51 protein-coding genes and 4 pseudogenes (1 of these 55 only partly in view) are annotated in these 56,646 nt (G+C 60.0%); 24 read left to right on the top strand and 31 right to left on the bottom strand.

What is annotated here, in order from left to right; all coding sequences use genetic code 11:
- Positions 1-79 precede the first annotated feature (79 nt).
- Together BM416_RS00965 and BM416_RS00960 are read right to left on the bottom strand one after the other, a co-directional pair.
- Entirely contained in the window at positions 80-1,138 is a 1,059-nt protein-coding gene (locus tag BM416_RS00965; protein ID WP_092484349.1) for a tetratricopeptide repeat protein, read from the bottom strand.
- Positions 1,139-1,209: 71 nt separating this feature from the next.
- Positions 1,210-2,103, bottom strand: coding sequence for a bestrophin family protein (locus BM416_RS00960; RefSeq protein ID WP_092484346.1), 894 nt, complete (start codon positions 2,101-2,103; stop codon positions 1,210-1,212).
- A 200-nt stretch (positions 2,104-2,303) separates the two neighbouring features.
- On the opposite strand from BM416_RS00960, the gene BM416_RS00955 reads away from it, so the two are divergent.
- Genes BM416_RS00955 through BM416_RS00940 form a run of 4 tightly spaced genes read left to right on the top strand, consistent with a single transcriptional unit; the run spans position 2,304 to position 6,193 of the window.
- Entirely contained in the window at positions 2,304-3,071 is a 768-nt protein-coding gene (locus BM416_RS00955; protein WP_092484343.1) for an SDR family NAD(P)-dependent oxidoreductase, read from the top strand.
- A 12-nt stretch (positions 3,072-3,083) separates the two neighbouring features.
- Positions 3,084-4,268: an acetyl-CoA C-acyltransferase gene (locus BM416_RS00950; RefSeq protein ID WP_092484340.1), complete on the top strand. Its 1,185-nt coding sequence runs from the start codon at positions 3,084-3,086 to the stop codon at positions 4,266-4,268.
- A gap of 12 nt (positions 4,269-4,280) precedes the next feature.
- The gene (locus BM416_RS00945; RefSeq protein WP_092484337.1) at positions 4,281-5,408 is read left to right on the top strand and encodes an acyl-CoA dehydrogenase; all 1,128 of its coding nucleotides are present in this window, start codon (positions 4,281-4,283) and stop codon (positions 5,406-5,408) included.
- 11 nt (positions 5,409-5,419) lie between these two features.
- Positions 5,420-6,193, top strand: a complete 774-nt coding sequence (locus BM416_RS00940) for an enoyl-CoA hydratase (RefSeq protein WP_092484334.1) — start codon at positions 5,420-5,422, stop codon at positions 6,191-6,193.
- A gap of 84 nt (positions 6,194-6,277) precedes the next feature.
- Here the strand turns inward: BM416_RS00940 and BM416_RS00935 are convergent, their stop codons facing one another.
- The 11 genes from BM416_RS00935 to arnC form a co-directional block, all read right to left on the bottom strand.
- Positions 6,278-7,429: an acyl-CoA dehydrogenase family protein gene (locus BM416_RS00935; protein ID WP_092484331.1), complete on the bottom strand. Its 1,152-nt coding sequence runs from the start codon at positions 7,427-7,429 to the stop codon at positions 6,278-6,280.
- Between the two features lie 3 nt (positions 7,430-7,432).
- Positions 7,433-8,536, bottom strand: a complete 1,104-nt coding sequence (locus BM416_RS00930; protein WP_092484328.1) for an enoyl-CoA hydratase/isomerase family protein — start codon at positions 8,534-8,536, stop codon at positions 7,433-7,435.
- 141 nt (positions 8,537-8,677) lie between these two features.
- A complete protein-coding gene (locus BM416_RS00925) occupies positions 8,678-9,388 on the bottom strand; it encodes an HPP family protein (RefSeq protein WP_092484325.1) in 711 nt (236 codons plus the stop codon).
- A gap of 239 nt (positions 9,389-9,627) precedes the next feature.
- Positions 9,628-11,250 (bottom strand): ArnT family glycosyltransferase, encoded by a 1,623-nt coding sequence (locus BM416_RS00920; RefSeq protein ID WP_092484322.1) that lies wholly within the window; start codon positions 11,248-11,250, stop codon positions 9,628-9,630.
- Between the two features lie 3 nt (positions 11,251-11,253).
- Entirely contained in the window at positions 11,254-12,633 is a 1,380-nt protein-coding gene (locus tag BM416_RS00915; protein ID WP_092484320.1) for a UDP-glucose dehydrogenase family protein, read from the bottom strand.
- Positions 12,630-13,043 carry a 4-amino-4-deoxy-L-arabinose-phosphoundecaprenol flippase subunit ArnF gene (gene arnF / locus BM416_RS00910; RefSeq protein WP_065927529.1) on the bottom strand — a complete coding sequence of 138 codons (414 nt, stop codon included), beginning with the start codon at positions 13,041-13,043 and terminating at the stop codon, positions 12,630-12,632. The genes BM416_RS00915 and arnF overlap by 4 nt, the downstream gene beginning before the upstream one ends.
- Positions 13,040-13,387, bottom strand: coding sequence for a 4-amino-4-deoxy-L-arabinose-phosphoundecaprenol flippase subunit ArnE (arnE, locus tag BM416_RS00905; protein WP_065941524.1), 348 nt, complete (start codon positions 13,385-13,387; stop codon positions 13,040-13,042). Before arnE ends, arnF begins: the two co-directional genes overlap by 4 nt.
- The gene (arnT, locus tag BM416_RS00900) at positions 13,384-15,039 is read right to left on the bottom strand and encodes a lipid IV(A) 4-amino-4-deoxy-L-arabinosyltransferase (RefSeq protein WP_092484317.1); all 1,656 of its coding nucleotides are present in this window, start codon (positions 15,037-15,039) and stop codon (positions 13,384-13,386) included. The genes arnE and arnT overlap by 4 nt, the downstream gene beginning before the upstream one ends.
- Positions 15,036-15,920 (bottom strand): 4-deoxy-4-formamido-L-arabinose-phosphoundecaprenol deformylase, encoded by an 885-nt coding sequence (arnD, locus tag BM416_RS00895; protein WP_065946993.1) that lies wholly within the window; start codon positions 15,918-15,920, stop codon positions 15,036-15,038. The genes arnT and arnD overlap by 4 nt, the downstream gene beginning before the upstream one ends.
- Positions 15,920-17,911, bottom strand: coding sequence for a bifunctional UDP-4-amino-4-deoxy-L-arabinose formyltransferase/UDP-glucuronic acid oxidase ArnA (gene arnA, locus BM416_RS00890; protein WP_092484314.1), 1,992 nt, complete (start codon positions 17,909-17,911; stop codon positions 15,920-15,922). Before arnA ends, arnD begins: the two co-directional genes overlap by 1 nt.
- Complete coding sequence (arnC, locus tag BM416_RS00885) at positions 17,908-18,945, bottom strand: undecaprenyl-phosphate 4-deoxy-4-formamido-L-arabinose transferase (RefSeq protein WP_092484311.1); 1,038 nt, start codon at positions 18,943-18,945, stop codon at positions 17,908-17,910. The genes arnA and arnC overlap by 4 nt, the downstream gene beginning before the upstream one ends.
- 400 nt (positions 18,946-19,345) lie before the next feature.
- Between arnC and BM416_RS00880 the strand changes: the two genes are divergently transcribed.
- Together BM416_RS00880 and xerC are read left to right on the top strand one after the other, a co-directional pair.
- The gene (locus tag BM416_RS00880) at positions 19,346-20,158 is read left to right on the top strand and encodes a M949_RS01915 family surface polysaccharide biosynthesis protein (protein ID WP_092484308.1); all 813 of its coding nucleotides are present in this window, start codon (positions 19,346-19,348) and stop codon (positions 20,156-20,158) included.
- A 108-nt stretch (positions 20,159-20,266) separates the two neighbouring features.
- Positions 20,267-21,181 (top strand): site-specific integrase, encoded by a 915-nt coding sequence (gene xerC, locus BM416_RS00875; protein ID WP_092484305.1) that lies wholly within the window; start codon positions 20,267-20,269, stop codon positions 21,179-21,181.
- Positions 21,182-21,197: 16 nt separating this feature from the next.
- On the opposite strand, the gene BM416_RS00870 is transcribed toward xerC, so the two are convergent.
- Together BM416_RS00870 and BM416_RS00865 are read right to left on the bottom strand one after the other, a co-directional pair.
- Positions 21,198-22,055 (bottom strand): SDR family oxidoreductase, encoded by an 858-nt coding sequence (locus BM416_RS00870; protein WP_092484302.1) that lies wholly within the window; start codon positions 22,053-22,055, stop codon positions 21,198-21,200.
- A 100-nt stretch (positions 22,056-22,155) separates the two neighbouring features.
- Positions 22,156-23,364 (bottom strand): multidrug effflux MFS transporter, encoded by a 1,209-nt coding sequence (locus BM416_RS00865; RefSeq protein WP_092484299.1) that lies wholly within the window; start codon positions 23,362-23,364, stop codon positions 22,156-22,158.
- Between the two features lie 136 nt (positions 23,365-23,500).
- Between BM416_RS00865 and BM416_RS31045 the strand changes: the two are divergent.
- The 5 genes and pseudogenes from BM416_RS31045 to BM416_RS00845 form a co-directional block, all read left to right on the top strand.
- Positions 23,501-24,256 (top strand): annotated as a pseudogene (locus BM416_RS31045) (MCP four helix bundle domain-containing protein); the annotation flags it as partial.
- The gene (locus tag BM416_RS31040; RefSeq protein WP_371263379.1) at positions 24,251-25,114 is read left to right on the top strand and encodes a methyl-accepting chemotaxis protein; all 864 of its coding nucleotides are present in this window, start codon (positions 24,251-24,253) and stop codon (positions 25,112-25,114) included. The pseudogene BM416_RS31045 and the gene BM416_RS31040, both read left to right, overlap by 6 nt.
- 200 nt (positions 25,115-25,314) lie before the next feature.
- Positions 25,315-26,235 carry a ribokinase gene (rbsK, locus tag BM416_RS00855; RefSeq protein WP_092484293.1) on the top strand — a complete coding sequence of 307 codons (921 nt, stop codon included), beginning with the start codon at positions 25,315-25,317 and terminating at the stop codon, positions 26,233-26,235.
- 26 nt (positions 26,236-26,261) lie between these two features.
- Positions 26,262-27,593 carry an L-fucose:H+ symporter permease gene (gene fucP, locus BM416_RS00850; RefSeq protein WP_092484290.1) on the top strand — a complete coding sequence of 444 codons (1,332 nt, stop codon included), beginning with the start codon at positions 26,262-26,264 and terminating at the stop codon, positions 27,591-27,593.
- On the top strand, positions 27,590-28,636 hold the full coding sequence (locus tag BM416_RS00845; RefSeq protein ID WP_092484287.1) for an aldose 1-epimerase family protein: 1,047 nt from the start codon (positions 27,590-27,592) through the stop codon (positions 28,634-28,636). Before fucP ends, BM416_RS00845 begins: the two co-directional genes overlap by 4 nt.
- Here the strand turns inward: BM416_RS00845 and deoR are convergent.
- Positions 28,633-29,391 (bottom strand): DNA-binding transcriptional repressor DeoR, encoded by a 759-nt coding sequence (gene deoR / locus BM416_RS00840; protein WP_092484285.1) that lies wholly within the window; start codon positions 29,389-29,391, stop codon positions 28,633-28,635. The two genes, BM416_RS00845 and deoR, sit on opposite strands and share 4 nt — an antisense overlap.
- A gap of 128 nt (positions 29,392-29,519) precedes the next feature.
- On the opposite strand from deoR, the gene deoC reads away from it, so the two are divergent.
- The 5 genes and pseudogenes from deoC to BM416_RS00815 form a co-directional block, all read left to right on the top strand.
- Positions 29,520-30,203 (top strand): deoxyribose-phosphate aldolase, encoded by a 684-nt coding sequence (gene deoC / locus BM416_RS00835; protein WP_092484282.1) that lies wholly within the window; start codon positions 29,520-29,522, stop codon positions 30,201-30,203.
- A 189-nt stretch (positions 30,204-30,392) separates the two neighbouring features.
- A complete protein-coding gene (locus BM416_RS00830) occupies positions 30,393-30,752 on the top strand; it encodes a response regulator (RefSeq protein WP_065927544.1) in 360 nt (119 codons plus the stop codon).
- A complete protein-coding gene (locus tag BM416_RS00825) occupies positions 30,752-31,363 on the top strand; it encodes a chemotaxis protein CheC (RefSeq protein WP_065941511.1) in 612 nt (203 codons plus the stop codon). Before BM416_RS00830 ends, BM416_RS00825 begins: the two co-directional genes overlap by 1 nt.
- Before the next feature lie 12 nt (positions 31,364-31,375).
- Positions 31,376-32,704 (top strand): ATP-binding protein, encoded by a 1,329-nt coding sequence (locus tag BM416_RS00820; protein WP_092484279.1) that lies wholly within the window; start codon positions 31,376-31,378, stop codon positions 32,702-32,704.
- Between the two features lie 2 nt (positions 32,705-32,706).
- Positions 32,707-33,090 (top strand): annotated as a pseudogene (locus tag BM416_RS00815) (response regulator); the annotation flags it as partial.
- A gap of 98 nt (positions 33,091-33,188) precedes the next feature.
- Here the strand turns inward: BM416_RS00815 and BM416_RS00810 are convergent.
- Positions 33,189-33,548, bottom strand: coding sequence for a winged helix-turn-helix transcriptional regulator (locus BM416_RS00810; protein WP_092484273.1), 360 nt, complete (start codon positions 33,546-33,548; stop codon positions 33,189-33,191).
- Between the two features lie 99 nt (positions 33,549-33,647).
- Here BM416_RS00810 and BM416_RS00805 point away from each other — a divergent pair, with 99 nt between their 5' ends.
- Complete coding sequence (locus BM416_RS00805) at positions 33,648-34,397, top strand: glucose 1-dehydrogenase (RefSeq protein WP_092484270.1); 750 nt, start codon at positions 33,648-33,650, stop codon at positions 34,395-34,397.
- A gap of 226 nt (positions 34,398-34,623) precedes the next feature.
- Positions 34,624-34,717, top strand: a pseudogene (locus BM416_RS31035) (hypothetical protein); the annotation flags it as partial.
- Between the two features lie 272 nt (positions 34,718-34,989).
- On the opposite strand, the gene BM416_RS00800 reads toward BM416_RS31035, so the two are convergent.
- Both BM416_RS00800 and BM416_RS00795 read right to left on the bottom strand, forming a co-directional pair.
- Entirely contained in the window at positions 34,990-36,297 is a 1,308-nt protein-coding gene (locus BM416_RS00800; protein WP_092484267.1) for an ATP-binding protein, read from the bottom strand.
- Positions 36,294-37,034 (bottom strand): response regulator, encoded by a 741-nt coding sequence (locus tag BM416_RS00795; RefSeq protein WP_092484264.1) that lies wholly within the window; start codon positions 37,032-37,034, stop codon positions 36,294-36,296. Before BM416_RS00795 ends, BM416_RS00800 begins: the two co-directional genes overlap by 4 nt.
- Before the next feature lie 305 nt (positions 37,035-37,339).
- Here BM416_RS00795 and BM416_RS00790 point away from each other — a divergent pair, with 305 nt between their 5' ends.
- A complete protein-coding gene (locus BM416_RS00790; RefSeq protein ID WP_053129889.1) occupies positions 37,340-37,600 on the top strand; it encodes a DUF2790 domain-containing protein in 261 nt (86 codons plus the stop codon).
- A gap of 30 nt (positions 37,601-37,630) precedes the next feature.
- Entirely contained in the window at positions 37,631-38,842 is a 1,212-nt protein-coding gene (locus BM416_RS00785; protein ID WP_092484261.1) for a cytochrome c biogenesis protein DipZ, read from the top strand.
- Positions 38,843-38,941: 99 nt separating this feature from the next.
- Here BM416_RS00785 and BM416_RS00780 read toward each other — a convergent pair whose 3' ends face one another.
- From BM416_RS00780 to BM416_RS00755, 6 genes are all read right to left on the bottom strand, one after another.
- Positions 38,942-40,360, bottom strand: a complete 1,419-nt coding sequence (locus BM416_RS00780; protein WP_092484259.1) for an aldehyde dehydrogenase family protein — start codon at positions 40,358-40,360, stop codon at positions 38,942-38,944.
- Positions 40,361-40,454: 94 nt separating this feature from the next.
- Positions 40,455-41,204: a creatininase family protein gene (locus tag BM416_RS00775; RefSeq protein WP_092484256.1), complete on the bottom strand. Its 750-nt coding sequence runs from the start codon at positions 41,202-41,204 to the stop codon at positions 40,455-40,457.
- An 89-nt stretch (positions 41,205-41,293) separates the two neighbouring features.
- Positions 41,294-42,070, bottom strand: coding sequence for an alpha/beta fold hydrolase (locus tag BM416_RS00770; protein ID WP_092484253.1), 777 nt, complete (start codon positions 42,068-42,070; stop codon positions 41,294-41,296).
- Between the two features lie 25 nt (positions 42,071-42,095).
- Complete coding sequence (locus BM416_RS00765; protein WP_053129904.1) at positions 42,096-42,605, bottom strand: cytochrome P460 family protein; 510 nt, start codon at positions 42,603-42,605, stop codon at positions 42,096-42,098.
- Between the two features lie 24 nt (positions 42,606-42,629).
- Positions 42,630-43,703, bottom strand: coding sequence for an alpha/beta fold hydrolase (locus BM416_RS00760; protein WP_092484250.1), 1,074 nt, complete (start codon positions 43,701-43,703; stop codon positions 42,630-42,632).
- Between the two features lie 62 nt (positions 43,704-43,765).
- Entirely contained in the window at positions 43,766-45,133 is a 1,368-nt protein-coding gene (locus tag BM416_RS00755; protein ID WP_092484247.1) for an epoxide hydrolase family protein, read from the bottom strand.
- Positions 45,134-45,532: 399 nt separating this feature from the next.
- Between BM416_RS00755 and BM416_RS31030 the strand changes: the two are divergent.
- Positions 45,533-45,847, top strand: a pseudogene (locus BM416_RS31030) (tetratricopeptide repeat protein); the annotation flags it as partial.
- On the opposite strand, the gene solA reads toward BM416_RS31030, so the two are convergent.
- Complete coding sequence (gene solA, locus BM416_RS00750) at positions 45,803-47,017, bottom strand: N-methyl-L-tryptophan oxidase (protein ID WP_092484244.1); 1,215 nt, start codon at positions 47,015-47,017, stop codon at positions 45,803-45,805. The pseudogene BM416_RS31030 and the gene solA overlap by 45 nt on opposite strands.
- 449 nt (positions 47,018-47,466) lie before the next feature.
- Between solA and BM416_RS00745 the strand changes: the two genes are divergently transcribed.
- Positions 47,467-49,248: a sensor domain-containing phosphodiesterase gene (locus BM416_RS00745; protein WP_092484241.1), complete on the top strand. Its 1,782-nt coding sequence runs from the start codon at positions 47,467-47,469 to the stop codon at positions 49,246-49,248.
- Here BM416_RS00745 and BM416_RS00740 read toward each other — a convergent pair.
- The 4 genes from BM416_RS00740 to BM416_RS00725 form a co-directional block, all read right to left on the bottom strand.
- Positions 49,201-49,878, bottom strand: a complete 678-nt coding sequence (locus BM416_RS00740) for a dTMP kinase (RefSeq protein ID WP_256577400.1) — start codon at positions 49,876-49,878, stop codon at positions 49,201-49,203. The two genes, BM416_RS00745 and BM416_RS00740, sit on opposite strands and share 48 nt — an antisense overlap.
- A 179-nt stretch (positions 49,879-50,057) precedes the next feature.
- Positions 50,058-51,425, bottom strand: coding sequence for a glutamine synthetase family protein (locus BM416_RS00735; protein WP_092484238.1), 1,368 nt, complete (start codon positions 51,423-51,425; stop codon positions 50,058-50,060).
- Positions 51,426-51,481: 56 nt separating this feature from the next.
- Positions 51,482-52,882, bottom strand: a complete 1,401-nt coding sequence (locus tag BM416_RS00730) for an aspartate aminotransferase family protein (protein WP_092484235.1) — start codon at positions 52,880-52,882, stop codon at positions 51,482-51,484.
- 199 nt (positions 52,883-53,081) lie between these two features.
- Positions 53,082-53,861, bottom strand: a complete 780-nt coding sequence (locus BM416_RS00725; protein ID WP_092485551.1) for an SDR family NAD(P)-dependent oxidoreductase — start codon at positions 53,859-53,861, stop codon at positions 53,082-53,084.
- A 97-nt stretch (positions 53,862-53,958) separates the two neighbouring features.
- On the opposite strand from BM416_RS00725, the gene BM416_RS00720 reads away from it, so the two are divergent.
- Positions 53,959-54,864 (top strand): LysR family transcriptional regulator, encoded by a 906-nt coding sequence (locus tag BM416_RS00720; protein WP_092484232.1) that lies wholly within the window; start codon positions 53,959-53,961, stop codon positions 54,862-54,864.
- 21 nt (positions 54,865-54,885) lie between these two features.
- On the opposite strand, the gene BM416_RS00715 is transcribed toward BM416_RS00720, so the two are convergent.
- Positions 54,886-55,776, bottom strand: coding sequence for a LysR family transcriptional regulator (locus tag BM416_RS00715; RefSeq protein ID WP_027605835.1), 891 nt, complete (start codon positions 55,774-55,776; stop codon positions 54,886-54,888).
- A 165-nt stretch (positions 55,777-55,941) separates the two neighbouring features.
- Here BM416_RS00715 and BM416_RS00710 point away from each other — a divergent pair, with 165 nt between their 5' ends.
- A protein-coding gene (locus tag BM416_RS00710; RefSeq protein WP_065941473.1) for a 4-oxalomesaconate tautomerase crosses the window boundary here: on the top strand, positions 55,942-56,646 show its 5' portion. 378 nt of this gene lie beyond the right edge of the window; the window shows 705 of its 1,083 coding nt (coding positions 1-705); its start codon is at positions 55,942-55,944; its stop codon lies beyond the right edge, outside the window.

Genomic DNA, 56,646 nt, shown 5'->3' with positions numbered 1-56,646 from the left:
TGCGCATCCAGGTGGACGCGCCATGTTCTCTTGACCGTAGCGCTTTGTGGCGGTTCAAACTGATGCGCGATTATTGTGCCTACAGGCCTTGCTGCAGTGCCGGATCGTCAGGGTTTTGCTGTTCGAGTTGGGCGAGCAGCACCTGCACATTCTGCAATTGGCCGCTTTCTTTCCAATAATTGACCAGCAGCACCCGCGCCTTGCGATTGGCCGGGTGGCGCTGGACGATTTCCTCCAGCTGGCGCTGGGCCGCTTCCAATTCCTGCTGGGCATGCAGGGTCGTGGCGAGGTCGTAGCGGTAATCCTGATTGTCCGGTTCCAGCTCAACGGCCTTGGACAGGCCGAGCAGCGCATAGGGGCGCTCGCCATGGTGCAGCAGCCACATACCCAGGGCATGTTGCAGGTAGGCCGACTCAGGGTGCGCCGCCAATTGCCGGGCCAGCAATTGGCGGGATTCATCGGTCTTGCCCTGTTTATCCAGCAACTCGATCTGCGCGACCACCGCTTGCAGGTTGTCCGGCTGCAAGCGCATGGCCTGTTCCAAGGCGTTTTGCGCTTCCGGCAGCAGGGCGCTGTGAATGTACAGGCGCGCCAGTTGAATCCAGCCTTCGGCCGTTTCCGGCTGGGCCTTGAGCTTTTTCACGAACTCGTCCAATACCTGCTGCAATGGCCCGAAGTACAGGCCCAAGGTGTCGGGCGACAGGCCGAGCAGGGCATTGGCGGCGGCAAAGCGTACGCTTTGTTCGGGATCATCGAGCACCGGGCCGAGCAGCAGGGTGCGCTGGCCGCTGGGCACCAGGCCGACAATGCTGTGGATAGCCGCTTCGCGCACCAACGCGGAGTCGCTGGTGAGGTCTTTGTCGGCGAGCTTCAAGGCCTGGGGGCTGGGGTAGTTGGGCAATTCGGCATGCAGCGCAGCGCGGCGTTCGGGTGACAGGTCCGGCCGGCCCAGTTGCTGATACAGCACGCGCGCGGCGCCCGGCTCGCCGTTATGCGCCTGTTTCAAGGCTTTTGAGTAACCGTGGGCAATGGCAGGAGGCACGGCCACCTGGGTGGTGCGGGAGAAATACCAGGTGATCAGCACAATCAACAACAGGGCGCACAGGCCGACGATGGAGTAACGGCGTGACTTTGACATGCAGGCGTCCGAAAAGCTGAAGAAGCAAAGCCGCAAGCTTCGGCCAGACCACGGCAGGTGTCAAACCTGCGTCAGGTCAGCACGTATTCCACCGGCTCCAGGGGCGGCGGCAGGTCGGTTTCGCCGAGGGCGGCGAGCAGCTCACGCTCCAGGGTGCGCAGGATCGCATTGCAGGGCAGGTCGTTTTCGTCAAAGCCGAAAGGGTCTTCCAGGTCGTCGCCGATTTCATCGAGGCCGAAGAAGGTGTAGCTGACAATGGCGGTAAACACCGGCGTCAGCCAGCCCAGGGGTTCAGCCATGGCGAACGGCAAGAGGATGCAGAACAGGTAAATGGTGCGGTGCAACAGCAAGGTATAAGGGAAGGGCAGCGGCGTGCTTTTGATTCGCTCGCACGCGGCCTGTACCTGGCTGAGGCTGACCAGACGGGTTTCCAACTGGGTGTAACGCCATTCGCTGAGGGTGCCTTGCTCGGCCAAGGCGGAAAATCCCGCGCCAATCTGTTGCAGCACCCGGTCAGGCAGGTTGGGATGACTCGCTTCCACGCTGGCCCAGGGCTGGATCGCCCGGGCTTGGTCTTCGTGGCGCAAACGCGCGACCAGCCCGTGGGCGAAGCCGCCCAGGCCCCGTAGCAGGCGCCTACGCTCCGCCGGGTCGGTGAGCACCTGGGTCTCGCGAATCAGCGAGCGCACCTCGATGATCATCTGCCCCAGTTGCTTGCGGCCTTCCCACCAGCGGTCATAGCAGGCGTTATTGCGAAAACTCATGAAGATCGACAGCGACAGCCCGAGCAACGTAAAGGGCGTGGCGTTGACCTTGGAGAAATAGGCCGGGTGCAAGGTTTCCACCAACACGATCACCGACGCCAGCAGCGTGACCAGCAGGCTGCGCAGGGCGATGCGCTTGGCAATCGAGCCCTTGAGGGAAAACAGGATGCCCAGCAGGTTCGGTTTGGGACGTACGATCATCGCGGGGAGGACTTCTTCGGTGGCGCAGCCCCTCAGGTTAGGAGCTTGCACGGCGCACGTCCAATCGCTTGGGCTGACCGGACGATCAGCGCGGTCGATGATTGGCCAAACCAGTCAGCCATGTTGAAGGCTTTGACCATTGCTGCCGTGGCGTTGCAGAGCGACTATTTCGACGATCTCGACCGTTCAAGGAAACAATAATGCAGATTGAGAACAAAGTTTTTCTGGTCAGCGGCGGCGCTTCCGGCCTCGGTGCGGCCACCGCAGATATGCTGGTCGCGGCCGGGGCCAAGGTCATGCTGGTGGATTTGAATGCCGACGCCGTGGCGGCCAAGGCCAGGCAGCTCGGCGACAACGCCCGCAGCGCAGTGGCGGATATCAGCCAGGAGGCCGCAGCCGAAGCCTCCGTGCAGGCAACCGTCGCGGCGTTTGGCGGTTTGCACGGCTTGGTCAACTGCGCGGGGGTGGTGCGCGGTGAAAAGATCCTCGGCAAGACTGGCCCCCACGGGCTGGCCAGCTTTGCCCAGGTGATCAACGTCAACCTGATCGGCAGCTTTAACCTGCTGCGCCTGGCGGCGGCGGCCATCGCCGAAACGGAAGCGAACGCCGACGGCGAGCGCGGGGTGATCATCAATACCGCGTCGGTGGCTGCGTTCGACGGGCAGATCGGTCAGGCCGCTTATGCGGCGTCCAAAGGCGCGATAGCCAGCCTGACCTTGCCCGCCGCACGGGAGCTGGCGCGCTTCGGCATTCGCGTGATGACCATCGCCCCGGGCATTTTCGAAACCCCGATGATGGCCGGCATGACCCCGGAAGTACGCGACTCCCTGGCCGCCGGCGTGCCGTTTCCGCCACGCCTGGGCAAGCCTGCCGAATACGCCGCGCTGGTGCGGCATATCATTGAAAACAGCATGCTCAATGGCGAGGTGATCCGTCTCGACGGCGCCTTGCGCATGGCGGCCAAGTAAGGAGGATGAGCCATGAATGATCCCATCGTGATTGTCAGCGCCGTGCGCACCCCCATGGGCGGGTTCCAGGGCGACCTCAAGGGCCTGACTGCGCCGCAACTGGGCTCTGCGGCTATCCGTGCGGCGGTCGAGCGTGCCGGCATCGCCGCCGATGCCGTGGATGAGGTGTTGTTTGGGTGCGTGCTGCCCGCCGGCCTGGGCCAGGCGCCCGCGCGTCAAGCCGCCTTGGGCGCCGGGTTGGATAAGTCCACGCGTTGCACCACCCTCAACAAGATGTGCGGCTCGGGCATGGAAGCGGCCATCCTCGCCCATGATTCGCTGCTGGCCGGCAGCGTCGACGTGGTGATCGCCGGCGGCATGGAAAGCATGTCCAACGCGCCCTACCTGCTGGACCGCGCCCGCAGCGGCTATCGCATGGGCCACGGGCGCGTCATCGATCACATGTTCCTTGACGGCCTGGAAGATGCGTATGAAAAGGGCCGCCTGATGGGCACCTTTGCCGAGGAGTGCGCGCAGCTCAATGGCTTCAGCCGCGAGGCGCAGGATGCGTTTGCCATCGCGTCGCTGAGCCGTGCGCAGGAGGCAATCACCCATGGCAGCTTCGCCGCCGAAATTGTCCCGGTACAGGTCACCGTCGGCAAAGAGCAGAAAACCATCCTGCATGACGAACAACCGCCCAAGGCCAAGCCGGAAAAAATCCCCGGCCTCAAACCGGCGTTCCGCGAAGGCGGCACGGTGACGGCGGCCAATTCCAGCTCGATTTCCGACGGTGCGGCCGCATTGCTGCTGATGCGCGAGTCCGAGGCACAACAGCGGGGGCTCAAACCGTTGGCGGTGATCCATGGGCACGCAGCGTTTGCCGATGAACCGGGGCTGTTTCCGGTGGCGCCGGTGGGCGCGATTCGCAAGCTGATGAGCAAGACCGGCTGGAGCCTCGACGATGTCGATCTGTTTGAAATCAACGAAGCCTTTGCCGTGGTCAGCCTGGTGACCATGAGCAAGCTGGAAATCCCCCACGCCAGGGTCAACGTCCACGGTGGTGCCTGTGCCCTGGGCCACCCGATTGGCGCGTCCGGCGCGCGGATCCTGGTCACCCTGCTCTCGGCCCTGCGCCAGAAAGGCCTCAAGCGGGGTGTCGCCGCCATTTGTATCGGCGGCGGTGAAGCCACGGCCATGGCCGTCGAATGCCTGTATTAAGGACTGAGCCCAATGCTGCCCAATGACGAACAACTGCAAATCAGCGACGCCGCCCGGCAATTTGCCCAGGAGCGGCTCAAACCGTTTGCCGCCGAGTGGGACCGCGAACATCGCTTTCCAAAGGAAGCCATCGGCGAAATGGCCGAACTGGGCTTTTTCGGCATGCTGGTGCCGGAACAGTGGGGCGGGTGCGATACCGGTTACCTGGCCTACGCCATGGCCCTGGAAGAAATCGCCGCCGGTGACGGCGCCTGCTCCACTATCATGAGCGTGCACAACTCGGTGGGCTGCGTGCCGATCCTGAGCTTCGGCAACGATCAGCAGAAAGAGCAATTCCTCAAGCCCCTGGCCAGCGGCGCCATGCTCGGTGCTTTCGCCCTGACTGAGCCGCAAGCTGGTTCGGATGCCAGTGGCCTGAAAACCCGTGCACGCCGTGAAGGCGATCATTACGTGCTCAATGGCTGTAAACAGTTCATCACTTCCGGCCAGAATGCCGGGGTGGTGATTGTGTTCGCGGTGACCGACCCGGCAGCGGGCAAGCGTGGGATCAGCGCGTTTATCGTGCCCACCGATTCGCCGGGCTACAGCGTGGCGCGGGTCGAGGACAAGCTCGGCCAGCATGCCTCCGATACCTGTCAGATCCTGTTCGAGGATGTGAAGGTGCCGGTGGCTAACCGCCTTGGGGAGGAGGGCGAGGGCTACAGGATCGCCCTGGCCAACCTTGAAGGCGGTCGCGTCGGCATCGCCTCGCAATCGGTGGGCATGGCCCGCGCCGCTTTTGAGGCTGCACGCGACTACGCCCGAGAGCGCGAAAGCTTCGGCAAACCGATCATTGAACACCAGGCCGTGGCCTTTCGCCTGGCGGACATGGCCACGCAAATCGCCGTGGCGCGGCAGATGGTGCACTACGCCGCCGCCCTGCGGGACAGCGGCAAGCCGGCGTTGGTCGAAGCCTCGATGGCCAAGCTGTTTGCTTCGGAAATGGCCGAAAAAGTCTGTTCGGCTGCCTTGCAAACCCTCGGCGGTTACGGTTACCTGAGCGACTTCCCCGTGGAGCGGATCTACCGCGATGTGCGGGTCTGCCAGATTTACGAAGGCACCAGCGATATTCAACGCATGGTCATCTCACGCAATCTCTAAGGAGCCGATACATGAGTTACGACACCATTTTGCTCGACGTCCAGGGCCGCGTCGGGTTGATTACCCTCAACCGTCCCCAAGCCCTGAACGCCCTGAATGCGCAGTTGGTCAGCGAGTTGAACCAGGCGCTGGATGGCCTGGAAGCCAACCCGGAAATCGGCTGCATCGTGCTGACCGGCTCGAAAAAAGCTTTCGCTGCCGGCGCCGACATCAAGGAAATGGCCGAGCTGACCTACCCGCAGATCTACCTCGACGACCTGTTCAGTGACAGCGACCGCGTGGCCAACCGTCGCAAGCCGATCATCGCCGCGGTCAACGGCTTCGCCCTGGGCGGTGGCTGCGAACTGGCGCTGATGTGCGATTTTATCCTGGCCGGTGACGGCGCCAAGTTCGGCCAGCCGGAAATCAACCTCGGCGTGCTGCCGGGCATGGGCGGCACCCAGCGCCTGACCCGCGCGGTGGGCAAGGCCAAGGCCATGGAAATGTGCCTGACCGGGCGGTTTATCGATGCGGTGGAAGCCGAGCGCTGCGGGATCGTCGCGCGCATCGTGCCCGCCGATGAACTGCTGGACGAGGCGCTGAAGGTCGCCACGCTGATTGCCGGCAAATCGGTGCCGATCAGCATGATGGTCAAGGAAAGCGTGAACCGTGCGTTTGAAGTGAGCCTGTCGGAAGGCGTGCGCTTTGAGCGCCGGGTGTTCCATGCCGCGTTCGCCACGCAGGACCAGAAGGAAGGCATGGCGGCGTTCGTGGCCAAGCGTACGCCGGCGTTCAAGGATAAGTAGCCGTTGCCAGCCGTATAGCTGCAAGCTTCAAGTAATCGCCAATGCGCTTTTTACTTGAAGCTTGCAGCTTAAGACTTGCAGCTCTTATAGCTGGTAGTTTTTGAGTTCCCGGGCAATCACCATCCGCTGTATCTCGCTGGTCCCTTCGTAAATCTGCGTGATCCGCGCATCCCGGTAGTAACGCTCCACCGGGTAATCCTCCAGGTATCCGTAGCCGCCATGGATCTGCATCGCACTGGAGCAGACTTTCTCGGCCATTTCCGAGGCAAACAGCTTGGCCTGGGACGCTTCCGAGAGGCACGGCTTGCCGGCGCTGCGCAGGCGCGCCGCGTGCAGGATCAGTAAACGGGCAGCGTTCAGGCGGGTTTGCATGTCCGCCAGCAGGTTGGCCACGCTTTGGTGTTCGATGATCGCCTTGTCGAATTGCACCCGGTCGCGGGCATAGGCCAGCGCCGCCTCAAAGGCTGCCCGGGCGATGCCCAGGGCTTGGGCGGCAATGCCGATGCGGCCGCCTTCGAGGTTGGACAGGGCGATGGCCAGGCCTTTGCCGCGCTCGCCGAGCAGGTTGGCCTCGGGCACGCTGCAGTGGTTGAGGGTCACCGCGCAGGTGTCCGAGGCTCGAATACCCATCTTGTGCTCGGTGCGGTCGACCACAAACCCTGGGGTATCGGTGGGGACCAGGAACGCGGAAATGCCCTTCTTGCCCAGGTCCGGGTCGGTCACGGCAAATACAATCGCCAGCTTGGCGCGCTTGCCGTTGCTGACGAACTGCTTGGCGCCATTGATGACCCACTGGCCATCGCGCAGTTCGGCGCGGGTGCGCAGGTTGTGGGCCTCGGAGCCGGCCTGGGGTTCGGTCAGGCAGAAGCAACCAATCGCCTGGCCACTGGCGAGTTCGGCCAGCCAGGTATGTTTCTGGGCATCGGTGCCGTAGTTGAGGATTGGCCCGCAACCCACTGAATTATGGATACTCATCAGTGCGCCGGTGGCGCCATCGCCGGCCGAGATCTCTTCCACGGCCAGGGCATACGCTACGTAGTCGACATAGGTGCCGCCCCATTCTTCCGGCACTACCATGCCCAACAGGCCCAGTTCGCCCATCTTCGCCACCAGGGCGTCGTCGATCCAGCCGGCTTTTTCCCAGGCTTGGGCATGGGGGGCAATTTCGCCACGGGCGAAGTCGCGCGCCATGTCACGGATCATTACCTGTTCTTCAGTATATTCAATGTCTTGCATGGCTTATTTCGCAACCTGCTCGAAGTGATGGAAGAAGCTGTCGACATGGCTTTTGTCCAGTCCATGGAGCGTCGGCGGGTTCCAGCGAGGGTTCTTGTCCTTGTCGATGATCAGCGCGCGGACCCCTTCGATCAGGTCGCCGCGTTCGAACCATTGGCGGTCAAGGTGCAGCTCCAGGGCAAAGCACTGTTCCAACGGCAGGCGCCGGCCGCGTCGCAGCATTTCCAGGGTCACGGCCATGGCCAGGGGCGAGCGGGTTTGCATCAGGTGGACGGTGTTCAGTGCCCACTCATGGCTGTCGGCGACGGTGACTTCCTGGAGTTGCTCGACGATGCTCGGAATGTCCGGCAGGCCGAAGAAGTGGTCGATAGCCGGGCGCAATGCGGCCAACGGCGGGTCGGGCAGGCGCTGCACCGCCAGCTTGGCCAGCACGCCTTGCAGGTCTTTGAGGGGCGATTCGTGCCATTGCAGGCTGTCGAGTTTCTGGTCGAGGCTGGCCAGCTTGGCGCTGTCCAGGTACCAGTTGGCCAACCCGCAATACAGGGCGTCTGCCGCGCGAACCTGCACGCCGGTCACGCCGAGGTAAATGCCCAGCTCGCCGGGAATGCGCGGCAGGAAGTAGCTGCCACCGACGTCCGGGAAGTAACCGATCGCCACCTCCGGCATCGCCAGGCGGCTGCGCTCGGTGACGACGCGCAAATCCGCACCCTGCACCAGGCCCATGCCGCCGCCCAGGACAAACCCATCCATCAGGGCCAGTACGGGTTTGCGGTAATGGTGGATGGCCAGGTCCAGCGCGTACTCCTCGACGAAGAAGTCTTCGTGCAGGGTGTCGCCGCGTTTGAAACTGTCATACAGGGAGCGGATATCGCCGCCGGCACAAAATGCCTTTTCGCCCGCACCGCGCAGGACTACGGCATGCACCTGCGGGTCGTCTGACCAGGCCTGCAGCTGTTGCGACAGGCTGCGGACCATGTCCAGGGTGATGGCATTCAAGCCGGCGGGGCGATTGAGGGTGAGGTGACCGATATGGTTGCGTACTTCGGCCAGTACGTCGTCCTGACGCCTGTCGGCGCTGCTTGCTTCGCTTGAAACCTGAGCAGTCATCTGTAACTCCCTGCTTTTATTGTTCTTTATCAAGATGGTCGTGCACAAACACTCCCGTGATCGTACCAGTGCAAATTTGCACAGTACAACCCGGAATCATGCAGGTCGTTTTTGCATTTATGCAGGGTGGCGGGCGTGGGTTCAGGTCACGCGGGTTGCCAGTACTTCACCGATGCTGCGGCGCCGAGCGTGGGTTTCTGCAGCATGGATCAATTGCTCCAGCTCCGTCGGGGCCACGTCGTAGAATTGCTCCATGTCCGCCAGCGCCAACTTCAAGTCGGCGGCCGTAATAGCGGGGTCGCGGGCGGCCCTGGGGTCAGGCAGGACAGTCGTCGACGTCTCGACAGTACCTTTGGGGTAGCGCGTTCGCGTCGCATTATTGTAGGCCAATGCGCAGGCCAGCAAGGCGCCGGCACCGAGTAATACGGCCCCCAATTCGTGCCAGCCCAGGGCGGCGGAGGCAGGGTCGGCCAGGACCAGGCTCATGGCCAGTCCACCGGCGGGCGGGTGCAGGCACCGCAGCCAGCACATCAGCACCACGGCCATGCCGGCCGCCAGGCAGGCACCGCCCAGGGTGCGCCCAAGGACGCGGGCCACCAGCAATGCCACGACACCGGCGCACAGGTAGCTGCCGATGATCGACCAGGGTTGTGCCAGCGCCCCGGACGAGACCGCAAACAACAACACCGCCGATGCCCCCAGCGGGCCGAGCAGGTGCAGCGCCACCTCCATGCCGAAGACCTGGGCGCAGAGCCACACACTGAAGAATGTACCCAAGGCCATGCCAATCGCGGCACGGCTCCATTCGGTGGGGCGGGTGTTGATAGCAGCGGGAAACCAGCGAGAGCGCATTGAAAGGAAATCCATAAACGGCGGGCAAAAAAAAGGCTTGTCTGGTTGCCCGGAAAAGCCCTTTGAAAGTTCCTGCATTTGGGGGAGGAACCCGCGCAGTGTGCCGCGCCCGGCAGGGCAGCGCCAATGCATATTAATGAGGGTTAAATACAAAAATAATGAGGTTATCAAGGCGTGGCGGAGCGGTAGATAGCTACCGCATGTGGCCATCGAGTTTACAGTTGGGTTTCAGACGCAACTCAAGGTTGAGCAGGTTTAGCCAGGTGCAGCAGCACATAGGGGTTTCGGTCGAACTCACCGGTCAACGTAGGCGTGATAGAGGCAAAGCGCGGGTCTTCGAGCCCTTCGAAATCCGCCTGGCTCATCACCAGCCACGCCGGCCCTTGCAGCGGTGCCAGGTCAGAGGCTTGTTGGGTAAACAACGGCACCTGGTCGCAGTCGAGGTTGACCATGTATTTGATCGCCTTGGCGTCTTTGCCCAGGCCGTGCAATACCACGGGCGCGCGCTGTTGCTTGACCTGCTCATGCACTTGCAGGGTAAAGGTGCGGGTGTCGTAGACGCTGCGTTCGAGCGGTTCGACCACGGCAATATAGGTTGCCCACACCGCAAGCACGGCGGCAAGCGCCGGACCCAGCGGCCGCAGGCGAGCCCTGAACAACGCCAGCAATGCCAAGGCTTGCAATACGCCGAGAACGGCGAACACCGGCCCCAGCTCGCTCAACTGCTGCGGATAGCGTGGCCGCGCGAATACCAGCCCGACGATCAGCAGGCCTGGCAGCAGCGTCCATAGACCCAGCATCAGCCCACGCAACCCTGCAAACAGCCGCCCCTCAGCGGCCTGGAACGGGTACGCCGCAATGATCGCCGCCATCGGCAACATCGGCAGCACATAGCGAGCCTTCTTTGCCTGGGGAATCGACAGGCCCAGCATCACCAGCAAGCCTGCGGCGGCGCAGTACAACACCAGTTGCAACGCCGGCGTCGGCACGCGGCGCCCATCGACCGCAACCGCCAGCAGCACCAGCAGCGCCACGGGATAGGCGAGGGCGTAGTTGCCCAGCGAGCTGGTGAAGTAATACAACGCGCCACTGGAGCCTTCACTGCCGTCCATGCGCCCCAGGAACTGCATGCGGATCACATCCTGCATGAAGCTCTCGCCGCCACTGAGCTTGGCCATCAGCAACAGCAGGCCGACACAGGCCGCCAGCAGCGCCAGGGCCAGCAGGCCAAAACTGAACAGTTGGCGCCATTGCCGGTTGATCAGGTAGTAGCTGCACAGCACACCCGTGGGAATGACCAGCCCGATCGGCCCGCGAATCGCAAAGCCGAGGATCAGCAGCAGGTACAGCCAGTACAGGCGTCTGCCCGCACCGAAATGATCATGGGCATAACCGAGGTAGAACACCGCCAGGGCGATGGCGGCGAGCATCTGGTCAAGGGATACCGCACGGGTTTCACTGATGAAGGTACTGCTCAGCAACAACAGCGCGATGCTCAGCAGCCCCCAACGCTGGGAGTAGGGCGCCGTCAGGCGATACACCAGGATGACGATCACTGCCGAGGCAATCGACGTGGGCAGCCAGGCCGTGAGGCTGGTGACCTCGCCCAGGGGCAGGGACAACAGCCAGGTCATCAGCGTCGAGGTGGCCAGGTAATCGGCATACGGCTGCCCGTACGTGGTGGGGAAAAAGCCCGGCCCATGGCGCAGCATCTCCTGGGCAAACACCACGAAGCGTGAGTCGAAACCGATAATCGCCTGGTGCCAGCTGCCGGCGATGAACAGCAGCAGCGCCAGCAATCCCAAGCCGAGGGATTGGCGGCGGATCGTCGGGCTGAGCAGGGACGGTTGAGCCTTGTTCACGACTCAGGCTTCCACGACCTGCGGCACCCACTGTTGCTGGGGGATCGGCAACTGGCAGGAATCGCCACGACCGATCGGGTAATACTGGAAGCCTTTGCGCGCCAGGCGCTCACCGTCATACAGGTTGCGGCCGTCGAAGATCACCGGGGTTTTCAGGCGCTGGTGGATCAGCTCGAAGTCTGGCGCCTTGAACTGCTGCCATTCGGTGCAGACGATCAGCGCATCGGCGCCGAGCAACGTGGATTCCGGCGTGCCCATCAGCATCAGCCGCTCCTCGTCAGCGTAGATGCGCTGGGTTTCCTGCATGGCTTCCGGGTCGAACGCCCGCACAGTGGCGCCGGCGGCCCACAGGGCTTCCATCAGCACGCGGCTAGGCGCATCGCGCATGTCGTCGGTATTGGGCTTGAACGCCAGGCCCCACAGGGCAAAGGTCTTGCCGCGCAGGTTGCCCTGGAAGAACGCATTGATACGTTCGAACAGCTTGCTCTTCTGGCGCTGGTTGATGGCTTCCACGGCTTCCAGCAGGTCGCTGGAGCAGTTGGCCTGCTTGGCGCTGTGGATCAAGGCGCGCATGTCCTTGGGGAAGCACGAGCCGCCGTAGCCGCAGCCGGGGTAGATAAAGTGGTAGCCGATGCGCGAGTCGGCACCGATGCCCAGGCGCACGGCTTCGATATCGGCGCCCAGGTGTTCGGCCAGTTCGGCGATCTGGTTGATAAAGCTGATCTTGGTGGCCAGCATGCAGTTGGCGGCGTATTTGGTCAGTTCGGCGCTGCGCAGGTCCATGAAGATGATGCGGTCATGGTTGCGGTTGAACGGCGCGTACAGGTCGCGCATCACGTCGCGCACTTCTTCGCGCTCGCAGCCGATGATGATGCGGTCCGGGCGGCGGCAGTCGGAAACGGCCGAGCCTTCCTTGAGGAATTCCGGGTTGGAGACGATATCGAACTCCAGGTGCCGACCGGCCAGGTGCAGGGCTCTTTCGATATGCGCCCGCAGAGTGTCACCCGTGCCCACCGGCACGGTGGATTTCTCCACCAGGATCACCGGTTCGATACGGTGGCGGGCCACCGCATCGCCCACCGACAGCACATACTTGAGGTCCGCCGAGCCGTCTTCATCCGACGGTGTACCCACCGCGATAAACAGCACTTCGCCGTGTTCGACGGCGAGCTTTTCGTCAAAGGTGAAGTGCAGTCGCCCGCTCTCCAGGTTTTCCTTGACCATGGCCGCCAGCCCCGGCTCGAAGATGCTCACATGGCCTTGCTGCAGGAGCTTGACCTTGTTCTGATCGACGTCCATGCAGATGACATCGTGACCGACTTCGGCTAATACGGTGGCCTGTACCAGACCGACGTAACCACTACCAAATACACTGATTTTCATGGGGCATTCCTGGCGCTTGCAGCGCTAGCACGGCGAGAGTTAATAACCAGCACACCAAGGATGACAAGCGCCACCCCCAGGGTTTTCGAGAGGGAAAAATGTTCGTTGAACACCGGCAGGCTGGCGGCCAGCAGGTACACCAGCGCGTAGCTGATGCTCAGCAGCGAATAGGCTCGGCCCAGGGGCAGGTGCTTGAGGGCACCGAGCCAGCAGAGCATCGACAGCGCGTAGGCCAGGATCGCCAGGCTCACTACGCCCAACGCGGTGAAGTCGATGGCGTTACTGTTGAACGCGGTCAGCCATTCGGTAGGCAAGGGCAGGCGCGTCATGCTCCAGCGCATACCCAATTGGGCGGCGCTCACCAGGCCAACGCTGCCCAGGGCCAGGGCAAACCCACGCACGCGGCTCATACCTGGCGCCCCAGCAGCACCACACCGGCAATCACCAGCACCACGCCCAGCCAATGCCGTGTGTCGATGGGTTCCTTGAATACACAGCGCGCCACCAGGGTGACCAGGACAAAATTGAGGCTGAGCATCGGGTAGGCGATGCCGACTTCCAGGCGCTGCAACACCAGCAACCACACCAGCAAACCAAAACCCAGGCACAGCAGGGCCGACCACAACCATGGCGAGCGCAGTTTCAGCGCCCAACCGTCGGGCTGGTCGCGCCAGCCTTCCACGGCGAATTTCTGCGAGACCTGGCCCATGCATGTCAGCAGGCAGGCCGCCAATAACAGGAGCAGTGTGATCATGGCGCAACCTGCGGGAACACCAGGATCACGATATTGCCTTGCTCGTAGCGATTGCCGTCCTTGGGCAGCAAGTCCACTTCGGCGAGTTCGTCGTCACCCTTGACGCGCATCACCACTCCGACCGCGCCGAGTTTGCGTGCGTCGCTCATCCACTGTTGGACCTGCGTGGTGTCGACCTTGTGATGGGCCGCATCGTCGAAGGCCAAGCCATATTTCACTTCGCCGACGGTGTTATAGAGGGTCACGTCCGGGCGCTTGACGCGCCACGCCAGGGCGGAGGCCGCGCCGAGGTCGTTGCTCAGCAACGCGCTGGTCTGGCTCAACTCCTGGAGGTGATCGATGATGAACTGGTCCGGGGTCTTGTTATAAACCACCGAATGGGGCAATGCGGCCGGGACCAGCGCCACCAGCAACCAGCTGCCGATCACCGGCGCCGCCCACAAGCGCAGCGGGCGCGACGCTTGCAGCAGGTTGGCGACGATCCAGCCGAACAGGAAGACAAACACCAGCACCAGGCTGAGGGTTTCACTGCCGTGCTCATACACCGGTTTTTTCAGTTGGACCCACGTCAGCGCGAGCAAGGCCAACACGCCGATGACCAGGTTCAGCCAGCCGTTGATGCGCAAGACGCGCCCACGGGCCTGGGCCAGTTTGTCGGCCAGGGTGTGGCCCATCAACAACGCCAGCGGCAGCAGGCACGGCATGATGTAGGAGGGCAACTTGCCCTTGGCCAGGCTGAAAAACGCCAGGGGCATCAGCAGCCACAACAACAGAAAGGCGATTTTCGCCGCGCGTTTTTCCTGCCACGCCTGTTTCAGGGTGGACGGCAACAGCGCCACCCACGGCAGGCAGAAGGCGATCAGCAGCGGCAGGTAGTACCAGAACGGTTCGGCGTGCTGGGCGTCGTCGCCGGCAAAGCGCTGGATGTGCTCGTGCCAGAAGAAGAAGTTCCAGTAGTCCGGCTCTTGCAGGTGCACGGCCAGGGCCCACGGCAGGCTCACCACAATAGCCACGACTACTGCGACCAGGCCGTAACCGAGCAGTTCGCGAAAGCGCTTCTGCCAGATCGCGTAGGGCAGGGCGATCAACACCGGCAACAGCCACGCCAGGAAGCCCTTGGTCATAAAGCCCATGCCACAGGCAAAACCGAGCAGCGCCCAGGCTCCCAGGCGGCCGTTGCGGGTGGTGCTGTCGAAGCAGAACCACAGGGCAACGCCGGTCAGGTTGACCCAGAACGTGAACTGCGGGTCGAGGTTGGCATAGCCCCCTAAAGCCGCCACGCTGACAAAACTCATGTACAGCACGCTGCTGACCAGGCTTTTTTGCGGGTCATTCCACAAGCGGCGCGACACCAGGTACACCAGCAGGATGCTCAAGCCGGTGCTCAGCGCCGAGGCGAAGCGCACGCCAAACAGGTTCTGCCCGAAGATCGCCTGGCCCAGCGCGATCATCCAGTAACCGGCAGCGGGTTTTTCGAAGTAGCGGATCCCCATGAAGTGCGGCGAGGCCCACTTGCCGGTCAGCAGCATTTCCTGGCTGATCTGTGCATAGCGGGTTTCATCCGGAATCCACAGGCCGTGGGTGGTCAGCGGCAACAGGTAAAACACACCGAACGCCAGCAGGAGCAGGGGCAAGGCCCAACGCCGGATCATGCCTGCTGCACTCCGAGCCACCCCTCACGGCCGCTTAATGCGCCGCGCACCAGGTGTTGCCGGGGCAGGGTGGTCAGGTCCGCAGGCAACAAGTCGCCCAGGGGTTTGAAGTCGATGCCGCGCTGCCCTGCCTGGGCGAGCAACTGGCGAAAATCGTTGGCCATCAGAATCCCTTCTACTTCTGCGTGGATCGTGTAGACGTTGAGCTTCGACTCGGCAAACCGGTCAAGAATGAAGCCGTTGAAGTCCTTGGCGGCCACCACCGGCCCGACGACTTCGTCGAAGGTCGGCAGGTCCACCGGAATTTGTGGCGTACCCGCGCTGCCGTCGGCCAATGTCGGCCGAAACAGGCTGGTACCCCGGCAATCGCTGTTGTAGCGAAAGTTGAAACCTTGCTTGGCCTGCACCACACGCTCGTCGGCACGCCAACCGGCGGCCGCCGAACAGTCGATGGGTTCGCCGAGGATGTCGCTCAGGGTCTCCACGCCGCGTCGAATCTGCTCCACCAGCTGTGCATCGCTCCAACGCCCGGTGTTGGCCTGCCAGCCGTGGTGATCCCAGGCGTGCAGGCCGACTTCATGCCCCGCCGCCTTGGCCTGACGCATCAAGTGCCCCAGGTCACGGCCGATCGGCTTGCCCGGCCAGGCGGTGCCGGCCAGCAGGATGTCCCAGCCGTACAGGCCGGCCGCGTTGGAACGCAGCATCTTCCACAGGAACTGCGGGCGGATCAGGCGCCACAAGTGGCGCCCCATGTTGTCCGGCCCGACACTGAAGAAGAACGTCGCCTTGACCCCGGCCTCATCCAGGGATTCGAGCAACCGTGGCACGCCTTCACGGGTGCCGCGGTAGGTATCGACGTCGATGCGCAAGCCTGCCTTCATTACTTTTTGTCCGCGATTTCGAGCATGGCTTCACGCAGGAAGAAGTCCAGCGTGTTGCCGATGGTTTCGCTCATCTCCACGGTCGGCTCCCAGTTCAGCAGGCGCTTGGCGTTTTCGATGCTTGGCTTGCGGTGTGCCACGTCCTGGTAACCGGTGCCGTAGAACGCCTTGCTCTCGACGTCGCGGAAACCGGCGAACGGCGGGAAGTTGCCGCGCAGCGGGTGCGCCTCGAACTGACGCAGCAGCTCTTCGCCCAACTGGCGGATGCTGGCTTCGTTTTCCGGGTTGCCGATGTTGATGATCTGGCCGTTGCAGGCATCGTTGTCGTTATCGATGATGCGCGCCAGGGCTTCGATACCGTCGGCGATGTCAGTGAAGCAACGCTTCTGCTCGCCACCGTCGAACAGGCGGATCGGCGTACCTTCCACCAGGTTCAGGATCAGTTGGGTGATCGCCCGGGAGCTGCCGATACGCGCCGAATCCAGGCGGTCCAGGCGCGGGCCCATCCAGTTGAACGGACGGAACAGGGTGAAGTTCAGGCCCTTGGCGCCGTAGGCCCAGATCACGCGGTCCAGCAGTTGCTTGGAGACCGAATAGATCCAGCGTTGTTTGTTGACCGGGCCGACCACCAGGTTGGAGGTGTCTTCGTCGAAGTACTGGTCCTGGCACATGCCATAGACTTCGGAGGTCGACGGGAAGATCACGCGCTTGTTGTACTTGACGCAGTAGCGCACCAGCTTGAGGTTTTCTTCGAAGTCCAGCTCGAACACGCGCAGCGGGTTGCGGGTGTATTCGATCGGTGTGGCGATGGCCACCAGCGGCAGGACCACGTCGCACTTCTTGATGTGGTACTCGATCCACTCGGTGTGGATGCTGATGTCGCCTTCGACGTAATGGAAGTTCGGGTGGCTGCGCAGGCGCTCGATGGCGTCGGAGCCGATGTCCAGGCCGTAGACTTCATAACGGTCGTCACGCAGCAGGCGCTCGGACAGGTGGTTACCGATAAAGCCGTTCACACCGAGGATCAGCACGCGGGTCCGGCGCGGCTTGCGGCCGGACTCGGCACCGCGCAGCACGGAGCCGTCGACCAGGCCCAGTTCGTTGGCCAGTGACGGGCCGGCCAGGTACAGGCCGTTGTCGTTGCGCTGGCCGAACTTGACCACCAGGGAGTCTTCGCCGCAGGCGATGCGCAGCGGGTTGACGCTGATCACACGGCCCGGCGCCAGGCCTTCATTGCCCTTGACCACTTCGGCTTGCCAGACGATGAGCTTGTGCTCGCCGACGGCGCAGAACGCCCCCGGGTACGGTTGAGTCACCGCGCGCACGAGGTTGAACAGTTCTTCAGCGGGCTTTTTCCACTCCAGCTTGCCGTCGGCGGCCGTACGGCGACCAAAGTAGGTGGCCTGGCTTTCGTCCTGGGCCGTTTCCGTCAGCTTGCCCGCAGCCAGTTGCGGCAGGGCGTCGCGCAGCAGGCTGGTGGCCGCATCACGCAGCTTGGCGTGCAGGGTCAAGCCGGTGTCGGTGCGCTCGATCACGACTTTTTGCTGGGCCAGGATCGCCCCGGCATCGGCGCGCTTGACCATGCGGTGCAGGGTCACGCCGGTTTCGGTTTCGCCGTTGACCAGCACCCAGTTGGCCGGTGCGCGGCCACGGTATTTAGGCAGCAGCGAGCCGTGCAGGTTGAACGCACCTTTGCTGGCGGTGGCCAGCAGCGGCTCGCTCAGCAGGTTGCGGTAGTAAAAGGAGAAGATGTATTCCGGGTTCAGCTTGGCAATACGCTCGATCCACAGCGGGTGGTTGGCGTCTTCCGGCGCATGTACCGGGATGCCGTTGCGCGCGCAGAGTTGGGCGACGGAAGCGTAGAAATTGTTTTCCTTGGGGTCGTCGGCATGGGTGAACACGGCGGCAATGTCGTAGCCGGCAGTCAGCAGGGCTTCAATGCCCGCACAGCCAATATCGTGGTAAGCGAAGACAACGGCTTTTGAATTCATGACGAAACCTGATCGGAAGGAAAAGTGGTGGTGGAATGGGAGGACACCAGGCCGTCGACGACGACCACGGGTGCCGGTGCTGCCGGTTGGTTGCGCAGCACTTTTTCAATAAAGAAGCGGGGGCGCGCACGCACGTCGCTGTACATGCGGCCCAGGTATTCACCCAGCAGGCCCATGCCGATGAACTGGCCGCCGGTGAACACGAACAGCACCGCGAACAGTACGAACAGACCGTCGCCAGCCCAGTCGGCGCCGAAGGCCAGGCGCATCACGATCAACGCAAAGGCGAAGAACACGCCCAGCGCCGCCAGGCTGAAGCCGACGATAGACAGCAAGCGCAGCGGCGTGGTGGTCATGCAGGTCAGCAGGTCGAACATCAGGCTGATCAGGCGCATGGCGCTGTATTTGGATTCGCCGTGTTCACGCTCGGCGTGGTGCACCAGGATCTCGGTGGTGTGACGGGCAAAGCCGTTGGCCAGGATCGGGATGAAGGTGCTGCGCTCGCGGCAGGCGAGCATGGCGTCGACGATGGTGCGCCGGTAAGCGCGCAGCATGCAGCCGTAGTCGCTCATGGCCACGCCGGTGGAGCGTTGCACGGCGAGGTTGATCAGGCGCGAAGGCCAGCGGCGAAAGGCCGAGTCCTGGCGATTGTTGCGTACGGTGGCGACCACGTCGTAGCCCAGGGCGGCCTGTTCCACCAGGCGCGGGATTTCTTCGGGGGGGTTCTGCAGGTCGGCGTCGAGGGTAATCACCACTTCGCCCCGGCACTGCTCGAAACCGGCCATGATCGCCGCGTGCTGCCCGTAGTTGCGATTGAGGATCACCGCCACCACGTTGCTGCCGTCTTGCGCGGCGGCGTCTTCGAGCAATTGGGCGGAGTTGTCGCGGCTACCGTCATCCACCAGGATGATTTCGTATTCGTAGGCCAGTTGCTTGCAGGCGGCGGTGGTGCGACGCAGCAGTTCAGGCAGGCTTTCTTGTTCGTTGTAGACCGGGATAACGATCGACACGCAATGAATAGGGTAGGGTTTCAAAGATTCATGACCTCGGGGCTAGAGCAACTTGGAGCGTGAAAACAGCAGTGATCATTGGGCAAACGTAGGGCTCGCAGGTAAAAAACGGCGCAAAAGTTGAAGTTTAATCAACAGGTTAGCTGGTGTTGTGGGACTCGCTCTGAAGTTTCACGTTCAAGATTAAGCGCAAAAATGTGCAACAGATATGAAAGGCAGATGAAAAACTCGTTTATTTGACAGGTAGACAGCTAGGGTTCAGCTAGGCAACTCAGGTATGGCAGGGGAAGGTCTGCAGGCTAAATAGGCGTTGTCTGCAGGTGAGGCGCTTTAATCCGCCAGCCCTTGGTCCTAATTGAAGAATCTTCTCTGCAATGCGCCTCAAGTGCCGGTAAAGTAAGCCATCTCTTGCCAGGGTACTCGGATGAATAGCGTGCAGCGTATAAGCGGCCAATGGCGGCCCGTTTTGATCGGATTGTTGATGACGGCGGCCTGCGTCAGCGCCGTACGGGCAGATGATGGCGTGGCGCTCACCGCGCTCGCCCAAGTGCCTGAGGGTGTTGAAGTGCGCGGCAGGCAGGTCGCCGCCTATACCTGGGACGACCGCCAGGGCAAGAACCTGCTGGTGCTCTCCGAGCAGGTCAGCGAACGCGAGGATGACGGCACCCAGTCGGCATTTGTCTACGCGGCCCAATACCTGATCGACGGTGACCGTCCCAAGCGCATGTGGATGCTCTACGACGACGTGCAGCATTGCCAGTTCGATGCGGCGCTGCGCTTCGACATGGCCGCGACCAAGGTGACCGACCTCACCGGCGATGGCATTACCCAGGCCACCGTGGGCTATTCACGCACCTGCACCAGCGATGTCAGCCCCAACGAATTCAAGCTGATCATGCATGTCGGCAAGTCGCAGAAGTACCGCCTGCGCGGGGTCGACCGGGTCGGCGCAGCCTGGTGGGATGAAGAGGCCGGGGCCCTGCGTGGCATGCCGCTGCCCAAGGATTGCAGCGTGGCCGGGCAGCAGGCGCTGGTCAGCCAGTACAAGGAGCAGGGCACGGAGTTGCCGTTGCCGGGTTGCTATGGCGATGAGAAGGACTTTGCCAAGGCGCCGGAAGCTTACCTGGCCTTTATGCGTCAGCACTGGTTCGCCCTGATGCAGAAGCAGGATGCCGAATGGAGCCAGGCCCAGACCCAGCCCCAGGCGCCCACCGAGGATGAAGACACGGCACCGTGATTTTGTGCCAGGGCTTTTCCTGGGTTAGACTCGGTCTTCGCCAATTCACTAAATACCTCGATTAAACAATGAGTTGTTCGAGGTATTTAATCCAAAGGCTGATCTACCTTGACCGAGTCTATCCGCAACCCGTTGACCCTCTACCTCACCCGCCTGGCCCCCTCCAGCCAACTGACCATGCGCTACGTGCTGCAGGACGCCGCCGACCGCCTGGGCTTCGAAGACATCAACCTCGAAGACATCGACTGGCACCTGCTGCAACCCGAACATGTCATCGCCCTGGTCGCAGCGTTGCGTGAAGACGGCTACGCGCCGAATACCTCATCCCTGTACGTGAATGCCGTGCGCGGGGTGATGAACGAAGCCTGGCGCATGAGCCTGATCAGCCAGGAACATCTCCTGAAAATGCGCACGGTCAAGGCCACGCCCGGCACGCGCCTGGGCCAGGGCCGCAATCTGCGACGCACGTTGATCCGGGAAATGATGGAGGTCTGCGCCGCCGACCCTCGCCCCCAGGGCCTGCGTGATGCAGCGGTCATCGGCATCCTGTATGGCTCGGGCATGCGCAAATCCGAGTCGGTCAACCTCGACCTGGCGCAGATCAACTTCGATGAACGCAGCTTGCGGGTGATCGGCAAGGGCAACAAGGAGCTGGTCAAGTATGCACCGGACTGGGCTTTCGCCAAGCTGCAGGCCTGGTTGGCGTTCAGGCGCGAGCAACTCAAGGAAGGCGAGCAGGACGACAGCTTCCTGTTCAACCGCATACGAAGGGGCAGCCATCTCACCCGGGAACGTATCACCAAGCACGCGATTTACTACATCGCCCGCCAGCGGGGTGAGCAGGTGGGGGTGAAGATCATGCCCCACGATTTTCGCCGCTCGTTCATCACGCGGGTGATCGAGGAGCATGACCTGTCGATTGCACAAAAGCTGGCGCACCACACCAATATCCAGACCACCGCCAGCTATGACGTGCGTGACGACAACGAGCGGCGGCGCGCGGTGGATCGGTTTGATCTGTAGACGAACAGCCGCGGACCTACAGAATCGGTTTGCCGCCGGTGACCGCATAACGCGAACCCGAGATATAGCTGGCCTCGTCCGACGCCAGCAGCACATAAATCGGCGCCACTTCCACCGGTTGGCCGGGGCGGCCCAGCGGTGTTTCGCTGCCGAAGTTCTGCACGTCTTCATCAGTCATGGTCGCCACGATCAACGGCGTCCAGATCGGGCCGGGCGCGACGCTGTTGACGCGGATGCCCTTGCTGCCGAGTAGTTGCGCCAAGCCGCCGGTGAAGTTGGCGATTGCGCCCTTGGTGGCGGCATAGGCCAGCAGGGTCGGCTTGGGCATGTCGGAGTTCACCGAGCTGGTGTTGATGATCGAACTGCCGGCCTTCATATGCGGCAGCGCAGCCTTGCAGATGCGAAACATCGCGGTGATGTTGATATCGAAGGTCTTGACCCATTCCTCATCCTCGATCTCTTCGAGCGTTTCGTGGGTCATCTGGAATGCCGCGTTATTGACCAGCACGTCAATGCGCCCGAACTGTTCCACGGTCTTGTCGACCAGCGCCTGGCAGGTGGCTTTTTGCGCGATGTCACCGGGCAGCAACAGGCATTGGCGGCCGGCTTCCTCGACCCAGCGCGCGGTTTCCCTGGCGTCTTCGTGTTCGTCCAGGTAGGCGATGGCCACATCGGCGCCTTCACGGGCGAAGGCGATGGCCACTGCGCGGCCAATGCCGCTGTCGGCGCCGGTGATCAGGGCGATCTTGTTGGCCAATCGACCGGAGCCTTTATAGCTCTGCTCCCCGCAGTCCGGATACGGGTCCATCTTGCGTTGGGTACCAGGCACGTTTTGCGCCTGGGGGGCGAAGGGCGGGCGTGGGTAGTCAGTCATTTCCAATCTCCATAGGTTTCGAACGGTGCTATGGGATTAGTAGTTTCATGGCCGGCGATAGTTGTAATGGATGCCGGCCAGGCCCGACGAGCGGTATCGCTCAGCCGTGGGGCGGGGCGCTCGCCAGGTGCGCCGGCAGGCGGCGCAAGGTCCATAGGGTGGTGAGCATCGCCGCGACGGCGCACAGCGCAATGCCGACCAGCATAGGCGCCGGCGTGTGGTCGGCAAACACACCGACCAGGGTCATGGACACGGCAGCGGTGATCATCTGGATGGCCCCCAACAGCGCGGAGGCAGAGCCCGCCACAGCACCATGATCTTCCAGGGATAACACGCCCGCCGCCGGCAACAGCAGGCCGAGGAAACCGAAGCCGATAAACAGCAACGCCATCATCAAGGCCAGGCTGTCGACCCACAGCGTGGTCGCGGCCAGCAGCACCATCACGGCGGCTACGGCGACCACCGACCAACGAATCAGTGGCGCCAGGCCGAAGCGCGCGCTCAAGCGTGCAGTGAGTTGGCTCATGGCAAAAAACGACGCGGCGTTCAGGGCGAAACACAGGCTGAACTGGGTAGGCGTGAGGCCGAAGTATTCGATATACACGAAGGGCGCACTGCCGATAAACACAAAGAACGTCGCCAGCCCGAACCCGCACACCACCGACAGACCGATGAAGACCGGGTCACGCAGCAGTGCGCCGTAGCTGCTGAACGCCGTGCCCAAGGTCTTGCCCAGCCGGCGCTCGGCGGGATGGGTTTCGGGCAGCTGCACAATTGTCATCACCAGGCACAGCACGGCCACCACCGCGAGCACGGCGAACACTTCGCGCCAACTCCACAACGAAATCACCAGGCTGCCGGCCAGCGGCGCGAGAATCGGCGACACACTCATCACCAGCATCAGCAAGGCCATCAGCCGCGCGGCTTCATGGCCGGTGTACAGGTCGCGCACGATCGCCCGGGGAATCACCATCCCGGCACAGGCGCCGAAGGCCTGCACGGCGCGAAAGCCAATCAGCACTTCAATCGTAGGCGCCAGCGCGCAGCCGACGCTGCCCACCGCAAAGATCAGCAGCCCGGCGTAAATCGGCGGCTTGCGCCCGAACACATCGCTGATCGGTCCGTAGAACAGCTGGCAAACCCCAATGATCATGAAAAATACCGTGAGGCTCATCTGTACCGCCGCCGGCGAGGCGTGCAGGCTGGCGCCCAGGGTGGGCAGGGCGGGCAAGTAGATGTCGATGGCGAACGGGCCGACGGCGGTGATCAACCCCAGCAGTAACGCAAGGTGGGCAATACTTCGGGACATGGGCGGTTTCCGGCAGGGCAAAAGTCGATCAGCTTAAGGGATCCGCGCAGATCCGCAAACTTAGGCTTCACTAACAGGGATTGATGCCGATAACGGTAAGAACGTTGCTTCGACGGTTGGGTATGGGGATGTCAGCATGACGATCAAATTACGCTTGATGCTGTTGATTGCCACTGGGTTGCTCACGGCTCTGGTCATGAGCCTGGCCGGCTACCTGGGGAATGTTCGGATGAGCCAGGCCGTACAGGATAGCGAGGTGAGCATGACGGTCCTGCGCAACCATATGGAAGCCGACATGATGCACGACGCACTGCGTGCCGACGTGCTGTCTGCCATGCTCGTGGGGTTGGGCAAAAGCACCAGCAGCAAGGATGAGGTCAACACCTCGTTGAAGGAACACGCCGAGCATTTCCGTCAGGTACTGGGGGACAACCTCAAGTTGCCGCTGGATGCCACGATCAAGACCGGCCTGGAAAAAATCAGACCCAGCCTGGACACCTATATCAGTGCCGGCGAGCGCATCGTCGCGCTGGCACTGGAGAATCCCGAGGCCGCTCGCGGGGAACTGGACACCTTCAACAAGGCGTTTTCCCAGCTGGAAGATCAAATGGCGGCGATGAGCGAGCTGATCGAAAGCAATACCCAGGAGACCAGCGCCAGCACGCGGCAGACCATCAGCCACGCAAATTTGACCTTGGGCGCCGTATTGCTCGCCAGCCTGTTGCTGCTGCTGGCCCAGGGGCGCTGGGTGTTGTCGAGCATCATGGCGCCGCTGCAGGCCGCCAGCCGCATTGCCGCCAGTATCGCCCGGGGCAACTTGAGCGAGCCGATTGTCGAACCCAAGCGCAAGGACGAAGCCAGCTCGTTGATCCGCAGCCTTGCCACCATGCAGCGAGATCTACGCGGCATGATCGAGGTGGTGCGCAGCAATGCCCATGGCGTCAATGGCATGAGTGAACGCTTGAGCCAGGGCTGCCATGACGTCGCCGGCAGCAGCCAGCAGCAAAGCGCGGCCGCCAGCACCATGGCGGCGGCGGCCAGTGAAATGACCGCCAGTATCGAGGAAATCACCCGGCATGCCGGACGCGCCCTGGACATGGCCAACCAAGCCGAAGCCCTGGCCAAGGATGGCGGCCGGGTGATCCACCAGGTGGTGAAGGATATGGATGGTATTGCTCGCTCAGCGCAGCAATCGGCCCAGGTCATTCGTACGCTGGACAAGGAGTCCGAGGCGATCTTCAGCATTATCCAAGTGATCAAGGGCATCGCTGACCAAACCAACCTGTTGGCCCTGAACGCCGCGATTGAAGCCGCCCGCGCCGGCGAGCAGGGACGCGGCTTTGCGGTGGTCGCCGATGAAGTGCGCAGCCTGGCGGGTCGCACCAGCGCCTCGACCCAGGAAATTGCCAGCATGGTCGGGCGCATCCAGCAGAACACCCGGGAAGCGGTGACCAGCATGGAGGAGGGCGTCACCCAAGTGGACAAAGGCATGGCGGTGACTGCCGAGGTGGAGCGAGCGATCCGCGATATTCTGCAGGCCACCCTCAATACCACCGAGTTGGTGAACGACATCTCGCGCACCATCGGTGAACAGAGCCTGGCCAGCAACGAGATCTCCCACCAGGTGGAGATGATTGCAGGGATGTCGGAAAACAACAGCCGCATCATCGGCGAAACCGCCTCGACCACCGATGAACTGGCCGGGTTGGCCGGCAAGTTGTCGCAATCCGTGGATCGCTTCAGCCTGTAACACCGCACAGACCTGATACACGCTTTATGGCCCGGCCCCCTGTGGGTCGGTTTTTTTTGCCCGGTCCACCGGCCCACCCGGAGGGCTCGTTGGCCGTGCTTTGCAAAAAAAAGATTGAATATTCACACCTAATGTTATTTAAATAACAAAACAAGAGCACCACGACCTGCCTGGTCGTGTTGCAACAAGGTGGAATAGCAATGAGCAAGATCGCAGTCATCGGCAGCAATATGGTGGATTTGATCACCTACATCGACCGCATGCCGGCCCAGGGCGAAACCCTGGAAGCGCCTGGTTTTGCCCTCGGGTGTGGCGGCAAGGGGGCGAACCAGGCGGTGGCGGCAGCCAAGCTTGGGGCGCAGGTGCTGATGTTGAGCAAGGTCGGCGACGACATGTTTGCCGACAACACCCTGGCCAACTTCCAGCGTTTTGGTATCGACACCCGTCATGTGCAGCGGGTGCCTGGGGTTTCCAGCGGTGTCGCGCCGATTTTTGTGCGGGCCGACTCCCACAACAGCATTCTGATCGTCAAAGGCGCCAATGCGCATTTGTTGCCGGCGGACATCGACGCAGCGGCCGCCGACCTGCGCGAGTGCACGCTGATCGTGCTGCAGTTGGAGATCAATCTGGAGACGGTCTACTACGCCATCGAATTTGCGCACCGGCACGGCATCGCGGTGCTGCTCAACCCGGCACCGGCCCTGGCCGGCCTAAGCGGGGAGCATCTGGCGCAACTGGACTTCCTGATCCCCAATGAATCGGAACTGGCGTTGATCACCGGCCAGGTCGTGGACTCGCCGGACGCCGCCCAGCGTGCCGCGCGCACGCTGGTGGCCAGCGGCATTCGTCACGTGATCGTCACCCTCGGTGAACACGGTGCGTTGTACGTGGGAGAGGAGGGCGAATTCCGGCTGCCGGGCCGAAAGGTCGTGGCACGGGACACCACGGGCGCCGGCGATGCCTTTATCGGTTGCTTCATTCAGCACTGGAGCCGCGACGGCGGTATCCGGCAGGCCATGGAACAGGCCGTGGCGTATTCCGCCTGCTCGGTCATGGCCCTGGGCACCCAGACGTCATATCCCGACAGCGAGGCGTTCGCCCGTTTCCAGCAACAGCCGTAACCCCCAAACCAGCCCGGAGAACAATAATGAACAAACCTGCGCTGCAACAGACACCCGATGGTTTCTACCTGAACCGCACGCCCTGGTTCGCCTTTATCCTGCTGTGCAGCATCTTTGCGCTGTGGGCGGCGGCGGCAAGCATGAATGACGTGCTGATCGCACACTTCAAGAAAGCGTTTTTGCTCAGTGATTTCCAGACCGCCTTTGTGCAGTCGGCGTTTTACATGGGCTACTTTTTCGTGGCGATTCCGGCGGCGATGGTGGTGCGCCGCTTCAGCTACAAGAGCACGATCCTGATCGGGTTGCTGCTGTACATGTTCGGCTGCCTGCTGTTTTTCCCGGCGGCGTCGACGGCCAAGTACGGCATGTTCCTGCTGGCGCTGTTTGTGATTGCCGCCGGCCTGTCGTTCCTGGAAACCGCCTGCAACACCTACTCGACCCTGATGGGGCCCCGGGAAACCGGGACGCGGCGCTTGAACATCTCGCAGACGTTCCACCCCTTCGGTGCGATGGCAGGGGTGTACGTCGGCAGTTTCGTGATGTTCAAGGACACCGACGCGACCACGGAACAACTGACCCGGATGAGCGCCTCCGAGGCCGCCGTGCAGCAGTTGCAGATGATCCAGTCCACGCTGTTGCCCTACAAGTGGATGATCGCCGTGCTGGTGCTGATGTTTATCCTGGTCGCGATCACCCGGTTCCCCGCCTGCAAGGGCAATAAGCCGGCTGACAGCAAGCCTGGCAGCCTGCGCCACAGCCTGGGCCGGCTGTGGCGTAACCCGCGCTTTACCTTTGGCGTATTGGCGCAGTTTCTCTACGTGGGCGCCCAGGTCGGCGTGTGGAGTTTCACCATTCGCCTGGCGATGCAAATGGGCGGAATGAATGAGCGCAGCGCTTCATGGTTTTTGCTGACCACCTTTGCCGCCTACTTTGTCGGCAAGATGATCGCCAACCTGTTGATGCGCCGCCTGCATCCGGCCAAGGTCCTGGCGATCTACGGTGTGCTGTGCATTGTGCTGCTGGCCTACACCATTCTGGTGCCGAACATTTCGGCGGTGTACGCAGCGGTCGGCGTGAGTATTTTCCTCGGCCCGTGCTGGCCGACCATTTACGGCCTGACCATCGATGGCCTGGGTGAAGACACCGGCGTCGGCGGTTCATTGCTGGTGATGAGTATCGTCGGCGGCGGGGTGATTCCGATCTTCCAGGGCCTGTTGTCCGATGCCAGCGGCGGCAATATGCAGCTGGCCTACAGCGTGCCGTTGCTGTGCTTTATCGTGATAGTGATGTACGCGGTCAAGTGCATGCGCCAACCCGGCACGTTAGCGTCGAGTGCTGCGGCGGCGGTGGCCTCATGAATACGCGGATCCCGCTGTATCCAGCGGTGTTTGCCGAGCAGGAGAGAGTCCTGTTGCAGTCCGAGGATTTCAAGGTCAGTGCCTGGATCTATCCGTCCGGCGTACAGGCCGTGAGCCTGGAGAACAGCCGTGGACGCCTGGTGCTGCTGCCTTATCAAGGGCAGATGATCTGGTCGGCGGTGTTCGACGGCTGTGACCTGACCATGAGCAACCTGTTCGAGCAACCCCGGCCCAGTCCGGCGGTCATCGATACCTACGGCTGCTTCATGTTTCACAGTGGCTTGCTGCGCAACGGTTGCCCGGCGCCGGATGACACCCATGCCTTGCACGGCGAAATGCCTTGCGCCCCGATGGACTCGGCCTGGCTGGACCTCGGCGAGGGCTTTGTGCGCCTGGGCGGTTGCTATCAATACGCCAAGGGCTTCGGCGATCGCTACCGGGCGTGCCCCAGCGTGACCCTGCGCGCCGATTCGGCGGTGTTCGATATCGACATGGACGTGACCAACCTGGCCGGCAAGCCGATGGAGCTGATGTACATGGCCCACATGAACTACGCCTTTGTGGCCGGCGCGCGGTTTGTCGAGCCATGGGGCACGCAGCGCCTGCGCCTGCGCACCAGTATTCCGGGCCACGTCAAGCCGACGCCGGACTGGAGTGCCTACATGGCGCAACTGGCCGAACAACCCCGGCAATTGGCCTGTCTCGATCAGCCAGGGTTGTACGCCCCTGAAATCGTGTTTTTCTTCGACGGCGTCGGCACGGACGCCACCGGCCAGGCGCACTTCCTGCTGGATCATCCCGATGGCGCGGCGTTCTACACCCGCTATCGGCCCGAACAATTCGAGCACGCCGCACGCTGGATCCTGCACACGCCGGACCAGCAAGTGGCGGCGTTCGTGCTGCCATCGACGTGCGAACCCGAGGGCTATAACGCCGAGAAAGCCAAAGGCCACGTGCGTCTGCTGGCGGCGGGAGCCAGCGCTTCGTTCAGTGTCACCACCGGCTACCTGAGCGTGCAGGAACGCCAGCGGTTGCTGGGTTAAACCAGCAATTGCGCGCCGTGGGCCTGGATGGCGTCCTTGTAGCTGCGGGGGATTTTCTTGTCGCTGACCACGTACTGAAAGTCCTCCAGGGCGGCGAAGTGAGCGGTGCGCACCGTGTCGAACTTGCTGAAGTCGGCGAGCAACACACGTTGCTGGGCCTGGCGCATGACCTTTTGCTTGACCTCGACTTCATTGAAGTTGAAGCACGTCACGCCGAATGCCTGGCTGACGCCAGCGGCAGTCACGAAGGCCCAGGTCAGGCGCACGCTGTCGAGGATGCTGCTTTCGGCACTGTTTTCAAACACCTGGTTCTTGCGATGGAAGGTGCCGCCGCACAACACGATGTGGCAGTTGGGCTTGTTATGCAGCTTGAGCAGCACGTTCAACGAGCTGCACACCGCCGTGAACTCCAAGTCGTCGGGGATGAAGTCGATCACGAACGGCGAGGTGGTACCGCAGTCGAAAAACACCGTGTCACCGGGCTGGATCAGGCGCGCGGCGAGTTTGCCGATGCGGCGCTTTTCCTCGACGTGGCGGGTGTCCTGCTCGGCAACCCGGTAATCGCTGACCTCGCTGCCGACCCGGGTGATGTAGCCACCCAGCAGGCGCAGGTGATCACTGAAGTGATTGAGATCGCGGCGCAGGGTCATCTCCGAAACCTCCAGCAGCGCCGCCATTTCCCTCAGGTGAATGGCGTTCTGGTCCTGCAAGGCTTGTTGGATAAGCTTGAGTCGCTCGGCTTTTCTACTGTCCACGAGTATTCCAGGGCTTGATTGTTTGTGTTAGATAAGTAACATTTACTGTTATTATTATAACGCATTAGTGTGAGTGCTGTGACAAGCGGCACACGACCATTCGCAACATACAGGCAAGGGCACGTTAAATGAACACTCTTCAACCCGCAGCATTGGCCAAGTACATCGATCACACCTTGCTGGCGCCCGACGCCTCCCGCGAGCAGATTCGCACCTTGTGCGAGGAAGCTCGGGAGCACGGTTTTTATTCGGTGTGCCTGAACTCAGGGCAGGTGCCTTACGCCGCTTCCTGCCTGACCGACGACAGCGTGGTGATTTGTGCCGTGGTGGGCTTTCCCCTGGGCGCCGGCCTGAGCGACACCAAGGCCTTCGAAGCCGAACGGGCGATTGCCGCCGGGGCAGGGGAGATCGACATGGTGCTCAATATCGGCTGGTTGAAGGACGGCTTGCTGGAGGCGGTGCGCGAAGACATTGCCTTGGTCCACAAGGCCTGCGGCGTCGTGCCGTTGAAGGTCATCCTGGAAACCTGCCTGCTGGACGACGAAGAGAAAGTCCAGGCCTGCGAAATCTGCCGAGACCTGGGTGTGGCGTTCGTCAAGACCTCCACGGGGTTCAGCCGAAGCGGTGCCACCGCCGAAGACGTGGCCCTGATGCGTAAAACCGTGGGCGCCGCGGTTGGGGTCAAGGCGTCCGGGGGCGTGCGCGATTATCCGACAGCACTGAAAATGATTGAAGCTGGCGCGACACGCTTGGGCAGCAGTTCGGGGATTGCGATTGTCGGCGGGGCGATGACGGCGGCCAGTGGTTACTGAGTTTCGGGCCGGCGCTTGGCAGCCTGTAGGGAAATACCTACAGGCTGCGCAAATCATTAGAGCACTATCCGGATTTCTTCATGGCTCTTTGCTATATGTCACGCTAGAGTGATTGGAAGATTCAATGAAGTCTTGATTTCTCCGGCCTCGGCCGAGGCCGCAGGACACTTCATACCTGTGGAGTGCACCATGAAAGTTCTAATCGCCGATGATTCATCCATGTCCCGCAAGATGGTCTTGCGTTCCCTGCCGGAATCACTGACCGAAGATGTTCGCCAGGCCTGCAACGGTGCCGAGGTGATGGAGGCTTACCACGCCGGTTTGGTCGACCTGCTTTTTCTCGACCTCACCATGCCCGTCATGGACGGCTTCCAGACCCTGGAGGCACTCAAGCGCGAAGACGCCAATGTGGTCGTCGTGGTGATCAGTGCAGACATCCAACCCCTGGCCCGGCAACGGGTATTCGACCTGGGCGCTGCTGCATTCGTAGCCAAGCCGGTTACGGCTGAAGCTGTGGTCAATGCCTTGCACGTCATAGGAGTGCTTTGATGGAAACCTTGGCCGCACTCACCGAAGACCAACGTGATGCCCTGCAGGAACTGATGAACATCGCCATGGGACAGGCGGCCGAGCGACTGGCGCTGCTGACCGATACCATGGTGACGCTTTCGGTTCCCTTTATTCACCCGCTGATCCGGGAACAGAATAACCTGTTGATTCCGGAGCATCTGCGCCGGAGCTTCATGATCGTCACCCGCCAGTCTTTTCTGGGTGAGTTACGCGGCGAAGTGTTTGTGTGCTTTGGCTCCAAGGGGGCCGATGAACTGGCCGAACTGCTGGGCTACAAGGGCAGCGGCCTGGAGCAGCAGCACGAGTTGATGCTTGATGTCACCAACATCCTGACCGGCGCCTGCATCAGTGGCCTGGCAAGGCAGGTGGCAACTCAGGTGAGCTATGACGCACCGTCCATTCTCGTCCACACCGAACATGCGGCGAATGCACTGGATGAATTGAACCTGAATGAACACCTGGCGATGGTGCTGGAAATCCGTTTCGAGGTTCAGGCTCATCAGTTCTCCTGCGACTTGTTGATCTGCATCACTGAACGTACGGCTGGGGTTGTCGTTCGGGCCATCGATCGTTTGCTGGACGAACTTTGAAGGGATCTCTTCATGACAGACATCAAGGCAATTTCCCGGGAAACCCTTGAGTCGATGCTCAAGGCCATCAACATGGGCGTATTGCTGGTCGACCAGGACTGCAAGGTGCTGTTCTCTAACCAATTCATGTCCATCAACAGTGGCCGCAGCGCGGAAGAACTGGTCGGCCGTACGCTGTTCGAAGCCTTTCCGGAGCTGCCGGAGGCCTGGACCCGGCAGAAGATCAACAGCGTCATTACCCTGCAAAACTTTGCGTTCACGTCATGGCAGCAGCGGCCGCACCTGTTCAATTTCGAAAGCACCCGGCCCATCAGTGGGCTGGTCCGGCACATGTATCAGAACTGCACCTTCTTCCCGGTGCAAGACGCCGACGGCAGCAATCTCGGCGTGGGCCTGGCCATCAGTGACACGACCGATACCGCTGCCCGGCAACTTGAGCTGACGCACCTTAACAAGTTGCTGGAAGAAGAGAAGGGTGCCCAGGCACTGCTGATCGCACGGCTCGAAGACGCACAGGCGCAGTTGCTGCAGTCCGAGAAGATGGCGGCGATAGGGCAACTCGCTGCAGGCGTGGCCCACGAGATCAATAACCCGATCGGGTTTGTCGGCTCCAACGTCAACAGCCTGCGTCGTTACCTGGTGGACATCTTCGCGCTGCTCGAAGCCCATGAACAGGCGACCGACGACAGGCATGCCAACGCTCATCCCGAGCTTGCGGTGATGCGGGACAAGATGGATTACACCTTCATGCGCCAGGACATCGACGACCTGCTGGCCGAGTCGGTCGACGGCCTTGACCGGGTCACTCGCATCGTCAAGGACCTGCGCGAGTTCTCCCACGTCGACAGTTACGAATGGCAGTTGGCCGATCTGCACAAGGGGCTCGACAGTACCCTCAACGTTATCTGGAGCGAGATCAAGTTCAAGGCTCAGGTGATCAAGCGCTACGGCGATGTCGAGCCCATCGAATGCATGGGCTCACAGATCAACCAGGTCTTCCTGAACCTGCTCATCAATGCCAGCCATGCCGTGGGTGCCGACGGCGAAATCACCATCAGCAGCGGCAGGGAGGACGGTGGAGTCTTCGTCGAAATCGCCGACAACGGCCATGGCATTCCCCTTGAAATCCAGAACCGGATATTCGAACCGTTCTTCACCACCAAGCCGGTGGGCATGGGGTCGGGCCTTGGCCTGTCGTTGTCGTACAGCATCATGGTCAAGCACCATGGACGGCTCACGGTCGACAGTGAGCCGGGCAGGGGGAGTCGCTTCCGCGTCTGGTTACCCTTACGCCAGCCGGTGATAGAGGCTGTCTCTACCTGCGCCGTTGAAGGACGCTGATCATGGATACGCTGTCTTCCTGCGAAAAACGACACACCGTCATGCTGGTGGATGATGAGGAAAGTATTCTCAACAGCCTTCGGCGCCTGCTGCGCGCAAAGCCTTACGATTTGCTGCTGGCCACGAGCGGGGCCCAGGCGCTGAGCCTTTTCGAACAACACGCGGTCGACCTGATCGTCTGCGACGCGCGCATGCCGTTCATGGACGGGCCGACCTTGCTGCGCGAAGTGCATAGGCGCGACCCGCACTGCGTGAATATCCTGCTGACCGGCTACGCCGATATGAGCATGATCACCCAGGCGATCAATGATGGGTATGTGTTCCGTTACATCAGCAAGCCCTGGAATGATGAAGAGCTCAAGCTCAGTCTCGCTCAGGCTCTGGAAATGAAGAGTGCTCGCTGAGCGTAACACTGCGAATTCGCCCCCAAGCCTATAACTCAACTAAATAGTCATTTAGTTGAGTTGGCTATCGGGGGCAGGGCTCAGGCCTGGGCGAGGGCGCTGATACGCCGTTCGCTGATGCGTTCGACAGTGTCCATATGTTCGGTGCCCCACACGCACAACGCGCCCAGCGCAGTGGCCAGTGACTGCCCGAAGGGTGTCAGGGAATACTCGACCTTGGGCGGGATCTCCTGGAAGTCGATCCGCGCGATGATTTCGTCGCGTTCCAATTCCTTGAGTTGCTGGATCAACACCTTGTCGGTCACGCCGCCAATCGCACGCCTTAACTCGCCATACCGATGAACATGTCGCGCCAGGTTATACAGGACCAGCGGTTTCCATTTGCCGCCAATCACCGCCAGGGCAGCCTCGAGCCCGCAATTGAAGGTGTTGTTCGTCATGTGATGGGTGCTCCAAAGGGGTACTTACTAAAAGGTGCATACTATTCAAAAGAAAAGTCTGGATCTAGAGTTGGGCCTCAACATTCTTCGGAGTTAACCATGAGCAGGCTCGACGGGAAAATTGCAGTGATCACCGGTGGCAACAGCGGCATTGGCCTGGCAACCGCCATGCGCTTTGCAGCGGAAGGTGCACAGGTTGTGATTGTGGGACGCAGGCAGGAAGAACTGGACAAGGCGCTCGGGCTGATCGGGCCTGGAGCGCTCGCCATTCAAGGGGATATCTCGAGGCTGGACGACCTGGAGCGCATTTTCACCCAAATCAAAAGCGTCAAAGGTCGCGTAGACGTGCTATTCGCCAATGCAGGCCTGGGGGATTTCCAGCCGCTCGGGTCGATCACCGAAGAGTCGTTCGATCGCACGTTCGGCATCAACGTCAAAGGCACACTGTTCACCGTGCAAACAGCGCTGCCACTGATGCACGCCGGTGGTTCGGTCATCCTCACCGGTTCGACCACCGGCACCATGGGCACACCGGCGTTCAGCGTGTACAGCGCCACGAAAGCCGCATTGCGTAATTTCGCCAGGAGCTGGGCGCTGGATTTGAAAGGCAGCGGTATTCGCGTCAACGTACTTTCACCGGGACCGATCTCGACACCGGGCCTGGACCTGGCGCTTTCAAGTACCGGCCAGAAGGATGCAATCATTGACGACATGACGGCGCAGTTGCCACTGGGCCGTATCGGCCAACCGGAAGAAGTTGCGGCGGCGGCATTGTTCCTGGCGTCGAGCGACAGCAGTTTCATGACCGGCAGCGAAATGTTCGTGGATGGAGGGTTCGCTCAGGTTTGAACCAGAGAGGGGTTTTGCCTGTTGGAATCTGACGGGCACTGCCCCTCATTACGTAACATCGCATTACGCATAATGTATATTATGTTAAATTATGTGTTATGTCAGATATGTTCATATGTTGTCCAATCTGCCTTCCCTCTCCTCGGCCACCTCGAAGAAAACCGCTCGCCTTAATCCTGCCCAGCTCCCGCTGCCATTCTCAGTGTTGAGCCCCCTGGCCGAGATGATCCGCAACATCGCCGACCAGACCAATCTGCTTGCCCTGAACGCCGCGTTTTGCCGTAGTGGCTGACGAAGTGCGCACCAAGGCTTCACGCACGCCTGCTTACATTGGGCCACTCGGGCCTTGGCGGGAGTACTGGCGTCATTCAAGCGCCTGCTTTTTTCCTCAGACTGCCCTCTTCCTTGATTCCAATTTCCCTCTTGAGGATTGGCGTACTCAGTGCCTTATCCGTCCGCCCGAGTCAGTTACCCAGCCCCACAAAAACCAGGACATGGCGTGCAGCCCGGCGCTTCGATTGCCAGCATCGTTTCAGCTCGTGTGCCGGCAGTGATCGCTTTTGTAGGGGCGACTCGCTCCTGAGCAAGCCCGCTAAAAAGAGCGAGTCGGTAATCTCAGCTCAGCGCACAGTCCGCCGCCTTCGCGATTTCTCAAGGTCAGGGAGCCGCCGAGGGCTTGTGCCAGTTGCTGGGCGATAGCCAGGCCCAGGCCCGTGCCACCGGTGCTGCGGTTGCGCGAATTTTCCACGCGGTAAAATGGCTCAATCACACGGGCCAGCTCCTCCTCGGCGATGCCGGGACCACGATCCATCACGGTCACCGAGAGGCTGTCGCCGTCCTTCGATTCAACCCGCAGCTGCGCTGCACCGGCGAATTTGAGCGCGTTATCCGTGAGGTTTACCAGCACTCGGCGCAGCGCGTGGGGCCGGGTGTGGATCACTGTGTTGCTTTTGCCGCTGAGCTGCACGTCCTTGCCCATGTCCTGGTAGTCGAACACGAGGCTGTCGAGGAATGAATCAAGATCGGTACGGCGGCTTTCCTCGGTGGCACCATGCACGCTGCGGGCATAGGCAACACCTTCACGCACCAGATGCTCCATCTCGCCGAGGTCATTCCACAATTTGTCTTTGTCGCCGCAGTCGTCCATCAATTCGGCACGCAGCTTCATGCGCGTGATCGGGGTTTGCAGGTCGTGGGAAATCGCCGCCAGCAGTTGCATGCGTTCTTTCAGATAGGCCGCAATGCGCGCCTGCATGGCATTGAACGCGATGGCAGCATGTGCGACTTCGGTCGGGCCTTGTTCATCCAGGTACACCGGGTGAGTATTGGGATCGAGGTTTTCCACGGCCTGGGCCAGGCGAGTCAGCGGGCGTATGGCAATGCGGACAGCCAGCCACGCGCACAGAATCATCAAGGCCAACTGGCCCAGCAAAACCACCGGCAGCCACGACGACAACGGCACCATCGAGGGGCGCACGTCGATGGTCACCGGGCTGCCGTCGGCCAGTTTCAGATGGACCTGGAAGTGTTTGATAGGCCCGGGAATGTCTGTCACGGTCATCGGGTAATCCCTGCCGATGGCCTCCTTGATCGAGGTCACTGCAATCGGCGTGTCACGCAGGGCGGTGCCTGGCGAGCCTTCATCGAGCAAATAGCGGTAATTGCGTCGATCCAGTTGTTTCAACCAACTCATGCGTTCCTCGGCGGGCAGGCGGTCAAGGATGGCAATGGACGTCGACACGTCGGTTTCCAGATTACCGAGCATGGTGTTTTTCGCGGTTTCGTAACGCTCGTAGTACTGCACGCCGAAGGACAAGGCCTGCGCCAGGGTCAGACCGACCAGAAAGATCAGCGACAGCCGCGATACAAGGGTACGAGGCCAATGCAGCGAAGGCTTCATGCCGGTGCTCCAAGCACTTCCACCGGCAGCGAGAAGACATACCCTTCGCTGCGCACGGTTTTGATGTAAGCCGGCTCGCGGGCATCGTCAAGCAGGCGTTGACGCAGACGGCTGACCAGCAGATCAATGGAACGGTCGAACAGGTCGGCGTCACGGCCCTGGGTCAGGTTGAGCAACTGGTCGCGATTGAGTACCCGTTGCGGATGGTCGAGGAACACCCGCAGCAGGCGATATTCAGCGCCGCTGAGGGCGACCATGGTTCCGTCTTCGTCAAGCAGATGACGGGCGGAGGTGTCCAGGCGCCAGCGCCCGAACCCCAGCAACCTTCCGGTTTCGGTAACGACCAGGTTGGGCGGCAGCATGCGCGTGCGGCGCAGCACAGCGTTGATGCGCGCCAGCAATTCACGGGCGGAGAACGGCTTGACCAGGTAGTCGTCGGCGCCCATTTCCAAGCCGATGATGCGATCGGTTTCGTCGTTGCGGGCGGTCAGCATCAGCACCGGCGTGGCCTTGTGTTTGCCGGCGCGAATGTCGCGGCAGAGCACCAGGCCATCGTCGCCGGGCATCATGATGTCCAGCACGATCAGGTCCACCGGCGTGGCCTCGAGAAACGAGCGCATCTGGCGGCCATCCGCAACCACGGTGGTACGCAGGCCGTTCTTCTTCAGGTAGTTGCCGACCATCTCTCGAATCTCACGGTCATCGTCCACGATGAGGATGTGATCAACGTGTTCCATGGGCCAAGCCTCTGTCAATGGGAATTGCGGCTCAGTCTATAGAGACTGAGCCCGTTCGCCCGGGGCGGTTTGTATTGCAGTGTATCTGCTCTGGCGAAGGATACATGCAGAGGCAAAAACTACGAATTTCCGGGGTTTTGTATGGCTGTGTATCAGGACGGGGTCCTGATACGAACCGATTTATCCGCGCCTGTTTTTGACACAGGCGAGATACCTCGCGGGCTTCTAATGAGCCACATCGAGGCCAACCCAAGCGCCTCGGCTCAACTGAACGACCTAACCATTGAAGCCTTGAGGAAACGACCATGAACACCAATACCCTCTATGCCACTTGCCTGTTTGCCGCCCTGAATATCTGCACCTTCTCGGCCCGTGCCGAAGCCGACGTCACGCCGCAAACCTACACCTACGGCACGCACCTGGACATCCAGAAAGTGGTGGCATTGACACAGGATGCCGGGGCTTCCTGCGGCATTGTCGATGCCCAACTGACCTACCTGGATTCGCAGGGCAAGACCGAGATCCTGAACTACCGCAAATTTGCCGATTGCCACAGCGATAACTGAGTCCGGCCCACATTTCATCAGGTGACCCTTATGTTCCTCATCGCATTCCTGGGCGGCTTATTGACCGTCCTCAGCCCTTGTATCCTGCCGGTCGTGCCATTTCTGTTCGCTGGTGTCGACCGCACACGCTCATCGATCCTGCTCACCCTTGGCGGCATGGCCCTGACCTTCGCGCTGGTTTCCAGTCTGGCCGTGGTCAGCAGTGAATGGGTGATTCAGGCCAACAACACCGGGCGTCATGTGGCACTGGTGGTGATGGCGCTGTTTGCCATGTCGCTGATCTCGGCGCGAATCAGTGGCTGGCTGGCCAGCCCGTTCGTGTTGCTGGGTAATCGCCTCGACCCCGAGACGCGCAAAATGTCCGGGCCGCTGGGTTCGCTGATGATCGGCGTCGCCACCGGCCTGCTCTGGGCGCCGTGCGCCGGGCCTATCCTCGGGGTGATCCTTACCGGCGCCATGCTGCAAGGCGCCAATGCGCAAACCAGCCTGTTGCTGGTGGCCTACGGCCTGGGCAGTGCACTGTCGTTGGGTACGCTGATTTTCGCCGGACGCGGTTTAGTCAATCGCCTGAAGGCCTCGATTCCGGTCAGCGGTTGGCTGCGGCGCGCCACCGGTTTTGCGGTCCTGGCCGCAGCGCTGGTGATTTCTTCCGGTGCCGACAAGACGCTGTTGGCCGGGGCGTCGTCCGAAGGCGTCAGCGTGCTGGAAAAAGGCGTGCTGGAAAGCGTCCCCAAAGTCGTCGAATACCTGGTAAGCAAGGCCAAGGCCGAACCCACCCTCGACAACGCCCAAGGCCCGATGCCGTCGCTGTCCGGCGCGGTGGAATGGCTCAATTCGCCCGCACTGACCAGTGAGTCGCTCAGAGGCAAAGTGGTGCTCGTCGATTTCTGGACTTACGACTGCATCAATTGCCAGCACACCCTGCCGTATGTGAAGGACTGGGCGCAGAAATACGAGAAGGATGGCTTGGTGGTAATCGGCGTCCACACCCCGGAATACGGCTTTGAACGCATCATCAGCAATGTCAGGGATGAGGTGAAAAAGCTCGGCATCACTTACCCGGTGGCCATCGATAACAACTACGCGATCTGGCGCAACTTCGATAACCAGTACTGGCCCGCCCACTACCTGATCGACGCCAAAGGGCAAGTGCGTTTCACCCACTTCGGAGAAGGTCGCTACGAGACGCAGGAAAAGATGATTCAGCAACTGCTGCAGGAGGCGAAAGCTCCAGCCGCGTAACCCTTAAAAATCAATGGCCCACAGGCAACGCGCCGTGGGCCATTAGCTTTTTCTCCTGCGGCCTGGGTTGCGCGACCACAATCTCCCGCCAACCCCGGGCTAATCCGACACGATGCTTTTGGCCTCAAGAAATGCTTCCAGCCCAAAGACTCCAAACTCCCGGCCGACACCGGACTGCTTTACCCCGCCGAACGGCGCCAGCAGCTCTGGCGAAATTCTGTTGATCAACACCGAGCCGGCCTGCAGCTGGGTCGCCAAGCGTTGGGCACGTTCCGGTTGCCGGGAAAACACATAAGCCTGCAAACCGTAGAGACTGGCATTGGCAATATCGATCGCCTGTTCTGGCGAGTCATACGCAATGATCGATAGCACCGGGCCGAAAATCTCCTCTTGCGCGATGTCCATGTCACTGCTGACGTCGGCAAAGACCGTAGGCCTGACGAAATAGCCCTTATCCAAGCCGGTCGGTCTCCCCTCCCCGCCGATAATCAACGTCGCGCCTTGCGCCTGCCCGCAGCGGATGAAAGCTTGTACGCGGTCGAATTGGGCGCGATTGACCAGCGGCCCGAGAGCAGTGGCCGGATCCTGCGGATTGCCGACAACCATCGCTCCAACCAGGCTTTTGACGCGGTCGATAATGTCCTCGGCGTGCGTGCGTGGCACCAGCAGACGTGTGCCGGCGACACATGCCTGGCCGTTGTTCATGAACGCAGCATTCAGAGCCAGGGGAATGGCGGTGTCGAGATCGGCGTCATCCAGGATGATAGAGGCCGACTTCCCCGTGAGCGACAGACTCACTCGCTTCATGGTCTCGATTCCGGCGCGTGCAATGAGCTTTCCGGTGGCGGTGGACCCGGTGAATGAAACTTTCGCGATGAGTGGGCTGGCGCTGATTTCGGCACCCACATCACTGCCGCGCCCCAACAGAATGTTGAAAATCCCGTTGGGTAACTCTGCGCGATGCAACGCTTGGGCGAGCACGGTGGTCTGCAAGGGGCTCAACTCGCTCGGTTTGATGACCGAGGCACAGCCAGCCGCAATGGCCGATGCCAGTTTGCTGCATATCGTCCCGGCGGTGCTGTTCCAGGGGGCAAACAGCGCCGCGACTCCGACCGGCTCCATCACCACGGTAGCGTCACCGACCGAACGAATCAGATCGTAGTTTTTCAACAGCTGCGCCGCATTGCTAAATGACTGCGAAGCGTAGCGACTGACCCATTGCGCGCGGGCAAACGGCGCACCGTACTCTTCGATGGCGGTATCGCGAATTTCATTCGTGCTCGCCAGCACGGCAGCCTGCAACTGTTCAAGCATGTCGATACGCTCGGCCTTGGAGGTGCGGCCCATCGCGACTTGAGCATGCGAAGCCGCCGCGATAGCGCGCCTGGCATCTTCACGATCAGCCAGGGTGAGCGTACCGATGACCGCCTCGGTCGCCGGATTGATGCATTGCACCGTTTCATTGCCCTGAACGGGAACGAATGCTCCATCAATGTAACTGTGATTGATCTTCCACATCGTGGCGTACCTGATTGATTGCGGTTGCCCGCGATAAGCACAACGCCCGGTATGCCCAGGCGTTGACCACGTCGAATCCCCCCTCTCCCGCGTTTCAGCCGGGCATCGGCTCATGGTTGAAGGCGTGCACCTCCCGAACCAGGCCTTGCGCTGCCATCATCACGAGTTGCCGGCCTTTTTCCGGGGACGCTTGCGCCGGGTCCGATCCCATGCGCCCATCCGGATGACGGGCGCGGAAATCTGCAGCCTCCCGAATGGGCCCCCAGTTGGCGATCTGTGGCGAGTAGTCAACCGACTTGATAGCGTGCGGATAGGCCCACTGGGTCACGGCAATTTCCGAAGGCGTTGCATGAATGCCGTGTCCTGTCGGGAACTGGTCCTTCGCCAGATCATTGATACCCTCAAGATCCCACCAGTTGCACAACTTCAAGGCGAAACCCGCCGGGCGACGTGCAAAACTCGCCTCGGCGTAGAGCTCTGAAAACGCCGCTTCAATCGACGCGATGTTGCCGCCATGGCCATTGAGGAAAAAGATTTTTTCAAACCCGTGTGCAGCCAGCGAGCGAGCCCAGTCACCGATGGCGGCGATGAATGTTGAAGGCCTGAGCGAAATCGTTCCCGGGAAACCAAGATGATGTTGCGCCATGCCGATGTTGAACGTCGGGGCAATCAGGATATCCGCAGCCTCCTGCGCCTGATGAGCGATGATTTCGGGGCACATCCAGTCCGTCCCCAGCAGTCCGGTGGGCCCATGCTGCTCGTTGGAACCAATCGGGATGACGATGGTACGGCTGCGCTGGAGAAACGTCTCGATTTCGGCCCAGGTCGATAGATGTAAAAGCATCTGCGTTCTCTCTTTGGAAAGGTTCCTTACGGAACACGGATGGTGTTGATCAGAGCGATGTCTTCCTCTGCCGCTTCGACCTTGGCGTGTTACTTCGCCGTGGCCGCTTTTTCGATTAGGCGGGCAACCGGTTCCGGGTTCGAAACCATCACGACATGTGAAGCGCCCTTGACCACTTCCACTGCTTTGGCAGCGGCGCGCTTGGCCATGAATGCCATGGCTTGCGGGGGAATGTTCTTGTCCTTGTCGCCGTAGATGTACCAGGACGGAATATGCTTCCAGGCAGGGTTGCCGGACGCTTCGTTGAGCGCCGCTTCCGTCACCGGGCGCTGGGTGGATGCCATCAATGCCGCCTCTTTCGCGGGGACGTCAGCGGCGAACTGGGTGTGAAACTTGTCCTGCTGGATGTACAAGTCCTTGCCCCCATCGGCCAGCGGTACAGGCGCAGCCAGCGTTGGGCCCAGCGTGCTGCCCGGGAATTTACCGGCCAGTCCGGCGACGGTTTCCCCGGCCTCAGGTGCAAACGCACTGACGTAAACCAGCGCTTTGACGTTTGCATGATCATTGGCCGCATCACTGATAACGTTGCCGCCATAGGAGTGGCCGACCAACACCACCGGCGAATGAATGCTCGTCAGCAATGCCGAGATTGCTGCGCCATCGCTCTTTACACCACGCAATGGGTTGGCAGCGGCAACCACCGGGTAACCGTCCTTCTCGAGAATCTTCACGACGCCATTCCAACTCGACGCATCGGCAAAGGCGCCATGTACGAGCACAATCGTGGGTTTTTCAGTTTGCGACCAGGCGTGTGTCGCCATGCTCAGGCTGACGGCGACGGCCAGTGCGGTTAATACTTTTTTCATTGTTAACTCCGGGTTTGACGGGAAATCAGGGAGCGAAGCGAGTGAAGACAAAGTCGTGATTACGCACTCGCGCCTGGTGACAGGCGAAGCAGGTTTCGTGTTGGGCTTCATCGGCCGGTTTACCGTTGATAAACCGCCCGAATCCCCAACCACCGGTTGCTGCATATTTTTTCGAGTCCTTGACCATCACCTGCACGGTCGTGGCCGGCCCCGGTATGGACGCCGGCTCGAATTCCGGGGACTGCACATGTTTCCAGGCCAGCTTTACCAGCACCGTGCCATCAGGGAATGGCAGCGTTGAATCCTGATAAGCCTTGATGGCCAAGTCATTGCCCAGCACGGCTCGCAGTTCGTTCAAGGGGGCCGCTTCCTGCGCGGGCGCAATCAGCGGCCATAGGCGGTAGTTTTCAGGCAATTTCACGCCATAGATCGGTGAGGCGTCGCCATTACCGGCGTCGCCCGAGGCAACACCGGTAGCGGTCAACGCTGCGATTGCAATGGCAGTCGACATCGCGGCCAGAAATTTCAGCTTCATCATCGCTATCCCTTCCACCGGTTCTCAAAGGTGATCGGCGTCGATCACCGCCTGGGCGAAGGCTTTCGGCGCTTCCTGCGGCAAGTTGTGGCCCACACCACCGGTGATCAATCGGTACTCATACTTGCCAGTGAAGCGCTTGGCGTACGCCTCGGCAGGTGGGTGCGGTGCGCCGTTCGCATCACCTTCCAGGGTGATGGTGGGCACGCTGATGGACGGAAATGCCGCGAGTTTCTTCTCCAGTGCGTCGTATCTGACTTCGCCCTTGACCAACCCCAGGCGCCAGCGATAGTTGAAAATCGACACGGCCACGTGATCAGGGTTTTGCAAGGACGCCGCGCTGCGCTCATAAGTGGGGTCGTCGAAATTCCACTGTGGCGACGCCAGCTTCCAGATGAGCTTGGCGAAGTCATGAGTGTTTTTTTCGTAGCCCAGGCGCCCGCGCTCGGTCGCGAAGTAGAACTGGTACCACCACTGCAGTTCGGCGGCTGGCGGCAATGGCGCCTTGCCCGCCTCTTGGCTGCCTATCAGGTAACCGCTCACAGCAACCAGGGCTTTCACTCTTTCCGGCCACAGTGCGGCAACGATATCTGCAGTGCGGGCGCCCCAGTCAAACCCACCCAGCACCGCCTTCTTGATCTTCAGCGCATCCATGAAGTCGATCAGGTCGTTCGCCAGCGCAGCAGGTTGACCATTGCGAACTGTCTTGGCCGAGAGAAAATGCGTGTCGCCATAACCACGCGCAGAAGGGATCAACACTCGATATCCCTTGTCCGCCAAAGCAGGAGCGACATCAGCGTATGCGTTGATATCGTAGGGCCAGCCGTGCAGCAAAATGACCACAGGGCCATCGGCTGGGCCGAGTTCCGCGTAAGAAACGTCCAGCAGCCCCGCTTTCACATGCTTAAGATCACCGAGAGAGGTGTGAGCTCCCGGCGTGATAGCCCCAATGGTGGACGCTGGTACATCAGCCGCGCTGGCTTGGGAAAAACCGACAGACACCGCTGCGAATTGCAGCACCGCTGCTGCCAACAGCGATGGGGCAAGACCCCGCAGGCGGCTGGATTTATTTTGGTTGTTCAGCAAGGTCATCTCCATGGTGTTTCTCCGTAGCGAGCCGCCGAATAGCGGCCCGGTGTGTTGACTGGATTGCGTGTGAGCTACTGGGCGGTCTTCGTTGCGCTCAGCTTGGCGCGCAGCGGCCGGAAGGCCTCCCGCAACTCCTCGCTGAACAATTGAGGTTGTTCCCAGGAAGCGAAGTGGCCGCCCTTGTTAACCTGGCTGTAGTAGGAAAGTGATGGGTAAGCGCGTTGTGCCCAGCTTTTTGGCGCCTGATAGATCTCGTGCGGGAAGACCGTGATCGCCACCGGCACCTTGATGCTTGCGGTGTTCTGCGCGGCAGCGCTGAAATTGTTGTTGTTGTTTTCCCAGTAGAAACGCGATGACGATGCGCCTGCGTTCGTCAGCCAGTACAGGCTGATATCGTCCAGCATTTCGTCACGGGTCAATACCCGTTCAGGCTGACCATCACTGTCCGTCCATGCGGCGATTTTTTCGTACATCCACGCCGCAGTACCGGTAGGCGAATCGGCCAGCAGGTAACCGATAGTCTGCGGGCGCGTAACCATCATCGCGCCGTATGCTGCATTGCGGCCGAAGAAGGTGCTCAAGGAATCAAACGCCTTGCGTTCAGGCTCAGTGAGCCCAACGGGGGCCGGGTCACCGCTATTGATCGGCTTGACCAGTTCGGGCGGGATGGTGGCCGGCATGTTCAAGTGAATGCCCAACAGACCCGGCGGATTCAGGCGGCCCAATGCATCCGATATCACCGAACCGTGATCTCCGCCCTGGGAAACATAGTGGGTATATCCCAGACGCTTGATGAGCACATCCCAAGCCTTCGCGACTCGATCCGGCCCCCAGCCCAATTCAGTTGGCTTACCGGAAAAACCGTGTCCCGGAATCGATGGAATGATCACGTCGAACGAATCTTCAACCTTACCCCCGTAAGCAACGGGATCCGTCAGCGGGCCGATAGTCTTCAGGAACTCGAACTGTGAGCCAGGCCATCCGTGTGTCAGAAGCAGCGGCATCGCGTTGGGGTTTCGCGAGCGAACATGGATGAATTGAATATCGACGCCGTCGATAGTGGTGATGAATTCAGGCAGCGCATTGAGCTTTGCTTCGGCCTTGCGCCAGTCATAGTCGCTGCCCCAATACTTCACCAGCGCCTGGACCTGGGCCAGCTGCACGCCTTGGGAAACGTCATTGACGGTCTCTTTGTCCGGCCAGCGGGTCGCCGCAATGCGCTTTTTCAGATCGGTCAATTGAGCTTCATCGACGTGAATTCGATAAGGTCGGATCGATTCGGGATTGGTCGAGGCCGAGCTGGCAACTGACGCATCGGCGGCCGGACCAGCAGCCCAGGCACCGCCGTTGCCGGCTATCAGGGCCAACCCCAAAACGCCCATTCTCACAGAAGAGGCCAGACAATGGCGCCAGGTGAAACCGAACGTAGCTGCAGGCATTTTGAATTTCCTATAAGTCATTGATCGACAACTTCGCGAAACGCGCAGAGATAGCTGCGAGTTAAATGAGTCATCCATTGGAGAAGGTTTGCGCCTTCTCGATGGGTTCATTTAAAGCCCCGCAGGTATCCCGTATGTGTCATCAACCGACTTAAAAGAATCGCTGTGTATCTATCTAAAGCGCAGATACAAAACGATACAAACTGATCGTCTCGCCTTTCTTTATCTGCCAACGCCCGCACGTTCGTTGCCCACCTTTTCGGTTCGGCTTGAGGTACATTTGGCGTCGCCTGCACATTCAATGCTTGACTTACCCCGCGTCTAACACATGGTTTAAGTCGCTCGCTGGGACGACGTTCCGCCGCCCCTTAACCAAACGTTATGTGAATAAAGGAATGTATGCGTTTAGCTTTAGTTCTTTTTCTCTCTCTGCTTCCAAGCCTTTCGTCAGCAGATATTGAACTTAACAACATGATTGAAAGCTACGAGTCACAAAAAAGTGGTGATTATCTAAATAATCAAGAGTTAGCTTTTTTAAGTCATGAAATTGGCATGCGTCTTTTGGCGAATAAACAATACGATTCCGCTATAACTTACTTTAAAACCGCATTAGAGATCGACCGGAACATTGACATAAACGACCCCTCCCTCGGAGGACGCTGGACATATTTAGGCCAGGCATACACGCTCAATGGTCAGATAAATAATGGTATTGAATCGCTCCAGCGAGCCCTTCAGATAGATGAGCAGCACTACCCTAACGGGCACCTGAATATTGGAATTGCACAACGCCTCGCCCAACGCGGCGGAATGTTTGAAGCCGTGACCGGAACAGGCGGACACCACCAAGGTGTGCTGCCACGACGGATGCTCATCGATAATGAAATGGCGATCCGGCGTCACGGTGTAGGCGCAGACAGCAGACTTGACCACGCTCGAAGTAACACCGACGATGCGGCCGCGCACCTGGTGCTCATACATGTCCCGCTCTTCCGCCGACGAGACCGTACGATCCATTGTTTGCGGCAACGAAGTAGTGTGGTATTGCGCGGTGGCGATTTTCAAGCTGCCCTCGCCGTGTAATGCGGGAAAGCCGTAGTTGATTTTGTCGTCGCCACGGCCGTGAGTGAGGATAAACGTCGGTGAGTGATCCACCCACTCGGCGCCCTCCTCCAGCCCGAACCAGAACAGCTTCTGCCGGTAGACGCTGAGCAGGCTGTCAAACGGCTCGCCCAGCAAACCGCCGCTCCAGTTGCCGGCGCTAATCACAAGCTTGTTTGCAAAGAGCGTGCGCAGATTCGTAGTGACATGGACTCCCTGCTCATTCGAGCTAATCCCAGTGACGGTTTCGCCTTTGTAGAGGATTGCTCCGTGTTGCTCGGCCAACTTGAGCTGCACATCAATGCAACGTTCGGGACGTACAAACCCCCCACCTGGCTCGAAATAGCCGATGGCAGTGTCGTGTACGTTGGCAAATTGTGGAAAGCGCTGGCGAATCTGTTCGGCGGATAAAACGTCGTGCTCGATGCCATAGGCCTGTGCTAGGCCGATGGTGCGCAATGTGAAGTCGGTTTTATCGTTGGGGTCAAACTCGGGACTCGAAGTCAGAACCAATAGACCCGACTGTTCGAACAGCGACTCCCCTGACAATTGCTCAAGCTCGCGCCAGATGCGGTGGGAATTGCGCACAATGGGAACGTACTGCGCGCCCTCACCCACCGAAAGCCGGGTAATACGCGTATCGCCATGGCTGGAGCCCAGGTTGTGAGGTGGGTGATGGCGGTCGATACCCACAACATTCGCACCCGCCTTCGCCAACTGATACACCGTAGCGGCCCCCATGGCCCCCAATCCCAATACCACTACATCACACCGCTCGGACATCAACGCTCACCTGTCAAAAAGAAGCCAGTTGAAAGTGAAGCTGATTAAGAATCAACGACTAAAAGAGCATATGCATATTATCAACCGAGCATCACCGGCCGCTCTGCTGCAATACATCGGTAAGGCTTCGATCCTTCGCTTCTGGTCATCGTCAACTACAATTACGTTGGGTCGATTTAAAACTGTCATAAGTAATATTTAGCTGGCAGTGGATTTCTCGCCGCGCACCGCACAGACGGCGCTCCACCCTTCCGGCCCTGAACAGCAAATCAACGTGTGATCCATGTGGTCTACGCAGTGCTGAGGCCAAACACGCGCCTCTCCCGGCAACACAGGAGAGGCCGCCTGCCTGCATACCGTTGAGCTATCAGAGGAATAGAAAAAACAACATCATAATGATGGCACTGTCTGATACCGTGCACATAAACACAGCCACTCCGAGGATTGTCATGGGCGCAGGCGCTCCTATTCCGCCGAATGAAATTGAACGGCTTAAAGAGGTCGCGAAATTTTGTCCAGCTGACAGCGAGTACGATACTGTCTTCGATAAAATCGTCGAGATGGTTTCTGCTTACTTCAACGCACCCATAGCGCTGATTTCGATCGTCGATGAGCATCAGCAATGGTTCAAGGCGCGCGTAGGGCTTAAAGAGACGCAGACACCACGAGAAGTGTCCTTCTGCGCTTACTCGACGCTGGATAACGCCCCGCTGGAGGTATTGGACGCGACGCTTGATCCCCGTTTCAAAGACAATTCCCTGGTCACGGGGCCTCCGTATATTCGTTATTACACAGGCACCCCACTGATTACCGAAGAGGGTTTTACGCTGGGAAGCCTGTGCATCATTGATACAGTCTCACGCGCCGCTATGAGTGAGCGTGATAGCGGGATGCTCAGCGGTTTTGCTGAACTGGTGATGATGCGCATCCACAGCATGCGCGCTCGAAACTTCGTCGACCAACCCACAGGGTTATTTAATCGACTCCGGTTTGAGGAGGATATACGCCAAGCGCTCAAGACCCACAGCGCGTGCCAAGCGTATGCGATTGACATCATCTCGCCAAAGTTCCTCAACGATATCGTGAAGGCGCTGGGCTACAGTTTTGCCACGGACTTGGTCCTGGCAATCAAAGCGCGCCTACAAAAACTGTTACCGCCACAGTGTCTACTTTATAAAATTAGCCCGACGCGGTTTGGTTTCCTCCTTGAGGAGGATCAAACGGCCGAGCACATTTGTGAAAACATCCTCAAGGACTTCAAAAAGCCTGTCGAATGCCACGCCATCCCCATACTCATGCAAGTCGGGATTGGCGTCCTGCCTATTCATAGCTCAGGGCTCCAGCAAGACTGGCTTCGCCTGGTGGTCAGCGCTGCGGATGAGGCGCGTGACCGCAGGCTGGGATGGTCGCGCTATGAACCCCATTTTGATGCGGCTCAACAACGCGCGTTCATGTTGTTGAGTTCGTTACCGGAGGCGGTCTGCGCCGACAAACAGCTCAGCCTGGTGTACCAGCCAAAGATCAAACTGCCCTCAGGACGGTGTCATTCAGTAGAAGCACTATTACGTTGGACACATCCTTTACTGGGGCCCATCAGCCCTGCTGAATTCATACCCTTGGCTGAAAAAACCGCACTCATACCCTCTGTTGGATTGTGGGTGCTCAACGCAATCATCCAGCAAGCGGTTATTTGGAAAGCGCAAGGTGTGCGCCTGCGGATAGCGATGAACATTACCGTCAGCGATCTTGAAAGCGCCGAATTCGTCGACGCGATGATCCATGAGATTCAACAGCACGGCCTGGACCCCGCTGGCTTTGAACTTGAGTTTACCGAAAGCATGCTCATGACCAACCCTGAAGAAGTCATCCGGCAACTGGAGCGTGTCCGTAAGTTTGGCGTAGAGGTTGCTGTTGATGACTTTGGCACCGGCTACAGCAACTGGGCTTATTTGAAGGAGCTCCCGGCCAATACCGTCAAGCTTGACCAATCTCTGATCAGCGGGCTGGGCAGCAATCAAAATGACAAGCAACTGGTTAAAACCCTGATCGGACTGGCTAAGGGGCTCGGCTACCAGGTGGTTGCAGAAGGCGTAGAAAATCAAGAAATCCTGGACCTGTTAATACAGTGGGGATGTTCCGAAGCACAGGGTTATTTGATAGCCAAGCCTATGAGCGCCGAGGCATTAGAAGCCTGGATAGCACAAGGAGTCGATGGAGGTCGGGGCCGGTAGAATGACTGCCGGGGACGCGCAAGCAAGGACTCTATAGATCGCGGAGATCACCTGCATCGTTGCGTCTTCGATCGTGCCTTCATTACGGCACACAACCCAACCGTGATCTGCAATTGCTCGCTCGAATGCCAGGGTACAAGCGACATGTTCTTTCAGCTTATGGATCACGGTACTGCTCAGCCCACGCCGTCGTGCCGCTGCCCTCGCCCATGAAATCTCAGGGGCGGTGACAATCCCGACATGCAGGTCTGGCACTCGCACGTTTCGATCAATGTTCAATTGCAGGATCTCTGCAAACGGAATTATCCGGCGAAACGCGGCATCCGACGGGTACCAGCGATCGATCAGGATGATGCTGCCTGGTGGCTGTTTAGCCAGCACCTGCCGGGAAATCCAGGCACGGCTGTCAGCAAAGCGTTCACACACCCGCAGCTCCAGCTCCTGGGAGGGACTTCTGACGAGCTGGTTAACAAGCGCCATTGTTCCCTCCCGGTACGGATCGCTTTTTCTCTCGCAAAGCCGGATCACTTTTTTGTTGTCTGCCCTCAGTACTTTCGTAACGGCCTCCAACAGCGTGGTTTTGCCGGTGCCCTTGGGCCCATCCAGAGAAACAAACAGCGGACGATTCATTCTTCACTTAACAATTGATATACCGTTTTTTTTGCCCTGTCCGGACGCTGGAACCGCTGAGGGCGACTACGCGAAGGCCCTTATGAACAGGAAGTGATGAACACTCTACCCTTGTTTTGGCTCACGGGTCCCAAATCCACGCTGACAACCGCTGGTGAGCATCGGTTATCGCCCATCAGTCATGCGTGAGTGAGGTACCAGCGCCAGTCCTGCTCCCCGACCTCAGCGTTGAATTGACGGAACTCGCGCCATTTGATCGCCAGATACACCTTCAGGAATTCGGCGCCCAGCGCCTCGCGTGCCCACGTTGAATCCTGCAAGGCCTGCAACGCGGTCAGCCAGTCGGTGGGTAGAAAATCGGTCGCCTGCTCATAGCCATTTCCCACGATCGCCGGGCCGGGATCGCTTTGATGGGTGATGCCGTAGTGAATCCCCGCGAGTAATGCGGCAGCGGCAAGGTACGGGTTGGCGTCCGCCCCGCAAATGCGGTGTTCGATGTGCCGACTGATTGCTGGCCCGCCGGGCACGCGGAACGACACCGTACGATTGTTGACGCCCCAACTTTTGGCCAGTGGCGCGTAACTGCTGGCCTGGAACCGGCGATATGAATTGGCATGGGGGCAAAATATCGCCAGCGAGTCAAACAAGGTCGCCATCATCCCGCCAATCGAGTGACGCAACAGGAGCGTACCCTGTGGGTCTTCGCTCGCATACAGGTTGTTACCCTCCTCGTCGGCCAGGCTGACGTGCAAATGCATGCCACTCCCGGCCTGGTTACTGAACGGCTTGGCCATGAAGCACGCTTGTAGCCCATGTTTGTTGGCGACACCTTTGACCAGGCGTTTGTAGCGTACGCCTTCATCAATAGCCTGGAGTGCGTCGAAACGATGTTCCAGGGTCAACTCCACTTGGCCTGGAGCGTACTCGGAGATGGCTGTGCGTACGGGCAGCCCTTGTAGCGCGCACGCAGCGTAGAGGTCATCAAGAAAAGGTTGCAGCTGTTCTAACTCGTATAGGCCATACACCTGCGGCGCCCGAGGACGGACGCCGTTTGACTGCAATGCCGGCTGCGGCCGACCGTTGGCATCGCGTTGCTGGTCCAGCAAGTAAAACTCCAGTTCAACGGCCATTACCGGATGGAAACCATCGGCTTTGAGTCGGTCAATGGCATGCACCAGTACGTGTCGCGGGTCGGCCGGTGCGGCAGGAATACCTTGGGTCGGGTGCATGCTCACCTGCACCTGACCGGTGGGGTTGGTGCGCCAGGGTTGCAAGGTCAGGCTTCCCGCCAAGGGGTATGTCCAACAATCGGCATCGGCGACATCCCAGACCAGACCTGTGTCTTCGACGTCTTCACCCTGCACGGTCAAGGCGAGAATGGAGCTTGGCAGCGGCCGACCGTTTGCGTAGATCGCCAGCAGTTCGTCGCGATGCAGCAGCTTTCCTCGCGGAACACCATTCGCGTCAATAAGGAACAACTCGATGCTCAGCACTTCAGGATGGGCGGCCAGATAGTCTTCGGCCTCTTTTTTATCAGCAAATTGCATATCAAACCTCTCGGCGCTCATTCAAGCGACTGGACAGTATTCAAGAACAATGGAACTTATGAAGAGATAACCCTCGATCCAGATAGGGCAAGCAGCGCGGTCAGCGCGTTATCCAACTCACCGATCAGCCTGTCGACATCCCCTTCACTTGTTTGCGGACAGCACAGGGTCATGTTGTGAAAAGGTGTGATCAGGATCCCGCGATTGATCAGATAGAGGTGCAGCGCCATTTGAAGGCTGTCATGAAAAGCCGCCTCGGCTTGCGCGCCGGTTCTGGGCGCGGTGGCACAGAATTGAAACTCACAACGAGCCCCCAACTCGGTTACCGACCAGTTCAATTGGTGCCGCTTGAACAGCGCTCGAAATCCCTGGGCCAGTCTTGAGGCCAGGGGCAGCATGTGCTGGTACGCAGACTCGGTCATGACCTCTTCGAGGCTGACGCGCATGCAGCGCATCGCCAGTGCGTTGGCGGACAAGGTGGTGCCCATGCCACTGTGGCCATGCCCGCCGCTCGCTTCGCTGATGCTCTTCTGCGCATCGTGCATGGCCAACGCAACGTGCTCGGTCATGCCAAAGACTGCGCAAGGCACGCCACCGGCGATGGGTTTCCCCACGACGAAAAAGTCGGGCTTCAAATCCCATTGGCGCGTGCATCCACCGATGCCGGTAGAAATAGTGTGGGTCTCATCAATGACCAACAGGCTGCCGTATTTTCGCGTCAGCTCGCGGCACTGTTGCATGAACCCCGGATCGGGCAGGACCATGCCTATATTGGTCATCGCCGGCTCGCACATCAGCGCGCACACGTCGCCCTGAGCTAAAGCAGCCTCCAGTGCAGCGACATCGTTGAAGGGAATGGATCGACTGTATTGGGTCAAGTCGTAGGCTTGCCCCATCAGGCCCGAACGGTGCACGGTCTTGCCCTCTCGGTACCGGACCATCACGTCATCCACGGTGCCGTGATAACAGCCGTCGAACACCAGTAGAACATTGCGCTGTGTGATAGCGCGCGCCCAGCGCAGCACATAACGATTGGCGTCGGTAGCGTTGGCGGTAACTTGCCAATAAGGCAGCTCAAACCGCTGGGCCAGCAACTCTGCGCAGACCACCGCATCTTCGCCGGGCAGCATCGTGGTCAAGCCATTGTTCGCCTGCTCGGCTATGGCACGGGCAATAGGATCAGGTGAGTGGCCAAACATCGTGCCGGTGTCGCCGAGGCAAAAGTCTATGTAGTCATGACCGTCGACATCGGTGAAGCGGGCACCTTTGGCACGCTGGACAAAAAGCGGCGAAGGCATCGACCAATCGCTCATCCAGTGCATGGGCACACCGTTGAACAGCGCCGCCTTGGCACGCTTGGCCAGCGCCATCGACGTTGGGTTGTTTTCTATAAAACGGGCACGCTCGGCTGCGGTAAAGGCAGCAATCGCTGATTCACAAACTCCACTGTTCGACATGACTAGAGCCCTTTGTTAAGTATCACATTAGTTAAACTTCGTTGCCGTATAGATAAACCTCACGCCCTCATTCTCCAGGTGCAGCAACAGCTCCCGAATATTGGGTGAATATCGCTCTGCGAACTTATAACGTGGGTGTTGGCTTTAACTATTTACATTGCCAATCGCGCAGATGTTCATTCAAACGTCATTAACCGGATCAAGGGGCTTTATTCTCGACCAGGCAATTACCGCCATCGACCACGATAACTTCCCCGGTGATGTAACTGGATTCTGGAGACGCCAGAAATGCAACCGCCGCCGCCACTTCCTGGGGACTGCCCGCCCGCCCGATCGGGGTAAAGCGCCCCGCCTCTGCTTCAACCGGCGTGGTTGAGCCCGTGGTGATCCATCCGGGCGCCACGCTGTTGACGGTAATCCCGTGCTTGGCGACTTCAAGTGCCAGTCCCATGTTCATGCCCACCATCGCGGCTTTGGCAGCGCTATAAGCGGCTTCGCCCGGATTGCTCCCGCGGGTGCCCGTGGTGGAACTGATATTGACAATGCGCCCGTAACTTCGCGCCCTCATACCGGGTAAAACGGCCCGCGTCAGAAGAAAAGCGGTGGTTAGGTTTCTGGCCAGTGAAAGGTTCCACTCATGCAGTTCCATACTCGCCAACTCCGAGAAAACCTCAGGGCTGCCTTGCATGGCCATACCGGCATTATTCACCAGAATATCGACCCGCCCCCAGACCGACACCGCCCAGAGGCCGAATTCACGCACCTGACGTTCATCGGTGAGGTCAACCGCCCTGCCCTCAACTTCAAACCCTTCTGCGAGCAGCTCTTTAACGCGTTCCTCGATGCGGCGGCTACTGGCGGTGATGATCAATCTCGCACCCGCTGCACCTAGCCTGCGAGCGATCGCCATGCCAATACCCGCTTCACTTCCGGCACCACTGACAAGTGCCACATGCCCCCTCAAATCAGTGTTTAACATGGTGTGCCCCACGGACTTCATTTGGAATAGAAGTGGAAATTAGGCTAATAAACCTGATAAATAAAGACGATCATCATCAGAAAATCTGACAACCACCATGGCGTTTACCAGTGAGTCACTGAAAGTTTTCCTTGCGGTTGTCGACAGCGGCTCCTTTTCTGCCGCCGCACGCAAATTGGGGCGGGTCCCCTCGGCCATCAACATGGCGGTGTCGCAGCTTGAAGCCGAACTGGATTTATTGCTTTTTGACCGATCAACCCGCAAAGCCATTCCTACGGCCGCCGCCAAAGCCCTTGAGCCCCAGGCACGACAGGTCGCCAGCCAGTTAAACCTGCTGGACGCCCATGCGCTCCAGCTTCATCAGGGGTTGGAGGAGCGCTTGGTCCTTGCGATGGCGCCGGAGTTGCAAACAGGCGTATGGAATCGTCCGCTGTCCATTATCGCCCGGGAGTTTCCCACGCTTGAAATCGAGATTCGCTCCGCGTCCCATCCGGAGGCGATGCGCATGCTCCATGAAGGGCGGGTGCAATTGGCCCTTGGATTTGAACGACCAGGGCTTGACGAGCGGGAGACGTTTCTTGAAGCGGGGAGCCAATTGCTGGTAGCCGTTGCCGCTCCGGATCATCCTGCGGCCGCCGGCAAGAAAAGCCCCTTGAGTGAAGAGCAACTGGTCAACGTTCGGCAGATCATCGTGGCTACTGGAGGGCCTACAGACTCTGATCCACGTGTTGTGCTGTCACGGCGGATTTGGCACAGCGACAATTACCTGGCAACGCTGGATCTGGTCCAGCAAGGATTGGGCTGGGCTTATCTTCCACAGCCGTTGGTACAACCTCTGATCAGTTCGGGCGCATTGACGGAGGTGGTGTTTGACAACATGCCGAGTCAGATGCGGCTATGGGTCGATATCATCTGGGTAAAGAACCGCCCCCTGGGGCTGGCAGCGAGTCGCTACCTGAGCCTGATGCGCAAGATTGTCGAGGACGAGCCGCGCCGTGTTTGAGAAAAAAACCAGCCATATGGCTCATTGAGGCCATTGCTCGAGCAGTATCGAGACGAATTTTTCCGCCGCCGGCGAAAGCGATGCTCCCCGGCGATAGACCAGGCCCAAGGAGCGGTTCACAACCGGCTCGATCAACGGGACGCTGACCAAGGTTGGATGATCTTCAGCCGGCATGGCCAGGCTTGGCATCGCCGAAACCCCCAGGCCGGCCTCCACCAGGCCCAGCGAAGTCGAGAGGTGCTGGACTTCGTAGAACCATTGAGGCCGCCAACTCAGGCCAGACAGCGCGTGATCGAGCAACATGCGGTTGCCGCTCAGGCGCCCTACCCCGATCAGGCGGTAATCGCTCAATTCAGACCAGGTGACCGAACTGCGTCCAGCCAATTCATGATCACGCCTGCACGCCAATACGAAAGGCTCGCTGACCAGGGGCACGAACTCAATGTCCGGATGCTGCCCACTCATCATGTTGATCCCGAAGTCGGCCTCCCCCCGCAGCACCGCTTCAAGCCCCTCATTGGCGCTCAAGTCCAGCAGGCGGATGCGGATTTTTGGGTAGCGCTCGTTGTACAGGCGAATGACTGATGGCAGGAAATAGAAAGCCGCAGTAGGGATACACGCCAGGGTTACCCGGCCAATCTGGCGTTCGGCCAGCTCACGAATATTGAGAATCGACTCATCGAAGTCATCGAGCAACCGACGGGCCTTTGGCAGAAAGTCACGACCGACACTCGTGAGGCTGACCTTGCGCGTGGTGCGATCCAGCAACGAGGTGCCCAACCCCTCTTCCAGTTTTTTAATTCTGCGACTGAGTGCCGGTTGAGACAGGTGCAAGGCATCGGCTGCTTCGTGAAAACTGCCAAGTTCAGCGATTTTCACGAAGGATCGAATGTCATTCAGCTCATATTCCATGTCTTATCTCACCCGCACAAGGCGTCAAAAGGAAACTCAGCGTAAATTTATCATTCGCAAAACGCAATAATCTCTTCAATCTTTGCATTTGAAACATTTTTTAAAGCTTGAGACTCTTGCTCCAAGAACATCAATTACACCGATTGATCAACAAGAGTCAGTATCATGCAAAGAATTCCCTGTGTGCTGATGCGCGGCGGCACCTCGAAAGGTCCGGTTTTTCTCGACTGGGATTTGCCCGCCGCCGTTGAGGCCCGCGACGAACTGCTGCTCAACCTGATGGGCTCCGGTCATGAACTGGAGATCGACGGCATCGGCGGTGGCAGCCCGCAAACCAGCAAGGTTGCGATTGTCAGCCCTTCGCTGCACCCGGATGCGGACGTTGATTACTTGTTCGTTCAAGTGATGGTTTCACAACGCAGGGTCGACAGCGCCCCCAACTGCGGCAACATGCTGTGCGCGGTGGGCCCGTTCGCCGTCGAGCAGGGTCTGGTCAAAGGCACCCCAGAGCGCACCCGTGTGCGTATTCGTAACGTAAACACCGGCACCTTTATTCACTCCGACGTGTACACGCCGGATGGCAAAGTCAGTTACGAGGGCGATACCGCCATTGATGGCGTGCCCGGTACGGCCGCACCGGTGCAACTGACGTTCCTCGACGCAGCCGGCAGCAAGACAGGCAAGCTCTTCCCCACCGGCAACACGCAGGACGTGATCGATGGCATTGCGGTGACCTGTATCGACATGGCGATGCCCATGGTGCTTGTCGAAGCCAGCCAACTGGGCAAGCGCGGCGATGAGAGCCCGGCGGAACTGGACGCCGATAAGGAATTCCTGCGACGCCTCGAGACGCTGCGGCTTCAGGCCGGC

Source organism: Pseudomonas sp. NFACC42-2 (genome assembly GCF_900116055.1).
GTDB lineage: Bacteria > Pseudomonadota > Gammaproteobacteria > Pseudomonadales > Pseudomonadaceae > Aquipseudomonas > Aquipseudomonas marginalis.
This window is presented reverse-complemented; position numbering and strand designations above follow the sequence as displayed.

Bases quoted from the DNA above. Each gene is read 5' to 3' on its own strand.
- BM416_RS00950 (WP_092484340.1), top strand. From the start codon at position 3,084: ATGAATGATCCCATCGTGATTGTCAGCGCCGTGCGCACCCCCATGGGC.
- BM416_RS00805 (WP_092484270.1), top strand. From the start codon at position 33,648: ATGAGCAGGCTCGACGGGAAAATTGCAGTGATCACCGGTGGCAACAGC.
- arnD (WP_065946993.1), bottom strand. From the start codon at position 15,920: ATGAAGGCAGGCTTGCGCATCGACGTCGATACCTACCGCGGCACCCGT.
- BM416_RS00925 (WP_092484325.1), bottom strand. From the start codon at position 9,388: ATGCGCTCTCGCTGGTTTCCCGCTGCTATCAACACCCGCCCCACCGAA.
- BM416_RS00930 (WP_092484328.1), bottom strand. From the start codon at position 8,536: ATGACTGCTCAGGTTTCAAGCGAAGCAAGCAGCGCCGACAGGCGTCAG.
- BM416_RS00725 (WP_092485551.1), bottom strand. From the start codon at position 53,861: ATGTTAAACACTGATTTGAGGGGGCATGTGGCACTTGTCAGTGGTGCC.
- BM416_RS00745 (WP_092484241.1), top strand. From the start codon at position 47,467: ATGGGCGCAGGCGCTCCTATTCCGCCGAATGAAATTGAACGGCTTAAA.
- BM416_RS00760 (WP_092484250.1), bottom strand. From the start codon at position 43,703: ATGGAGATGACCTTGCTGAACAACCAAAATAAATCCAGCCGCCTGCGG.
- BM416_RS00945 (WP_092484337.1), top strand. From the start codon at position 4,281: ATGCTGCCCAATGACGAACAACTGCAAATCAGCGACGCCGCCCGGCAA.
- BM416_RS00940 (WP_092484334.1), top strand. From the start codon at position 5,420: ATGAGTTACGACACCATTTTGCTCGACGTCCAGGGCCGCGTCGGGTTG.
- BM416_RS00830 (WP_065927544.1), top strand. From the start codon at position 30,393: ATGAAAGTTCTAATCGCCGATGATTCATCCATGTCCCGCAAGATGGTC.
- BM416_RS00775 (WP_092484256.1), bottom strand. From the start codon at position 41,204: ATGCTTTTACATCTATCGACCTGGGCCGAAATCGAGACGTTTCTCCAG.
- BM416_RS00820 (WP_092484279.1), top strand. From the start codon at position 31,376: ATGACAGACATCAAGGCAATTTCCCGGGAAACCCTTGAGTCGATGCTC.
- BM416_RS00960 (WP_092484346.1), bottom strand. From the start codon at position 2,103: ATGATCGTACGTCCCAAACCGAACCTGCTGGGCATCCTGTTTTCCCTC.
- BM416_RS00735 (WP_092484238.1), bottom strand. From the start codon at position 51,425: ATGCAATTTGCTGATAAAAAAGAGGCCGAAGACTATCTGGCCGCCCAT.
- arnF (WP_065927529.1), bottom strand. From the start codon at position 13,043: ATGAGCCGCGTGCGTGGGTTTGCCCTGGCCCTGGGCAGCGTTGGCCTG.
- rbsK (WP_092484293.1), top strand. From the start codon at position 25,315: ATGAGCAAGATCGCAGTCATCGGCAGCAATATGGTGGATTTGATCACC.
- BM416_RS00825 (WP_065941511.1), top strand. From the start codon at position 30,752: ATGGAAACCTTGGCCGCACTCACCGAAGACCAACGTGATGCCCTGCAG.
- BM416_RS00865 (WP_092484299.1), bottom strand. From the start codon at position 23,364: ATGTCCCGAAGTATTGCCCACCTTGCGTTACTGCTGGGGTTGATCACC.
- BM416_RS00965 (WP_092484349.1), bottom strand. From the start codon at position 1,138: ATGTCAAAGTCACGCCGTTACTCCATCGTCGGCCTGTGCGCCCTGTTG.
- BM416_RS00790 (WP_053129889.1), top strand. From the start codon at position 37,340: ATGAACACCAATACCCTCTATGCCACTTGCCTGTTTGCCGCCCTGAAT.
- fucP (WP_092484290.1), top strand. From the start codon at position 26,262: ATGAACAAACCTGCGCTGCAACAGACACCCGATGGTTTCTACCTGAAC.
- BM416_RS00715 (WP_027605835.1), bottom strand. From the start codon at position 55,776: ATGGAATATGAGCTGAATGACATTCGATCCTTCGTGAAAATCGCTGAA.
- BM416_RS00795 (WP_092484264.1), bottom strand. From the start codon at position 37,034: ATGGAACACGTTGATCACATCCTCATCGTGGACGATGACCGTGAGATT.
- BM416_RS00780 (WP_092484259.1), bottom strand. From the start codon at position 40,360: ATGTGGAAGATCAATCACAGTTACATTGATGGAGCATTCGTTCCCGTT.
- BM416_RS00720 (WP_092484232.1), top strand. From the start codon at position 53,959: ATGGCGTTTACCAGTGAGTCACTGAAAGTTTTCCTTGCGGTTGTCGAC.
- BM416_RS00740 (WP_256577400.1), bottom strand. From the start codon at position 49,878: ATGAATCGTCCGCTGTTTGTTTCTCTGGATGGGCCCAAGGGCACCGGC.
- arnT (WP_092484317.1), bottom strand. From the start codon at position 15,039: ATGATCCGGCGTTGGGCCTTGCCCCTGCTCCTGCTGGCGTTCGGTGTG.
- BM416_RS31040 (WP_371263379.1), top strand. From the start codon at position 24,251: ATGCAGCGAGATCTACGCGGCATGATCGAGGTGGTGCGCAGCAATGCC.
- arnE (WP_065941524.1), bottom strand. From the start codon at position 13,387: ATGATCACACTGCTCCTGTTATTGGCGGCCTGCCTGCTGACATGCATG.
- arnA (WP_092484314.1), bottom strand. From the start codon at position 17,911: ATGAATTCAAAAGCCGTTGTCTTCGCTTACCACGATATTGGCTGTGCG.
- BM416_RS00935 (WP_092484331.1), bottom strand. From the start codon at position 7,429: ATGCAAGACATTGAATATACTGAAGAACAGGTAATGATCCGTGACATG.
- BM416_RS00880 (WP_092484308.1), top strand. From the start codon at position 19,346: ATGAATAGCGTGCAGCGTATAAGCGGCCAATGGCGGCCCGTTTTGATC.
- BM416_RS00770 (WP_092484253.1), bottom strand. From the start codon at position 42,070: ATGAAAAAAGTATTAACCGCACTGGCCGTCGCCGTCAGCCTGAGCATG.
- BM416_RS00955 (WP_092484343.1), top strand. From the start codon at position 2,304: ATGCAGATTGAGAACAAAGTTTTTCTGGTCAGCGGCGGCGCTTCCGGC.
- BM416_RS00810 (WP_092484273.1), bottom strand. From the start codon at position 33,548: ATGACGAACAACACCTTCAATTGCGGGCTCGAGGCTGCCCTGGCGGTG.
- BM416_RS00870 (WP_092484302.1), bottom strand. From the start codon at position 22,055: ATGACTGACTACCCACGCCCGCCCTTCGCCCCCCAGGCGCAAAACGTG.
- BM416_RS00845 (WP_092484287.1), top strand. From the start codon at position 27,590: ATGAATACGCGGATCCCGCTGTATCCAGCGGTGTTTGCCGAGCAGGAG.
- BM416_RS00785 (WP_092484261.1), top strand. From the start codon at position 37,631: ATGTTCCTCATCGCATTCCTGGGCGGCTTATTGACCGTCCTCAGCCCT.
- BM416_RS00730 (WP_092484235.1), bottom strand. From the start codon at position 52,882: ATGTCGAACAGTGGAGTTTGTGAATCAGCGATTGCTGCCTTTACCGCA.
- BM416_RS00800 (WP_092484267.1), bottom strand. From the start codon at position 36,297: ATGAAGCCTTCGCTGCATTGGCCTCGTACCCTTGTATCGCGGCTGTCG.
- deoC (WP_092484282.1), top strand. From the start codon at position 29,520: ATGAACACTCTTCAACCCGCAGCATTGGCCAAGTACATCGATCACACC.
- BM416_RS00755 (WP_092484247.1), bottom strand. From the start codon at position 45,133: ATGCCTGCAGCTACGTTCGGTTTCACCTGGCGCCATTGTCTGGCCTCT.
- BM416_RS00765 (WP_053129904.1), bottom strand. From the start codon at position 42,605: ATGAAGCTGAAATTTCTGGCCGCGATGTCGACTGCCATTGCAATCGCA.
- solA (WP_092484244.1), bottom strand. From the start codon at position 47,017: ATGTCCGAGCGGTGTGATGTAGTGGTATTGGGATTGGGGGCCATGGGG.
- BM416_RS00915 (WP_092484320.1), bottom strand. From the start codon at position 12,633: ATGAAAATCAGTGTATTTGGTAGTGGTTACGTCGGTCTGGTACAGGCC.